This window comes from Thalassospira sp. TSL5-1, from assembly GCF_001907695.1.
Taxonomy (GTDB): Bacteria; Pseudomonadota; Alphaproteobacteria; order Rhodospirillales; family Thalassospiraceae; genus Thalassospira.
The window spans coordinates 977,954-1,035,624 of sequence record NZ_KV880638.1 but is presented as its reverse complement, the minus strand read 5'-3'; the positions used below and the strand labels follow the sequence as shown (position 1 = coordinate 1,035,624).

54 protein-coding genes and 1 tRNA gene (2 of these 55 running past the window's edge) are annotated in these 57,671 nt (G+C 55.1%); 35 read left to right on the top strand and 20 right to left on the bottom strand.

The features are described from left to right. From LF95_RS14260 to LF95_RS14250, 3 genes are all read left to right on the top strand, one after another. Nucleotides 1-1,021, top strand: the 3' portion of a protein-coding gene (locus tag LF95_RS14260) for a cytochrome b (protein ID WP_073955702.1). The gene continues 248 nt to the left of window position 1, outside the view; 1,021 of the gene's 1,269 nt are visible here — the last part of the coding sequence; the start codon falls outside the window, past its left edge; its stop codon occupies nucleotides 1,019-1,021. Beyond that, nucleotides 1,014-1,787: a cytochrome c1 gene (locus LF95_RS14255; protein ID WP_073955701.1), complete on the top strand. Its 774-nt coding sequence runs from the start codon at nucleotides 1,014-1,016 to the stop codon at nucleotides 1,785-1,787. The genes LF95_RS14260 and LF95_RS14255 overlap by 8 nt, the downstream gene beginning before the upstream one ends. 226 nt (nucleotides 1,788-2,013) lie before the next feature. Beyond that, nucleotides 2,014-2,640 (top strand): LysE family translocator, encoded by a 627-nt coding sequence (locus LF95_RS14250; protein WP_073955700.1) that lies wholly within the window; start codon nucleotides 2,014-2,016, stop codon nucleotides 2,638-2,640. A gap of 80 nt (nucleotides 2,641-2,720) precedes the next feature. Here LF95_RS14250 and LF95_RS14245 read toward each other — a convergent pair whose 3' ends face one another. Both LF95_RS14245 and LF95_RS14240 read right to left on the bottom strand, forming a co-directional pair. Further along, nucleotides 2,721-3,545: a substrate-binding periplasmic protein gene (locus tag LF95_RS14245; protein WP_073955699.1), complete on the bottom strand. Its 825-nt coding sequence runs from the start codon at nucleotides 3,543-3,545 to the stop codon at nucleotides 2,721-2,723. 241 nt (nucleotides 3,546-3,786) lie between these two features. Next, on the bottom strand, nucleotides 3,787-4,668 hold the full coding sequence (locus LF95_RS14240) for a class I SAM-dependent methyltransferase (protein ID WP_252509769.1): 882 nt from the start codon (nucleotides 4,666-4,668) through the stop codon (nucleotides 3,787-3,789). A gap of 111 nt (nucleotides 4,669-4,779) precedes the next feature. Between LF95_RS14240 and gloB the strand changes: the two genes are divergently transcribed. Beyond that, nucleotides 4,780-5,550 (top strand): hydroxyacylglutathione hydrolase, encoded by a 771-nt coding sequence (gloB, locus tag LF95_RS14235; protein ID WP_073955698.1) that lies wholly within the window; start codon nucleotides 4,780-4,782, stop codon nucleotides 5,548-5,550. An 85-nt stretch (nucleotides 5,551-5,635) separates the two neighbouring features. On the opposite strand, the gene LF95_RS14230 is transcribed toward gloB, so the two are convergent. Continuing rightward, the gene (locus LF95_RS14230; RefSeq protein ID WP_083607692.1) at nucleotides 5,636-6,883 is read right to left on the bottom strand and encodes an ROK family transcriptional regulator; all 1,248 of its coding nucleotides are present in this window, start codon (nucleotides 6,881-6,883) and stop codon (nucleotides 5,636-5,638) included. A 228-nt stretch (nucleotides 6,884-7,111) separates the two neighbouring features. On the opposite strand from LF95_RS14230, the gene LF95_RS14225 reads away from it, so the two are divergent. The 4 genes from LF95_RS14225 (at nucleotide 7,112) to LF95_RS14210 (ending at nucleotide 10,853) form a co-directional block, all read left to right on the top strand. After that, entirely contained in the window at nucleotides 7,112-8,143 is a 1,032-nt protein-coding gene (locus tag LF95_RS14225; protein WP_073955697.1) for a sugar ABC transporter substrate-binding protein, read from the top strand. A gap of 177 nt (nucleotides 8,144-8,320) precedes the next feature. Further along, nucleotides 8,321-9,403 (top strand): ABC transporter permease, encoded by a 1,083-nt coding sequence (locus LF95_RS14220; protein WP_073955696.1) that lies wholly within the window; start codon nucleotides 8,321-8,323, stop codon nucleotides 9,401-9,403. After that, a complete protein-coding gene (locus LF95_RS14215) occupies nucleotides 9,400-10,188 on the top strand; it encodes an ATP-binding cassette domain-containing protein (protein ID WP_073955695.1) in 789 nt (262 codons plus the stop codon). Before LF95_RS14220 ends, LF95_RS14215 begins: the two co-directional genes overlap by 4 nt. A gap of 29 nt (nucleotides 10,189-10,217) precedes the next feature. After that, nucleotides 10,218-10,853 (top strand): nucleoside triphosphate hydrolase, encoded by a 636-nt coding sequence (locus LF95_RS14210; RefSeq protein WP_073955694.1) that lies wholly within the window; start codon nucleotides 10,218-10,220, stop codon nucleotides 10,851-10,853. A gap of 7 nt (nucleotides 10,854-10,860) precedes the next feature. Here the strand turns inward: LF95_RS14210 and LF95_RS14205 are convergent, their stop codons facing one another. Further along, nucleotides 10,861-11,733, bottom strand: a complete 873-nt coding sequence (locus tag LF95_RS14205) for a LysR family transcriptional regulator (RefSeq protein WP_252509768.1) — start codon at nucleotides 11,731-11,733, stop codon at nucleotides 10,861-10,863. 115 nt (nucleotides 11,734-11,848) lie between these two features. Here LF95_RS14205 and LF95_RS14200 point away from each other — a divergent pair, with 115 nt between their 5' ends. Further along, nucleotides 11,849-12,484, top strand: a complete 636-nt coding sequence (locus LF95_RS14200) for a cysteine hydrolase family protein (RefSeq protein ID WP_073955692.1) — start codon at nucleotides 11,849-11,851, stop codon at nucleotides 12,482-12,484. A 71-nt stretch (nucleotides 12,485-12,555) separates the two neighbouring features. Here the strand turns inward: LF95_RS14200 and proB are convergent, their stop codons facing one another. The 4 genes from proB to rplU form a co-directional block, all read right to left on the bottom strand. Continuing rightward, nucleotides 12,556-13,671 (bottom strand): glutamate 5-kinase, encoded by a 1,116-nt coding sequence (gene proB / locus LF95_RS14195; protein WP_073955691.1) that lies wholly within the window; start codon nucleotides 13,669-13,671, stop codon nucleotides 12,556-12,558. Then, nucleotides 13,668-14,705 carry a GTPase ObgE gene (obgE, locus tag LF95_RS14190; protein WP_073955690.1) on the bottom strand — a complete coding sequence of 346 codons (1,038 nt, stop codon included), beginning with the start codon at nucleotides 14,703-14,705 and terminating at the stop codon, nucleotides 13,668-13,670. Before obgE ends, proB begins: the two co-directional genes overlap by 4 nt. 158 nt (nucleotides 14,706-14,863) lie before the next feature. Continuing rightward, nucleotides 14,864-15,124 carry a 50S ribosomal protein L27 gene (gene rpmA / locus LF95_RS14185; protein WP_073955689.1) on the bottom strand — a complete coding sequence of 87 codons (261 nt, stop codon included), beginning with the start codon at nucleotides 15,122-15,124 and terminating at the stop codon, nucleotides 14,864-14,866. Nucleotides 15,125-15,157: 33 nt separating this feature from the next. Beyond that, nucleotides 15,158-15,469 carry a 50S ribosomal protein L21 gene (rplU, locus tag LF95_RS14180; protein ID WP_073955688.1) on the bottom strand — a complete coding sequence of 104 codons (312 nt, stop codon included), beginning with the start codon at nucleotides 15,467-15,469 and terminating at the stop codon, nucleotides 15,158-15,160. Nucleotides 15,470-15,824: 355 nt separating this feature from the next. On the opposite strand from rplU, the gene LF95_RS14175 reads away from it, so the two are divergent. The 3 genes from LF95_RS14175 (at nucleotide 15,825) to LF95_RS14165 (ending at nucleotide 17,483) form a co-directional block, all read left to right on the top strand. Then, nucleotides 15,825-15,914, top strand: a tRNA-Ser gene (locus LF95_RS14175). A gap of 222 nt (nucleotides 15,915-16,136) precedes the next feature. Further along, on the top strand, nucleotides 16,137-16,592 hold the full coding sequence (locus LF95_RS14170; protein WP_073955687.1) for a DUF3788 domain-containing protein: 456 nt from the start codon (nucleotides 16,137-16,139) through the stop codon (nucleotides 16,590-16,592). 111 nt (nucleotides 16,593-16,703) lie between these two features. Then, nucleotides 16,704-17,483: a GNAT family N-acetyltransferase gene (locus LF95_RS14165; RefSeq protein WP_073955686.1), complete on the top strand. Its 780-nt coding sequence runs from the start codon at nucleotides 16,704-16,706 to the stop codon at nucleotides 17,481-17,483. A gap of 213 nt (nucleotides 17,484-17,696) precedes the next feature. Here LF95_RS14165 and LF95_RS14160 read toward each other — a convergent pair whose 3' ends face one another. Beyond that, the gene (locus LF95_RS14160; protein ID WP_073955685.1) at nucleotides 17,697-18,224 is read right to left on the bottom strand and encodes a TetR/AcrR family transcriptional regulator; all 528 of its coding nucleotides are present in this window, start codon (nucleotides 18,222-18,224) and stop codon (nucleotides 17,697-17,699) included. A gap of 85 nt (nucleotides 18,225-18,309) precedes the next feature. On the opposite strand from LF95_RS14160, the gene LF95_RS14155 reads away from it, so the two are divergent. After that, nucleotides 18,310-18,639, top strand: a complete 330-nt coding sequence (locus tag LF95_RS14155) for a DUF2834 domain-containing protein (RefSeq protein ID WP_073955684.1) — start codon at nucleotides 18,310-18,312, stop codon at nucleotides 18,637-18,639. Between the two features lie 91 nt (nucleotides 18,640-18,730). On the opposite strand, the gene LF95_RS14150 is transcribed toward LF95_RS14155, so the two are convergent. Beyond that, nucleotides 18,731-19,753: an alpha/beta hydrolase family protein gene (locus LF95_RS14150; RefSeq protein ID WP_083607690.1), complete on the bottom strand. Its 1,023-nt coding sequence runs from the start codon at nucleotides 19,751-19,753 to the stop codon at nucleotides 18,731-18,733. A 302-nt stretch (nucleotides 19,754-20,055) separates the two neighbouring features. Between LF95_RS14150 and LF95_RS14145 the strand changes: the two genes are divergently transcribed. Next, entirely contained in the window at nucleotides 20,056-20,361 is a 306-nt protein-coding gene (locus LF95_RS14145) for an antibiotic biosynthesis monooxygenase family protein (protein ID WP_073955683.1), read from the top strand. 7 nt (nucleotides 20,362-20,368) lie between these two features. Beyond that, nucleotides 20,369-21,091, top strand: coding sequence for a helix-turn-helix transcriptional regulator (locus LF95_RS14140; RefSeq protein ID WP_073955682.1), 723 nt, complete (start codon nucleotides 20,369-20,371; stop codon nucleotides 21,089-21,091). A 93-nt stretch (nucleotides 21,092-21,184) separates the two neighbouring features. On the opposite strand, the gene LF95_RS14135 is transcribed toward LF95_RS14140, so the two are convergent. Both LF95_RS14135 and LF95_RS14130 read right to left on the bottom strand, forming a co-directional pair. Beyond that, a complete protein-coding gene (locus LF95_RS14135; protein ID WP_073955681.1) occupies nucleotides 21,185-21,409 on the bottom strand; it encodes a hypothetical protein in 225 nt (74 codons plus the stop codon). A 286-nt stretch (nucleotides 21,410-21,695) separates the two neighbouring features. Next, nucleotides 21,696-23,219 (bottom strand): MFS transporter, encoded by a 1,524-nt coding sequence (locus tag LF95_RS14130; protein WP_073955680.1) that lies wholly within the window; start codon nucleotides 23,217-23,219, stop codon nucleotides 21,696-21,698. 86 nt (nucleotides 23,220-23,305) lie between these two features. On the opposite strand from LF95_RS14130, the gene LF95_RS14125 reads away from it, so the two are divergent. The 3 genes from LF95_RS14125 to LF95_RS14115 all read left to right on the top strand — a co-directional run bounded on the left by LF95_RS14125 (nucleotide 23,306) and on the right by LF95_RS14115 (nucleotide 26,816). Continuing rightward, on the top strand, nucleotides 23,306-23,848 hold the full coding sequence (locus LF95_RS14125) for a TetR/AcrR family transcriptional regulator (RefSeq protein WP_073955679.1): 543 nt from the start codon (nucleotides 23,306-23,308) through the stop codon (nucleotides 23,846-23,848). 169 nt (nucleotides 23,849-24,017) lie between these two features. Then, nucleotides 24,018-25,715, top strand: a complete 1,698-nt coding sequence (locus tag LF95_RS14120; protein WP_073955678.1) for a dihydroxyacetone kinase family protein — start codon at nucleotides 24,018-24,020, stop codon at nucleotides 25,713-25,715. Between the two features lie 153 nt (nucleotides 25,716-25,868). Next, the gene (locus LF95_RS14115) at nucleotides 25,869-26,816 is read left to right on the top strand and encodes a D-2-hydroxyacid dehydrogenase family protein (RefSeq protein ID WP_073955677.1); all 948 of its coding nucleotides are present in this window, start codon (nucleotides 25,869-25,871) and stop codon (nucleotides 26,814-26,816) included. Between the two features lie 504 nt (nucleotides 26,817-27,320). Here the strand turns inward: LF95_RS14115 and LF95_RS14110 are convergent. After that, entirely contained in the window at nucleotides 27,321-27,533 is a 213-nt protein-coding gene (locus LF95_RS14110) for a hypothetical protein (protein WP_143182045.1), read from the bottom strand. Here LF95_RS14110 and LF95_RS23645 point away from each other — a divergent pair. From LF95_RS23645 to LF95_RS14090, 5 genes are all read left to right on the top strand, one after another. Beyond that, entirely contained in the window at nucleotides 27,532-27,666 is a 135-nt protein-coding gene (locus tag LF95_RS23645; protein ID WP_256359958.1) for a hypothetical protein, read from the top strand. The two genes, LF95_RS14110 and LF95_RS23645, sit on opposite strands and share 2 nt — an antisense overlap. Continuing rightward, nucleotides 27,663-29,162, top strand: coding sequence for a tripartite tricarboxylate transporter permease (locus LF95_RS14105; protein WP_073955675.1), 1,500 nt, complete (start codon nucleotides 27,663-27,665; stop codon nucleotides 29,160-29,162). The genes LF95_RS23645 and LF95_RS14105 overlap by 4 nt, the downstream gene beginning before the upstream one ends. A 25-nt stretch (nucleotides 29,163-29,187) precedes the next feature. Beyond that, a complete protein-coding gene (locus tag LF95_RS14100; protein WP_073955674.1) occupies nucleotides 29,188-30,150 on the top strand; it encodes a Bug family tripartite tricarboxylate transporter substrate binding protein in 963 nt (320 codons plus the stop codon). Nucleotides 30,151-30,201: 51 nt separating this feature from the next. Further along, complete coding sequence (locus LF95_RS14095; protein ID WP_073955673.1) at nucleotides 30,202-30,630, top strand: tripartite tricarboxylate transporter TctB family protein; 429 nt, start codon at nucleotides 30,202-30,204, stop codon at nucleotides 30,628-30,630. 126 nt (nucleotides 30,631-30,756) lie between these two features. Then, nucleotides 30,757-31,647 (top strand): NAD(P)-dependent oxidoreductase, encoded by an 891-nt coding sequence (locus tag LF95_RS14090; RefSeq protein WP_073955672.1) that lies wholly within the window; start codon nucleotides 30,757-30,759, stop codon nucleotides 31,645-31,647. 102 nt (nucleotides 31,648-31,749) lie between these two features. Here LF95_RS14090 and LF95_RS14085 read toward each other — a convergent pair whose 3' ends face one another. Next, nucleotides 31,750-32,970, bottom strand: coding sequence for a LysR family transcriptional regulator (locus LF95_RS14085; RefSeq protein WP_073955671.1), 1,221 nt, complete (start codon nucleotides 32,968-32,970; stop codon nucleotides 31,750-31,752). Between the two features lie 140 nt (nucleotides 32,971-33,110). Between LF95_RS14085 and LF95_RS14080 the strand changes: the two genes are divergently transcribed. The 3 genes from LF95_RS14080 to LF95_RS14070 are packed head-to-tail and all read left to right on the top strand — an operon-like array spanning nucleotide 33,111 to nucleotide 35,576. Continuing rightward, a complete protein-coding gene (locus LF95_RS14080; RefSeq protein WP_073955670.1) occupies nucleotides 33,111-33,848 on the top strand; it encodes a PIG-L deacetylase family protein in 738 nt (245 codons plus the stop codon). Beyond that, nucleotides 33,848-34,519, top strand: coding sequence for a 4-carboxy-4-hydroxy-2-oxoadipate aldolase/oxaloacetate decarboxylase (locus LF95_RS14075; RefSeq protein ID WP_073955669.1), 672 nt, complete (start codon nucleotides 33,848-33,850; stop codon nucleotides 34,517-34,519). The genes LF95_RS14080 and LF95_RS14075 overlap by 1 nt, the downstream gene beginning before the upstream one ends. Next, nucleotides 34,512-35,576 (top strand): 4-oxalomesaconate tautomerase, encoded by a 1,065-nt coding sequence (locus LF95_RS14070; protein WP_073955668.1) that lies wholly within the window; start codon nucleotides 34,512-34,514, stop codon nucleotides 35,574-35,576. The genes LF95_RS14075 and LF95_RS14070 overlap by 8 nt, the downstream gene beginning before the upstream one ends. Before the next feature lie 22 nt (nucleotides 35,577-35,598). On the opposite strand, the gene LF95_RS14065 is transcribed toward LF95_RS14070, so the two are convergent. The 6 genes from LF95_RS14065 to LF95_RS14040 form a co-directional block, all read right to left on the bottom strand. Continuing rightward, nucleotides 35,599-37,815, bottom strand: coding sequence for a site-2 protease family protein (locus LF95_RS14065; protein ID WP_073955667.1), 2,217 nt, complete (start codon nucleotides 37,813-37,815; stop codon nucleotides 35,599-35,601). A gap of 3 nt (nucleotides 37,816-37,818) precedes the next feature. Then, nucleotides 37,819-39,168 carry an efflux RND transporter periplasmic adaptor subunit gene (locus tag LF95_RS14060; RefSeq protein ID WP_073956293.1) on the bottom strand — a complete coding sequence of 450 codons (1,350 nt, stop codon included), beginning with the start codon at nucleotides 39,166-39,168 and terminating at the stop codon, nucleotides 37,819-37,821. A gap of 43 nt (nucleotides 39,169-39,211) precedes the next feature. After that, complete coding sequence (locus LF95_RS14055) at nucleotides 39,212-40,129, bottom strand: efflux RND transporter periplasmic adaptor subunit (protein ID WP_073955666.1); 918 nt, start codon at nucleotides 40,127-40,129, stop codon at nucleotides 39,212-39,214. Then, nucleotides 40,126-41,676: a TolC family protein gene (locus LF95_RS14050; protein WP_073955665.1), complete on the bottom strand. Its 1,551-nt coding sequence runs from the start codon at nucleotides 41,674-41,676 to the stop codon at nucleotides 40,126-40,128. Before LF95_RS14050 ends, LF95_RS14055 begins: the two co-directional genes overlap by 4 nt. A 135-nt stretch (nucleotides 41,677-41,811) precedes the next feature. Next, nucleotides 41,812-48,837 carry a DUF4347 domain-containing protein gene (locus tag LF95_RS14045; RefSeq protein WP_073955664.1) on the bottom strand — a complete coding sequence of 2,342 codons (7,026 nt, stop codon included), beginning with the start codon at nucleotides 48,835-48,837 and terminating at the stop codon, nucleotides 41,812-41,814. 195 nt (nucleotides 48,838-49,032) lie between these two features. Beyond that, nucleotides 49,033-49,914: a sulfotransferase family protein gene (locus LF95_RS14040; protein ID WP_073956292.1), complete on the bottom strand. Its 882-nt coding sequence runs from the start codon at nucleotides 49,912-49,914 to the stop codon at nucleotides 49,033-49,035. Nucleotides 49,915-50,350: 436 nt separating this feature from the next. Here LF95_RS14040 and LF95_RS14035 point away from each other — a divergent pair, with 436 nt between their 5' ends. From LF95_RS14035 to LF95_RS13995, 9 genes are all read left to right on the top strand, one after another. Then, the gene (locus LF95_RS14035; protein ID WP_168173707.1) at nucleotides 50,351-51,034 is read left to right on the top strand and encodes a phage tail protein; all 684 of its coding nucleotides are present in this window, start codon (nucleotides 50,351-50,353) and stop codon (nucleotides 51,032-51,034) included. A 57-nt stretch (nucleotides 51,035-51,091) separates the two neighbouring features. After that, a complete protein-coding gene (locus LF95_RS14030) occupies nucleotides 51,092-51,763 on the top strand; it encodes a phage tail protein (RefSeq protein WP_073955662.1) in 672 nt (223 codons plus the stop codon). 49 nt (nucleotides 51,764-51,812) lie between these two features. Further along, nucleotides 51,813-52,529 carry a phage tail protein gene (locus LF95_RS14025; protein WP_073955661.1) on the top strand — a complete coding sequence of 239 codons (717 nt, stop codon included), beginning with the start codon at nucleotides 51,813-51,815 and terminating at the stop codon, nucleotides 52,527-52,529. A 351-nt stretch (nucleotides 52,530-52,880) separates the two neighbouring features. Further along, nucleotides 52,881-53,789 carry a hypothetical protein gene (locus LF95_RS14020; RefSeq protein WP_073955660.1) on the top strand — a complete coding sequence of 303 codons (909 nt, stop codon included), beginning with the start codon at nucleotides 52,881-52,883 and terminating at the stop codon, nucleotides 53,787-53,789. Nucleotides 53,790-53,837: 48 nt separating this feature from the next. Further along, nucleotides 53,838-54,518: a phage tail protein gene (locus LF95_RS14015; protein ID WP_073955659.1), complete on the top strand. Its 681-nt coding sequence runs from the start codon at nucleotides 53,838-53,840 to the stop codon at nucleotides 54,516-54,518. Between the two features lie 54 nt (nucleotides 54,519-54,572). Further along, the gene (locus tag LF95_RS14010; RefSeq protein ID WP_073955658.1) at nucleotides 54,573-55,295 is read left to right on the top strand and encodes a phage tail protein; all 723 of its coding nucleotides are present in this window, start codon (nucleotides 54,573-54,575) and stop codon (nucleotides 55,293-55,295) included. Nucleotides 55,296-56,049: 754 nt separating this feature from the next. Beyond that, complete coding sequence (locus tag LF95_RS14005) at nucleotides 56,050-56,739, top strand: phage tail protein (RefSeq protein ID WP_073955657.1); 690 nt, start codon at nucleotides 56,050-56,052, stop codon at nucleotides 56,737-56,739. Nucleotides 56,740-56,790: 51 nt separating this feature from the next. After that, nucleotides 56,791-57,465 (top strand): phage tail protein, encoded by a 675-nt coding sequence (locus LF95_RS14000; protein WP_073955656.1) that lies wholly within the window; start codon nucleotides 56,791-56,793, stop codon nucleotides 57,463-57,465. 58 nt (nucleotides 57,466-57,523) lie between these two features. Then, nucleotides 57,524-57,671, top strand: partial view of a phage tail protein gene (locus LF95_RS13995; RefSeq protein WP_073955655.1) — the 5' portion only. 569 nt of this gene lie beyond the right edge of the window; the window shows 148 of its 717 coding nt (coding positions 1-148); it begins with the start codon at nucleotides 57,524-57,526; its stop codon lies off the right edge, out of view.

Here is a 57,671-nt window from a genome sequence, read left to right as displayed (position 1 = left end):
GAATTATGGCTGGCTGATCCGCTATTTGCATATGAATGGCGCGTCGATGTTCTTCATCTGCGTCTATATCCACATTTTCCGTGGTCTTTATTACGGGTCATACAAGGCCCCGCGTGAAGTTCTGTGGTGGATTGGTATCCTGATCCTGCTCGCCATGATGGCAACCGCATTCATGGGCTATGTTCTGCCCTGGGGCCAGATGTCATTTTGGGGGGCAACGGTTATTACCAACCTGTTCTCGGCGTTCCCGGTTATCGGTGATCCGCTGGTGACATGGCTTTGGGGCGGTTTCTCGGTCTCAAACCCGACCCTGAACCGGTTCTTCTCGCTGCATTATCTGCTGCCGTTTGTCATTCTGGGCCTTGTGGTCCTGCATGTATGGGCACTGCACGCAGTGCGGTCAAACAACCCAACCGGTGTCGAGATCAAAACGCCGCAGGACAGCATTCCGTTCCATCCTTACTACACGATCAAGGATCTGTTCGGGATGGGGGTGTTTTTGATCATCTATCTCTATTTCGTGTTCTTCGCGCCGAACTTCTTTGGCGAGCCGGACAACTACATTATGGCCAACCCGCTATCGACGCCGGCCCATATCGTTCCGGAATGGTATTTCCTGCCGTTCTACGCGATCCTGCGGTCGATCGACTTTGAATTCCTTGGCATTCCGGCAAAACTGCTGGGCGTGCTGGCGATGTTCGCGGCCATTATCGTGCTGTTTGTCATTCCCTGGCTCGATAGGTCCAAGGTGCGCAGCTCGCGCTTCCGTCCGGTTTACAAATGGTTCTTTGTCGTTCTGGTCATTGACTGCTTCGTTCTTGGCTATTGTGGTGCAAAGGCTCCGTCTGATCCGTTCATGGGGCTGCATGGTCTGCAGGTGATTACGGTTGGTCAGTTGGCAACGCTGTATTACTTCCTGCATTTCCTTGTCGTCATGCCTGTGGTTGGCAAAATGGAACGGCCAAAACCGCTTCCTGCCAGCATCAGCGAATCTGTTCTCAAGGGAGGTGCAAATGCGTAAATTTGCTCTCACCGCAATTGCTGCTGCTTTCGCGCTGACCGCTTTTGCCAACACATCGTCCAAGGCTGCGGAAGGCGTGGTTCCGCCCGCAATGGAATGGAGCTGGCAGGGCCTGTTTGGCACCTATGACCGTGCGCAGTTGCAACGCGGTTTCCAGGTGTTCAAAACGGTCTGCGCAAGCTGCCACAGCATGCGTTACCTTGCATTCCGCAATCTGGAAGGCATTGGTTTTAACGAAGACCAGATCAAGGCGATTGCCGCGGAATACGAAGTCCAGGACGGCCCCAATGACGATGGTGAAATGTTCACCCGTACGGCAAAACCGTCTGACCACTTCCCGCATCCGTTTGCAAACGACAAGGCAGCTGCTGCTGCCAATGGTGGAGCAACACCGCCCGATCTGTCGCTGATGGCAAAAGCCCGCCCGCACGGCCCGGATTACATCCATGCCCTGCTGACCGGCTATGAAGAAGAGGCACCGGCCGGTGTCGAAATGGCTGAAGGCAAGTATTACAACCACTACTTCCCCAGCCATCAGATTTCGATGCCCCCGCCCCTGTATGGTGATGACGTCGAATATACCGACGGCACCGAAGCCACAGTTGATCAGGAAGTCCTTGACGTTACGGCGTTCATGAACTGGATTGCCGAACCGGAACTTGAAGCCCGCAAAGCAATGGGCATGAAGGTTCTGCTGTTCCTGATCGTGTTTACGGCGATGCTTTATGCGGTAAAACGCAAAATCTGGGCGAAGATCGAGCATTAAGCCGATCCTGATACCTTAAAAATCAAAGGCCGCTGGCTTCGTGCTGGCGGCCTTTTTTTATTTTCTTTCAAAAAGATACTGTCATAATCAGCAGACTGACGGAGGGGGCTCTCGATTTTCACGCCCCCCGCTATCACACGTTTATGCCGCACCATGCCTGCCTTCACCGCCACAGCCAGTACCCCACCCGGCCCAAATGACGTCGGCCCAGTTTACAGAGTGTTTTATGTCGCTTGACCAATATGGCCTGTATATCATCGCTGTTCTGATTGCCGTTTTAACGCCTGGCCCGGCCGTGATGCTGGCGATCACCAATGCCGTTCGCCACAACACCGTGACAGCGATGATTGGCGCCCTGGGCTGCGTTACGGCCACCGGCCTGATGGGCGCCCTGTCAGCGATGGGACTGGGCGCGATGATCATGGCATCGGCCATTTTATTTGATATCGTCCGCTTTGCCGGTGCGGCCTATTTGATCTGGCTGGGGTTCAAAATGTGGCGGGCAAGCGGCAAGGGGGCTGTAAATGTCTCTACCGACCCGGCAATGGCCCATCCCGGTTATATGCGCATCTATCTGCGCGGTTTCGTTGTTTCGGCCAGCAATCCCAAGGCTATTGCCTTTTTCACCGCCCTGTTCCCGATGTTCCTCGCCCCGAATGCGCCGCTATTGACGCAATTCGCGATCCTGGATGGCACTTTTATGATCCTGTCCTTTTCCGGGATCATGGGCTATTCGCTGCTGGCAGCCCGCAGCAAGGGCTTTTTGCTGGGCTCTGCCCGAAAATGGTTTGATCGTATTGCCGGGGGTATTTTTGTCAGCTTTGGCGTTGCCCTGGCTGTCAGCCGTCGCTAAACACAGTGCCCTGCCACACAGGAACACTCTGGCCGCCTTCAAGATGGCCGCCCAAGCAGCACAGAAATACGGCAAGGCGCCTACATCATATACCCTTTCAATATCGCATCAATTTCGCCCTCTTCGTGCATCTTGCGCAATACGCCGTCCAGCGCATCGGCAAAATCATCCCGAAAGGGCCACTTCCCGGCTTCATCGGGGCCGTAGGCAACCCCACCCTGATGTGATCCCAAAAGGGCGGTTTCCGTTAGATGGTAATATTCCTCATCGGAGGCAGGGCCTATCTTGCTTAAGGCCACATCTATCGCCAAGCGGTCATTGACATAACAGTCAATCCGCCCGGCCAGCAGGCGACGCAAATTGATTTCGGTCGTGTGCGCTTCCTCAAAGGTCACTTCATGCCGTTCGGCCATGTTGAAAAGAGCCTGCCCCGCCATTTTATAACCCGATGTATTGCCAAACCGGGCACCGACATAATCATACGGATAGCTTAACAATGTACGATAGCGGGCAAACTGGTCAGTGCACAGCACAACAGGCGTTTGCGTAACGATCGGTACTGAGTAACGCTGCACCCAATCGCGTACCGGTTTGAAATAAGGTGGATAAAACGCCATAATCTCGCCGCGCTTCAAAAGCTCGATGCCACGTTTGAAGGGCACCGCAGAAAATTCGATATCATATTGCGGCATCTGCAACGCCGCCCGACGCAAAATATCGGTATAAATCCCCATCATGACGTTGCCCTGCAAATAGGCATAGGGGGGATTATTTTCCTCACCATAAAGAACAACGCGCTGGCGCACATGGCTTTTATCTGTGTCTGGTTCCGCAAAGACAGGCTTTGCGCAAAATAAAAACACACCGGAAAACAGCAAAAAGACAAGCGCAAGGCGCATCGGCATAACAATGTCCGCTTCACTTAATGGGCATTTACAGGAAAGGGTGGCACCAACTATCAGCAAAACGCATCAGGTACCATTGCTATCGACGAGATAGAGCCATGCACAACTGTAAGGATAATTATCCTTCGACTTCACGCACAACACCGCCTCTTATTTCGATAAATTGGCGGAAATCATTGATATTTCGAGAAAAAACCAGCAACCATAAAGTGTCAGGGAAAACACATAGACCACCCGAATATCACGACCGATAAATCGTATCGCTGGCTTCTGCCAAACAGATTTCATCGCTTGTTTGCGTCTTGGCCTGATTGAATGGCGAAGAGGGCACCGATGGGTCACGGTGCAGCACTGTCTCATCCTGACGGCGCGGACTGCTGCCAACATGATTACCATCCACCGGGCGCATGGGCGGGACGGCAACCGGCATATGCACCAGCTTGCGTTTATGCTGCGGGGTACCGGTGCTGGCATAAAGCTGCTTTCCGGCCTCGACGATACTGACACCGGCAAAGGCCTTGAACAGGCGCGAGCCAACATTTTCAATCCCCTGGGACCAGCGCAGCAAAAAGCGGTTGCGGGTGGGCGGCAAAAACAGGGCCCGGCTGTGTTGCACAGGCAAAAACATATTTTCGCGCATCAGATTTTGCAGCTGGCTGACACTATAGGGATGACCAAAGCCAAACGGCGTGTTTTCCGACCAGCTCCAAAGCGAGCTTCGATTGGGGGTCAACACGACAATCCGGCCATTGGGCGTCAACACACGCCAGCATTCACGCATCAGGCGGCGTTGCGAATCGGAATGCTCCACCAGATGCACCAGCAAAATGCGATCCACCGAACTATCGGGCAGCGGCAGCATGGTTTCTTCGGTCAGGGCAACACAATTGGATTCCCCGGCAGGCCAATGCACGCATCCCTGCGGCGCGGGCATAAAGGCCATCACGCGCTCTGCCTCGCCCAGAAACGGGCGCAAATAAGGGGTGGCATAGCCAAAACCCAGCACACGCATGCCCCGCACATCCGACCACATCATGCGCAACCGGCGGCGAATAAGCCGACGGGCCGCCTGACCGAGGCTGGTGGCATAGAAGCGGTGTAAATCAACAACATCCTGACGCATGAACGAACCCTATCATTGTCGGACGGAAGGGCGAAACAAATTGCAGCACAATTGTTTCCCCCGCGCCAGCCTGTTAGGCTTTGAAACATCCCAAACAAGCGAGGCCCCAAAATGCCAGCAGACGACATCATCCTGATCCCGAACCGCTCGGACAATTATATTTATCTGCTGCGCTGCCCCAATAGTGGCGTCACCGCCGTGATTGATCCGGGCGACGCCGCACCAGTGATCAAGGAACTGTCCAAACGGGGTTGGTCGCTTGATATCATCATAAATACCCATCATCACAATGACCATGTGGGTGGTAACGCAGAACTCAAGCAAAAGTTCGGGGCGAAAATCATCTGCCCAACGGCAGAGGCTGCCAAAATTGGCAATCTGGATGAAACCGTTGCCGAGGGCGATGTGGTTAAGGTCGGCGATCTTGAAGCCCGTATTTATGATGTGCCGGGCCACACGGCGGGTCATATTGCCTTTTATTTCCCGGCGGTTTCTGCCGTGTTTTCCGGGGACAGCCTGTTTGCCCTGGGCTGTGGTCGCCTGTTTGAGGGCACTGCCGAACAAATGTGGCACTCGCTGATCAAGTTCCGGACCCTGCCCGTCGATACACGGCTTTATTGCGGCCATGAATATACCCTGAGCAATGCCAGGTTTGCGCTGACCATCGAACCGGAAAATGCCGCCCTTCAGGCCCGTGCCAGCGCCATTGAAACCCTGCGCAAGGCCGACCGCCCCACCATCCCGTCCACAATTGGCGAAGAAATTGATACCAACCCGTTCCTCAGGGCCGATGTCCCGGCGGTTGGTCAGGCAATGGGCATGTCCGGTGCGCCTGCCGAAATTGTTTTCACCGAAATTCGGCACCGCAAAGACAACTTCTAGGCCATCTCATTCCAAGGCCCATGTCGCCCGCAAAAACGCGACGTGGGCCTTTTAAAGACAAATCGCTTTAAATGCCTGTCGTAAATCAGGATTCCACCTGCTTGAACAGCACATTCTGATCCAGCAAATAGCGCGAAAACAGCGGCAGGCTGGCCGCACCGATGGCGCGTGCCCCCCGGCCAACCGCTCCGGGCTGAACACGGGGCATGGCAATGCCCTGCAGGTCCAGTCCGCCAAACTCTTTCATAATTTCAGCGACAATCCGGTCACGAACAAACGGCGGGAAACCGCCATCAACAATCACGGTTTCAAAATCAATCACGGAACAGACCGACGTGATCGCCAGGGCAAGGCTGCGTGCAGCCTGCGCGATCCAGCAATCCAGATGCGGGGTTATTTCGTCCCAGCTTTGAGGATCGCGCCATAGGCGAATCGGTTCAAAACCGGATTCCTCAAGCATTTTTTCCAAGGCGAAAAGGCTGGCCTGATCAATCAATTGCGAGGGTTTCCCCTGGTCATCCACCACCGGCATCGAGCCAAATGCGCCCGCATTACCCGTGCGCCCGGCATACACCGCCTGATTAAGAACAACACCACCGCCGATGAATGAACCAATGAAGAAATAGGCAAAATCGTTGTAGTTGGCCCCTTGCCCAAAAACAAGTTCTGCCCCGCAGGCCGCCGTTGCATCATTCTGGATAAAAACCGGAAAAGGAACGATTTCGCCTATCTCCTCGGCCAAATCGATATTCTGCCAGGCAGCCATGTCCTGTTCCGGTGCGCCCATTTCATCAACCCAGTTCCACAGCTCGAACGGCAGAGCAATACCCAGCCCGGCAATGCGTGCACGCTGTGATGATGTTAAGGAAGACGTCAATTTCTCTGTCGCCTCGCGCACAAAACGGCGAATATTATCAGGCGTGGGGTATTTATAGGTTTCAATGTTGCTGTCGCGCACTGTACCGACAAAATCCATCAACACCAGTTCAGCACTGCGACGGCCAATTTTAAGGCCCAGCGAATAAACCCCGTCAGGATTAAGGGCCATTGGCACCGAAGGTTTGCCGACCCGCCCGCGCACCGGCTCCCCGCGCATCAAAAGCCCGTCTTTTTCCAAGGCGCGAATAATCACCGACGCCGTTTGCGCCGACAGGCCCGAAATCCGGGCAATATCGGCCTTGGAAAGCCCGGCTGTACGGCGTACCAGCGATAATAACAACCGTTCATTATAGGCCCGGACCCGCACCTGATTGGCACCGCCGCCACTATGCGTTCCTGCCGAGACAGACGATGCACCCGGCATTTCCTCAACCGGATCAATATCTTCAGACATTACTGGGTCCTCCCGAATGGCGCATTGGCCTTATTTGTTGTGCTGCAAGCATCAACAATTCTAATTAATAAATCAAATGGATTTATTAATTGACAGGCTCTGCGATTTAGTGTGGTGTATGTAAAGACAGACATCGATGCAAGGCTGCGCAGAAAAGTCGCGATAATTGTCTCTGGATAAACAGTGTATAATTGCCAGTTATCAGGGAAATCCCTGGGAGGAAAACATATGAAGAAAGCACTTCTTGGCGCCACCCTTGGTGCGCTTGCTCTTTCTATTGCCGCCATCCCCACCCATCAGGCCAAGGCCGACGAAATCGGCGCCTGCCTTATCACCAAAACCGATATCAACCCGTTCTTTGTCAAAATGAAGGAAGGGGCAACCGCCGCATCACTGGCGATGAATATCGACCTTTCGACCTATGCCGGTAAAATTGACGGCGACCATGAGACCCAGGTCCAGGCTGTTGAATCCTGCATTGCTTCGGGTGCAAAGGGCATCCTGATCACCGCATCGGACACCAAGGCCATTGTCCCGGTTCTTAAAAAGGCCCGCGATGCCGGTATTCTGGTCATTGCGCTTGATACCCCGCTAGAGCCGATTGACGCCGCCGATGCCACCTTTGCCACCGACAATTTCAAGGCAGGCCAGCTGATTGGCCAATGGGCCAAGGCCAAACTGGGCGACAAGGCCGCCGATGCCAAAATTGCGCTGCTGGACTTAACCCCGTCGGCCCCGTCTGTTGACGTTCTGCGTGACCAGGGTTTTCTTGACGGTTTTGGCGTTGATATCAAAGACAAAAACAAAATTGGTGACGAAGACGACAAACGCATCGTTGGTCATGATGTGACCAATGGCAACGAAGAAGGTGGCCGCAAGGCGATGGAAAACCTGCTTCAACGGGATTCGGGCATCAATGTTGTTTACACCATCAACGAACCGGCCGCTGCCGGTGCCTATGAGGCCCTGAAGGCCTTTAATATGGAAAAGGGTGTGTTGATTGTGTCGGTTGATGGCGGTTGCCCAGGCGTTCTGAACGTCAAGGACGGGGTGATTGGCGCAACCTCGCAGCAATACCCGGTTGATATGGCCTATAAGGGCATTGAGGCCATCCGCGCCTGGGCCGATAACGGCACCAAACCGGAAAACACCAAAGGCCTGAATTTCTATGACACCGGCGTTAATCTTGTCACCGATTCCCCGGCCGAGGGCGTGCCGTCGATCAGTGTTGATGAGGGCATGAGCCGCTGCTGGGGCTAATCGCGCCTTACGATCCGTAACCGGGGCAAGGGTGCCTTACGCATTGCCCCGGTTTCTTAAAAATCCACCCCTATAAATCAAACGGTCCCGCAGCCCTTCAAGACAGGGAAAACCCTGCATCATGACCTGTGCTGCCCGCACCATCTGGGCAACACAACCAGGACCCCGGAGGAAGCGATGAGCGACGAAAACCGTACGCCACGCAAAAAGCAGGATTTTGAAGAAACGCTGGGGCGCAGCGACACCAATGTCGCCTCCTTCGCACCCAAACAGCGCACTTTCCTGCAATCTGCCCAACACCTGCTTCACGGTAATCCCACAATGGTTCCGGTCATTGTGCTGATTATGTCGATTATCATTTTTGGCGCACTTGCCGGGCCAAAATTTTTTTCGCCCTTTAACCTGTCACTGATCCTGCAACAGGTTTCCGTTATCGGTATTCTCGCTGCGGCACAAAGCCTTGTCATCCTGACGGCAGGCATCGACCTTTCGGTGGGTGCCATCATGGTGCTGATCTCGGTGATCATGGGGCAGCTTGCCGTATCCCTGGGCGTGCCAAGCCCCCTTGCCGTTTTGATCGGTTTTGGTTGTGGGGCCCTGGCGGGTGGGATGAACGGTTTTCTCGTCACCCGCATCAAACTGCCGCCCTTTATCGTGACCCTGGGGTCGTGGAATATTTTCTTTGCCCTTAATCTGTGGCTGTCCGGCGCACAATCGATTCGCAGCCAGACGCTCGATGAAGTCGCGCCGCTGTTGAAATTTTTTGGCGAAAGCATTGCCATTGGTGGTGCGCGTGTCACCTATGGCTCGATCCTGATGCTGGTGATTTTCGCCGTGCTATGGTTCCTGCTTAATCATACCGCCTGGGGCCGCCATGTTTATGCGCTGGGCGATGACAAGGAATCGGCCGAGCTTTCGGGCATTCGCACCAACCGCACCCTGATTTCGGTTTATATTCTGGCCGGTCTTGTTTGTGCGATTGGCGGCTGGGCCTCGATTGGTCGTGTGGGCTCGGTCTCGCCGCAAAGTTTCCAGGAAGCCAATTTGCAATCGATCACCGCTGTGGTGATTGGCGGTATCTCGCTGTTTGGCGGGCGCGGTTCGATTGCCGGGCCGTTGATTGGCGCGCTGATTGTAGGGGTTTTCAATTCCGGCCTGCGCATGGTTGGCGTGGATGTGCTCTGGCAACTGTTTGCCATTGGCTGGCTGACCATCATTGCCGTTGCCATTGACCAGTGGATCAGAAAGGTATCGTCATGACCGACACACAAAGCACCCTTCAACCGGTTCTGTCCGGGCGTGGACTGGTCAAACGTTATGGTCGGGTGACCGCCCTTGATCACGCCGACTTTGACCTTTATCCCGGCGAAATCCTGGCTGTTATCGGCGATAACGGCGCGGGCAAATCCTCGCTGATCAAGGCCCTTTCCGGGGCAGTGACGCTGGATGAAGGCGAGATCCTGCTCGAAGGCAAGCCGGTCAGTTTTTCATCGCCGATGGATGCCCGCGATGCCGGAATTGAAACGGTTTATCAGACCCTGGCATTGTCCCCGGCGCTGTCGATTGCGGACAACATGTTTATGGGCCGCGAACTGCGCCGCCCCGGCTTTGCCGGCAAGTTCCTCAAAATGCTCGACCATCCGGCGATGCAGCGTGTGGCCCGGGAAAAGCTGAATGAACTGGGCCTGATGACCATTCAAAACATCAACCAGGCGGTTGAAACCCTGTCGGGCGGCCAGCGCCAGGGGGTGGCCGTGGCCCGTGCGGCGGCCTTTGGCTCGCGCGTGGTGATCATGGATGAACCGACGGCTGCCCTGGGGGTTAAGGAAAGCCGCCGGGTGCTGGAACTGATCCAGGATGTGCGTTCGCGCGGAATGCCGATTGTGCTGATTTCGCACAATATGCCCCATGTGTTCGAGGTGGCAGACCGCATTCATATCCACCGCCTGGGCAAACGGCTTTGCACCATCAAGCCCGATGATTACACCATGTCCGATGCCGTTGCCTTTATGACCGGAGCGCTTGAAGCCCCGGAAGCGGCATAAGACCAGATAAAGATCGGACCCCGGAAAGAATGACCATCGATCTTGATCACATCGCTTCGCTTATTGCCGCCCGTCAATCCGGTACCAGCCGGATGCTGGTGGCAATTGCCGGCGCCCCTGCTTCGGGCAAGTCAACCCTGTCCGAACGGCTTCATCACCATCTGGGGGGTGATGAAGCCGGGGTTGCCATTTTTCCGATGGATGGTTTTCATTTCGATGATGCCATCCTGCGTGACCGGGGCGATCTTGCCCGCAAGGGGGCCCCGCATACCTTTGATGTGGGCGGTTTTGCCCGCTATTTGCGCGCCATTCGGGATGATAACGAGGATGTTTTTGTCCCGGTATTTGACCGAAAACTGGAACTGTCCCGTGGCTCGGCCCGCTGTATTGGCCTGCATCACCGGCTGGTGCTGGTGGAAGGTAATTACCTGCTGCTCAACCAGGCCCCGTGGCATCAACTGGCCCCCCTGTTCGATCTCAAACTGTTTTTGGACGTGCCGGTTGCCGTGCTGGAACAGCGCCTGATCCAACGCTGGCTTGATCACGGGTTTGATGCCGAAACCGCCAGCCGCCGCGCCCTTGAAAACGACATTCCCAATGCCCGTGTCGTGCAAAACCAGTCTGTCGGGGCCGATCATATCTTTCAGCCCGGCATTACCTCCTAGTCCTGCCTTACACAACACCGGACTGTTTCATAATGTCCGCCACCCAATCCATCACCACACGGATATGGGGCAAATGCGCCATATCCTGATGCACCAGCAACCACACCTCACGCCCCGCACTGACATCATATTGCGTTAACCGATGCAGCCCGGCAACCCGATCACCAATGCACACCGGCAATAAACAACAGGCATCTCCCGCCTGCGCCATCCCGGCCAGCAGGGTGGCACGGTTGGCCCGGCCAATGATGTTTCGTGGGCCAAACGCATGGTGCAGCCATTGCTGTTCGGGTTTGTCTGACAAACCTTCTGCCAGCTCTACCCAACTGGCATTGGGCGCGTCGATATCCATGTGCGGCGCATAAATGGCAAACCGCATAAAGCCAATGCGGCGACTGCGAAACACCCCGCTTTCAGGCAAGGCCAGGCGGATGGCAATGTCGGTTTCGCGCTGGGCGATGTTCAAATTGCGGTTTTCGCCGCTCAGGTCGAGTTGTACCGCCGGGTAACGTTGATGAAAATCGGCAAAGGCGGGCACCAGCAATCCATCCAGAAGAGCATCCACCGCCGAGAGGCGCACAACACCCGATGGGGCCTTCTGATCCCCCCCCTCGGTCAGCCCCGGCAGGGTCTCAAGATAGGCAGCAAGGTTTTGCTCCATGGCCGCTGCCGTTGCCAGTAATTGCTGGCCCTGTGCTGTCGGGCTTAAATGCCCTTCCTCCCGGTGCAGGACGGCATAGCCCAGCATTTCCTCCAACCGGGCAAGGCGGCGGCTGACGGTGGTTTGGTTAATGCCCAGTTCACGGGCGGCGGCACTCATATTGCCCGCGCGGCACAGTACCACAAAGGTGCGCAACCCATCCCAGTCCGGCGTTCTCACAATACATCCTTTCTGCATTTTTGCAGATTATAGCCGCATATACGCGCATTCCAACTGCATTGATGCAGAGATAGGATAACCCCATAACATCACCCGAGATCACAAGGAAAATCCCATGTCTGCGAAAACATTGCTGTCGCTTGCCAATGCCACCCCCGCCCCCGGCACCCCCGAAAATGCTGCCCTGATCCTGATTGATGCCCAGGAAGAATACCGTTCGGGTATGCTGTCCCTGCCCGGTATCAAGGGTGCACTTAAAAACGCGGCTAAGCTGCTGGCGCACTGGCGGGCAAAGGGCGGGCTGGTGGTGCATATTGTTCATCACAGTGGCCCCGGCGCCCCCATTTTTGACACGGAGCGTGAATTTGTCACCATCCTGCCCGAAGTCGCCGCGCAGGAGGGCGAAGCCATCCATATCAAAAACGTGCCCAATTCCTTTGGCGGCACCGGGCTTAAGGAAAGCCTGGAAAAAGCCGGGCTGAAAAACATCGTGCTTGCCGGTTTCATGACGCATTTATGCGTGTCCACCACCGCGCGGGCCGGGCATGAAATGGGCTATGGCGTTACCGTGGTTAGCGATGCCACCGCCACCCGCGACCTGCCCCTGCCAAGCGCCATCGCCGGGACGGAACAGGCGGACAGCGCAACATCCTTTATCGCCGCCGATAAACTGCATCAGGCCGAACTGACCATGCTGGGTGATATTTTTGCTACCATCGCCAGCTCCGAAAGCCTGATCGGCGGGGAATAAACCCAAGCCCAAAAATAAAAATGCCGCGCAAAATCTCTGCGCGGCATTTGCATTTTGGCTGTCAGGCGGATTTACGCCCCGGCCAATACCAGATCATCGGAATGGATGATGGCATTGCCCCGGCTAAAACCCAAAATCGGTTCGATATCGTGGCTGTTATGGCCCAATAGCTGGCGGGTTTCCTCGGCGGAATAGGATGAAATACCGCGTGCGATTTCTGCCCCCTCGGCCGAGAGAACCCGCACCGCGTCGCCCGCCTTGAAGCTGCCCTGCAGGGACACAATGCCCGGTGCCAGCAGGTTTTTTCCAGCGCGAAGGGCACGTTCCGCCCCGCCATCAATCACGATTGCACCGCGCGCCGAAAGCGAGGTGGCAATCCAGTGACGCCGGGCCGCCAGCGGCGTTTCAGAGGGTTTAAACAGGGTATGCAAACCACCTTCAAGCTGCGCTTTTAATGGATGATAAATCGTACCCCGGGCAATCATCATGCGGCACCCGGCCTTCATGGCAATTTCGGCGGCCTGAAGTTTCGTCACCATCCCGCCGGAGCTATACATGGTGGGCGCAGCACCAGCCATGCCCATAATTTCCGGGGTCAGTTCGCCCACTTCGGGGATCAGTTCGGCATCCGGGTTTTTGCGCGGGTCGGCGGTATAAAGCCCGTCAATGTCAGAGAGCAACACCAGCATATCGGCCGAAATCATGTGTGCGACCTTGGCAGCCAACCGGTCATTATCGCCAAAGCGGATTTCCGCCGTTGCCACGGTATCGTTTTCATTGATCAGCGGGATCGCACCGCGGGCCAGCAACGCATTGAGCGTTCCACGCGCATTGAGATACCGGCGGCGGGCTTCCATGTCTTCGAGCGTGACCAGCACCTGGGCCATGACCAGACCATTGCGATGCAGGGCCTCCTGCCACACCTGGGAGAGCGAAATCTGCCCGGTTGCGGCGGCGGCCTGTTTGTCGGCCAGGCTGATGGTGCGATGATCCAGGCCCAAAATACGCCGACCCATCGCAATTGCGCCGCTGGAAACAATAATCACCTCCGTCCCACGCTCACGCAGGGCGGCAATATCGTCGGCCAGGGCTTCAAGCCAGGCCCGGCGCAGCTTGCCGGTGGTTTCATCCACCAGCAAAGCCGACCCGACCTTGACAATCAGTCTCTTTGCGTCGGCAAGGCTCAAGGCTGGAACCCCTCATAGTCCTGGTTTTCTTCGGCCCGGCGCCGACGTTCCTCAAGAATATGCTCGCGCAATTTGCGGTGAATATCGGTTACACCCTGTTGGGTCGCACCCGATACCACAAATACCTGCTTGCCAATCCCTTTTTCCAGAATTTGGCGCTGTTCCTCGACCATTTCCGGCAAAAGCTGGTCGGCCTTGGACAGGGCAACAATTTCCGGCTTGTCGATCAGCTCGTCGGCATAGTTTTCCAGCTCTTCGCGCACGGTGCGATAGGTTCCCACCGGGTCCTCGTCTGCACAATCGATCAGATGCAGCAAAACCTCGCAGCGTTCGATATGGCCCAAAAAGCGTGTGCCAATGCCCTTGCCTTCCGATGCGCCTTCGATCAGGCCGGGAATATCGGCCAGCACAAATTCGCCATCATCAACACTGACCACACCCAATTGCGGATGCAGGGTGGTAAAGGGGTAATCGGCAATTTTCGGCCGTGCGGCGGAGGATGCCGCCAGGAAGGTTGATTTACCGGCATTGGGCAGCCCCACCAGCCCGGCATCGGCAATCAGCTTTAAGCGCAGCCATACCCACATTTCTTCATTCGGCCAGCCTTCTTCGGCCCGGCGCGGGGCCTGGTTGGTCGATGATTTGAAATGCGTGTTGCCGCGGCCACCATCACCGCCCCGGCACAAAACATATTGCTGGCCAGGTGCGGTCATATCAACAATCAGGGTTTCGCGGTCTTCCTGCAGCACTTGCGTTCCGACCGGTACCTTGATGACAACCGATTTACCGGCGCGCCCGGTACGGTTGCGGCCCATGCCGTGCATGCCGATTTCGGCCTTGAAATGCTGCTGATAGCGAAAATCGATCAGGGTATTGAGGTTTTCTTCGGCCTCAAGAATAACATCGCCGCCCCGGCCGCCATCGCCGCCATCCGGGCCGCCATATTCCACGAACTTCTCCCGCCGGAAGCTGACGGATCCGGCGCCGCCGCGACCGCTTCGCACATAAATCTTTGCTTCATCCAGAAACTTCATAACCCGTCCTTTGGGATCCATTCAATCGGGGAAAGCGCCCCGTCATGCCCGCCTGGGCATCGAAAAATTATTTTGCCTGAAACATATAAAACAGGGGAGGAATGATTGCTCATTCCTCCCCTGCAAATTCTTGGCACGTTGTGCCCGGAACGGGAGGCTTACGCCTCGGCCGGGACGACGCTTACAAAGGTGCGACCCTTGAAACCCGATTTGAACTGGACGCTGCCGCCAGCAGTTGCAAACAGAGTGTGGTCTTTGGCAACGCCAACATTGTCACCGGCATGGAACTTGGTTCCGCGCTGACGAACGAGAATGTTACCTGCAACAACCGCCTGGCCACCGAATTTCTTAACGCCGAGGCGCCGACCTTCGGAGTCGCGACCGTTACGGGAGCTACCACCAGCTTTTTTATGAGCCATGAAACCCTCCTAAAACTGCATCCACCTGATAAATCAGGCGTTGATGCCCGTGATGCGCAGAACGGTCAGGTTCTGGCGATGACCATTTTTGCGACGGTAATTGTGCCGGCGCTTTTTCTTGAAAACGATCACTTTGTCGCCCTTGGCCTGTTCCAGAACTTCTGCAACAACAGAAGCACCAGCGACCAACGGAGCACCAACTTTCGGCGCACCGTCGCCAGCAACCATGAGAACCTGATCCAGGGTCACGGTTTCACCAGCTTGGGCAGCGATCTTTTCGACTTTGATAACGTCGTTGGCGGCAACCTTGTACTGCTTGCCACCTGTTTTGATGATTGCATACATCTAAATAGTTCCTGAAAAAAGAATTCGGAAACGCAAACGCGCAGCCCGGTGTCGCTGCAAACTGAAACCGGACCGCTGCGAGAGACGGGTGAATTACCGTTTTAGCCCGCAAATGTCAACTCCAAAGCGGGTTCACGCACACATATCTCCCCGCCGCGATTGCATGGCGGAACCCGCACCGGCCCGTGCAACCTATCGCGCCGGGCAAATCATCCTTCTCAAAGGCCCCATACAACAAACGCGCTGCCCGCAAAATCACGGATTTTCATCGCAAGAATGAAAGTTTTGCGTTTTCCCTCTTGCAATCTCGCGCACAGACCGTTAAACACCGCGTCGAACGCCAGACCACACATGCGGAGAGGTGCCGGAGTGGTCGAACGGGGCGGTCTCGAAAACCGTTGTACTAGCAATAGTACCGTGGGTTCGAATCCCACCCTCTCCGCCATTTTCCAACGCCCCCCCCCCTTTATGGCGCGATATTACCGCATCACCACGAGACAACGCTGAGAACCACCGACCTACAGCCCCATGTATGTGAAGGCCGGTGACAGCAAAATACCCCTCCCCCTTTGCGGACCCTTCCCGGTACGATGCCCGCCGGAAATTCATGGCTCTTTCCTGTTCTCGCCGTATTTGCGATGCTCTTGCGGACAGGAGGGATTGCAGCATGGAATATTCGCCCCAGGCCGGAAGCCGGATCATCGACAAATCAGCACCGCCAGACGATACAGCTATCCGCGACTGGATCGGGCCGGACGCGTTCAAGCAGTGGGTCGCGTTGCGGGATTGGATTGAGGTAGCATATCCCGGCGTTTTCACTCCCGATTGGATTTATGGCGGCAAGAAGCACGGCTGGTCCCTGCGCTACAAGAAATCCAAGGCGTTCTGTACGTTCCTGCCCGAATACCATGCCTTCTCTGCCGTAGTCGTGTTGGGAGGGGCGGAGCAAGAGAAGGTCAAGGCGCGACGCGATAGCCTGAGTCCGCGCTTCATGGCGCTTTATGATAAGGCGGAGACATATCGAGATGGCAAGTGGCTGAAGATCGGCATCTCGTCGGCAGATGAACTAAAGGACGTTACCGAGATTTTGACGCTCAAGCGCCCTCGCAAGGCTGGCACCTGATCAAAACGAAGGTTCGTTAGGCAAAGCGCGTGCTTCCTTGATCTGTATCACGGCCACGAAACGCAATTCGCTTCCTACTGGAGGTGAAGAATCCCCACAAAGGCAACCGGCATGTCGATCATTACCCTTACTCCGGAAACTTTGCTGGGCGAGCATATTTGCTGCGCGATCTCGGACAAGAAATGCGCTGCAGGATATGCGGCCAAGAAGCAATGGCTTTCCGATCAGTATCCGCAAGGCTATCGGTTCAGTCGTCTGGATGAGCGTGGCAAGGTGTTCATCGAATATGGTCCGGGCGAACAGGCATGGATGCCTGTTGTGGCATCGGGCTGGATGGTCATGGGCTGCTTCTGGGTATCAGGCCGGTTCAAGAGGCAAGGTCACGGCAAGGCACTCCTCCAGACCGCTCTTGACGACGTCAGAAAGCACGGTCGCGCTGGTTTGGTTGCGCTCGCTGGCACCAGGAAGATGCCTTTTCAAAGTGATGGAGCCTGGTTGCGACGGCAGGGATTCCGGGAAGTTGATGTGCTCGACAGCGGCTTTTCCCTGCTTGCACTCGAGGCGGGCGAGGTCGGCTTGTCAGAACTTCCACGGTTTGCCGAGAGTGCCAAGAACGGTCTCGGACCGAACGCGCACGGACTGACGGTATATTATTCGAACCGCTGCCCATTCACCGAATTCCATGTGGAAATCGCGCTGAAAGAGACCTGTGAAAAGCGGAACCTTTCCCCGACCATCATCAAGCTGGACAGCCTTGCTTCCGCGCAGGCAGCGCCTACTCCTGCCACGATTTTCAGCCTTTTCATGGACGGTCGGTTCGTGACGACGGATCTGAGCGTATGTATGGACAGTCGCTTCGACATGATTGTCGCAAAGGCGATGAAACCGTAAAACGACTCAAAAAACAAGTATCGACCGCTTGGCCCTCATCGTCGGCGCTTTACAGCGATGTGAGGAAAGGCTCAGACCATTCAGAAATGACCAAGACCGCTGATGAACGGTCGATTAAACCGAACAAATTTCTCCTTTTGGCAACCAAGAAGATTCAGACAGGGGCCGACAGCCTTACGTCCGCACGATTATCGTGATCGTCGCTGTCATCGCCTAGCAACCGGACCCGCGATTGATGGCATCGCTCACGTCCTGGCGACCAGCGACATCCATGATGATACATCCCTCGATAAAAACAAGCGCACGCGGGGCACCCGCATGACCTTGCGGGTGACGCCTGGCAAGCCATTCAAGGAAAATGCCGACAATCGTGCCGGCGGCCTTTTGATGGGGGCCACTTCCCTGCGCGGCTGCCGAGACAATATCGAACCAAACGCGGGAATACGCCGCAAAGGCTTCAGACCTCATAACAGCAAGCACGTTTTCAATTAGTTCCTGCTCCGTCTCGTAACAAAGCGGCGGCAAGGCTTGGTCAAGTTGCATTGCCATGCCTTCTGCCAGAAACTGCAGCAGTTCGACAATCAATCCATCTTTGCTGCCGAAATGGTAAATAAGCATTCGGTCCGATGTGCCAGCGGATGCAGCCATTGGCCGAAGACTGGCCGAATTAAGCCCATATTCCAACACATGAGCAGCCAAAGCGGAGAGCAGAGCGTTCTTGTCAAATGGCTTCCGGGACATACGAACCTCTTGTAGCATTTGCTACACATGCGATAATGTAGCGTCCGCTACAATAATCCATAGCCCTCGAGGAAAGACAAGAAAAATGAGGACGTTCTATCTGACCATGTGTGTGATCGGAACGGTCGTGCCATGGGTGTTTTTCGGGTTCTTTTTCGCCGCGAACGGGCCTGATCTGGCATATTTCATGACCAGCCTGTTTGCCAATGGCGCTGTCGGCGGCTTTTCATCCGACATCATGATATCAATCGGTGTATTTTGGATCTGGTCGTTCCTCGACGCCCGTACGCTCGGGCTCAGGAAATGGTGGCTCGTATTGCCCGCAGGTGCGGGTGTCGGACTGTCGCTGGCGCTCCCATTGTACCTATTCTTACGCTCCGGTGCTGATCAGGTTCAGGTACGAGCGCAAAAATAATGCCAGGCACTGTAATCCAGTGACCCGGCATAATATGTTGCTGATCGCTTGAATAACCAGACACGCTTGATCGCATTAACCACCGGTTCTTTTATCCTGTTGCAGGTCCGCCGCGCGCCGTAATCCAAGCACTGATCGTATCAATAACACCCGGCGTCCAGGCATGGCGACCTTCAAGAAGAAATCTTAATGTCACATACCAGGGCCATTGAGTAATAAGTTGCGCGTTGTATGGCACTGATTTTAACAGGCCATGTGTGGCATCTGGTACGATAATGATACGATTTGCCGCGTTATTGGATAGGACGGTTTCACGATAGATCGCGGCATCATGCCAGGCATCAACATTCAGATCATCCGCCCCCCACAGGGCCAGCAAGGGCACATTAAATCCGCGCAGATCTTTTGTCGCATCCGCATGACGGTTCTTTCGGATGAAAGCCCAGCGATCTGACGTCAGGTCAGGTGGAAGATCCGCACTCTCGACCTGTGGATTTGCAAACAAACGATCATCCCTGCGCGATAACCGCACCACCTCGCGCTTGCGCTCCGCCGCAGGCATCCCTGCCAGTCGAAGCCGCGTATCGGTATAATAATCGCCCTGCTGTTGCCAGGAAACAGCACCGCCAATGAGAACCGCGAAATCCGCATCGCGATGCGAGAGCTTTGGTATCACCCACCCCGCCTGTGAAAACCCCATTGCGCCAACAGGTATATGCGTGAAATGCCCCTTAAGTGTCACCAGTGCCGTGCGCACGACATCAGCCCGGTCCTCCATCGATTGCGCAAGCCAGTTCCCCTGCGACGCACCAATGCCGGGTTTGTCCCAGGAGGCAACGGCAATACCGGCATCGAGCAAGCTATTGACCAGCGGCGCGTAACCTCCCTGCGAGGTTCTATCCTGCGGGCCATCGCCATGCACCAGAACCAGTGCCGCCAACGGGGGCCGATCCGGCAGCCACAATGTCCCTGCCAAATGCAGGCCATTGGCGCTAAAAGAAAAATCCTCGTGGCGGCGTCCATCCAGGTCGAGGTCCTGTAATCGCCAAAGCAGCAAAGATGCCACAATAACGACCACAAGAAATATAACGAACAGGATGTGTCTGATACGCACCTTACACCGCCCTTATCAACCGCACGCCTTTATAGTGCGGCTAGCATTAATAGCGATCCCCCGCCCCCGTTCAATGGGGAAAATGGCCCCTGTTTCTGAGGCTAAAAGGCGTTGCGCGGCACAACCTGTTTAACAGCAGGCAGCAGAACTTCAAAACAACGCCTCTGTTTGAAACCGTGTTTTCTCCGTCATCCGCGTCTCAAGCGCGCTACATCTGGACCCGTCATCCCAACTGACATATTCTGTCAGTTGGGATGACGTAATGATGCTCGACCGCTTGGCAAGACAAACAGGAGTATCCAATGTCGAAGAATGTCATCGAAACCGTCACCTTCAAGCTCAATAACGGTGTTCGCCGCGAAGATTTTATTGCCGCTGCCAGGGGAATGAGTTCCTGGATCAAGACCCGTCCGGGCTTTATATGCCGTCGTCTTTCCTGCACCGAAGATGGCACATGGATCGAGCATGTTCAGTGGGAAAACATGGATGCGGCAAAAACCGCCGCCGCCGAAATCGGCACCGCCCCGGAGAACACCGCTTTCCTCTCTGCCATTAACGGACCAACTATCCAGCTCACGCATTCCGAGCTGGAAGTGGCCCTTAACTGACAAAATCATGCGGCGTAGCGAGCGACTTGCGGAAATTGTCGAGATCGTCCGGGACGGACGGCTCCACCTTGCCCGTGACATCGCCGATGCGCTTGGCGTTTCCATCCGCACCGTCTATCGGGACATCGACACGCTGGTTGCCTCTGGCGTCCCGATAGACGGAGAGCGCGGTGTAGGCTATTTGCTGCGCGAACCGGTCTTTCTTCCGCCCATCGCCCTGTCATTTACCGAGCTTGAGGCCCTTAGCCTGGGTATGGCCATTGTGCAGGAGGCCGCCGATAACGAACTGCAAACCGCGGCGGCTTCGGTCATGAAAAAAGTCGGTGAACATGCGTCAAACCGCCGTCAGGCGCCCAAGTCCTGGGGGTTTGGTGTTTATGCGTTCGAGCGCGCACAAACGGGATTCAAACATATGCCGCTGATCCGTCGTGCTATTCGGGAAGGACTCAAACTTCAGATCGACTATCGATCTTTGGATGAGCGAGCCTCCAAACGTGTGATCCGCCCTTTGCAAATCGAATATTGGGGGCAGGTCTGGACATGCTCTGCCTGGTGCGAAATGCGCAACGGATTCCGGGCATTTCGGATTGACCGAATGCAGAACTGCCAACCGACCGGAAAGAGCTTCCGGCCCGAAATTGGTAAAACGCTTGAGGATTACCTGAAACAGGTTGCGGAACAAATGGCGCGGGAGACGAACCGCGCCCAGTTCACTATAAAAGAGCATTGATCCGCGTTATCGACCATCTCTGAACAATCAATCACAGGCGGCCTTTGCTCACCTGAACCCCTGCGGGGCCGTCTGCATGATGACGCCCGCCCCTCAGTAGCTCATATCCAAACCAAACCAGCGAACAAGGAAGAAGGTGACAACGCCGACAACCACTGCCGCCAGCAAGAAAAGCGCGGTCATTTTGGTGATCGAACGCAGGAGGGCTTTGCGATCTCCCTTTTTTCCCTGATCGTAATGCCATTTGATGGCAAAAAACATTGCCACGCAAAGCGCAACAACCTTGAACGTACCAAAAGCGATCGGGACCCAATCCATATTTTAATAACTCTCATATTCATAAGCTACGCGCGTTATGCCCCTATCCCGGCCAAACGCATACTTTTGATTCTGCAATGCAGATATGTAACAGCAGGTGCTGGCATGCCCGCATCTATCCACAAGCCCAGGAAGCGCCGCTTTGTATCCGCTGGTGCCGAAAAATAAATGCGCAATATCAATCACGCGGTCATTTGAAAAATTGAACGGCGGGTTTTGCGGCCTAAAGCCCATTACCCTTCCCGCGTGCTCGCTAAAATCAGGCCTTTGCTGCCTATGGTACAGTTTATCCGTGCGGCTCCGTAGACCGGTTGCGATACCCGGCCAGGGTGAAGAACACCACGACCGCGAGTGCCGCAATCACCGTTGCTGCCGTTGTCAGAAGGGCTGCGTGCGTTTGGCTAAAGGCGGCTTTGCCCGCGGCAATCAAGGCCTCACCCCGTTCCCCCTGAAGGTCGCGGGCGACAATATAAACATTCCCGATGGAACGGGAGGCCTGCTCCCCCAAAGCCTGAGGCAGACGGGCGGGCAATTCGATGGCGTGGCTGAACACACTGGACATAAAAACACCAAACAGCGTGATGCCAAGCCCTGTGCCCAGTTCATACCCCGTCGCCTCCAGCGAACCCGCAGCCGCCCCCTTGCTGGCATCAATGGACCCCATGATGGCAATAGAGGAGGCCGTCAGCCCGATGCTGAGTGTCAGCCCGAGAATGGCAAGCGCACATGGCACGAGAATACCCGGGTCATGAAAATCGCTTTGCGCCAGAAATGCCAAGGCCCCGGCCGAAATTAAAAGGGAGAATGTCGCGACCAGCCGCAAGCCAAACCGATTGGACAAATAGCCCGCAACCGGGCCACCCACAGCGGCGGCGGCCATAATCGGAATCATAAAGATGCCCGCCTGCAACGGCGTTTTATCGAGCACATATTGCAGTTCCTGGGCCAAAGTCAGCTCGACACCGGCCAGCGCGCCCGATGCAACAATTGCCATAATCAACCCTGCGACAATCGCCGGATGAGACAGGAGCGAGAGATCCAGCATCGGTTCGGAGGCGCGCAATTGTTTGCGCACGAACAAGGCTAAAACAACAATGCCAAAAACGATGGTGCAAACGATAACCGGCAAAGGCTGCTTGTCGCCAAACCCGGCCTTGATGCCATAAACGACCGATATCATGCCAACGATCAGCATCAAGGCCTGGCCGATGGCCCATTTGCCCGTCATGGTCTGCTCAACACGCGGCAGCAGAACATAACAGGCAGGCGCAACCACCAGCATCACCGGCACATTGATGAGAAATACCGAGCCCCACCAGAAATGTTCCAGCAAAGCCCCGCCAATCAGCGGACCGACCGCAGCCCCTGCGGCCCCCACCATCCCCCAAAGGCCCAGCGCCATCGCACGTTCGTCGTCATCTTCAAAGGTTTTGCGAATAAGGCCCAGCACACACGGCATAATCATCGAACCGCCCAGCGCCAAAAGCACGCGCGCGGCAATCAGCATAGCGGGGCTTTGCGCCAAAGCAGCCCATGCCGACGCCAGCCCAAAGGTAACAAGACCAATGATCAGGACTTTGCGGTTGCCAACCCTATCCGCCAGCGTCCCCATCGGCACCAAAAGCCCCGCCATCAACAACGGGTATATATCAATAATCCACAGAACTTCGGTGCCCGAGGCATTAAGCGACTGCGTCAGCGTGGGCACGGCAACATGCAGGATCGTCATGTCCAGCACGACCGGCAGGAAAGCCAGCATGACAGCAATAAGAGAAAGCCAGCGATTGGGCGAAGCAGCAACGGACGACATCAATTCACCTTTGATTGGACAGCGCCCCTTGATATAAATACATACGTATGGATTTCAATGATTTTCTGTGAGGAAGGAGCACCCAATTGGGCAGAAAACCAACGATCACGCGTGAAGGGCTGCTTGAAATTGCCGAAAGGATCGTTCGCAATGACGGGGCGGCAGGCCTGACCATTGATGCCCTGGCAAAGGCCGCCGATATTTCGAAAGGGGGCGTTCAATATTCATTCTCGTCAAAAGATGACCTGATCCGCGCGCTGATCGAACGATGGACGCAGGGGTTCAACGACCTGCTCGGCGACATCGACGACCTTCCGCCTGCCGATCTTGTACGAAAATATATCAAGGTCATGCGCTGTTCCCAGGCCGCCTTGAATGCCAAGATGGCCGGACTGATGATTGCCTATATCCAGAACCCGCAGAACATTGTCGAAACCCGCCAGTGGTACCGCTCCATGTTCAAATGCCTGAGCGGCGAAACCAGCGATGCACAGGCTGCCCGGGTCGCCCTGCTCGCCGTCGAGGGGCTTTTTCTCCTGAGGATTGTTGGCATAGATGAAGAAGGGGAATGGTTTGATTTCCTCGACGATGTCGAAATTGTCTTCGAGCGCCTGCTGGCAAAAAATTAAATCACCCGTAATAACCATCGCTTCGCGCAAAAACGCCCGGGATTTATAGCCTGTCAGCGCAGATTGATCGTTGCCCTATTGCATCGATGATGGCGAAGATGCGCAACACGCCCTAAGTTGGTCACAAGACCACTTTAAACAGAAAATCCCAACAGGCAGGTGAGATATCATGTCCAAGAAACTGATCAATAATCCGAAGAATGTTGTGCGCGAGATGCTTGAAGGGGTGGTGGACAGCACCGAGGGGCTGGCCTTGCTGGCCCATGCCAATGTGGTGTTACAAGCTGACCTGCCGGAACCTGACAAACGCCCGGTTGCCATCCTGTCGGGCGGGGGCAGCGGGCACGAACCGGCCCATGCCGGATATGTCGGCAAGGGCATGTTAAGTGCGGCTGTTGCCGGTGATGTTTTTACCTCCCCCTCGACCGATGCGGTTTTACATGCCATTCGCGCCTGTGCCGGGCCTGCCGGGGCGGTTTTGGTGGTTAAAAACTATACCGGCGACCGACTTAATTTTGGCCTGGCCGCCGAACTGGCGCAGACCGAGGGCATTCCGGTTGAGATTGTTGTGGTGGCCGATGACGTTTCGCTGCATCAAACCGTCAGCGAGGAGCGCCGCCGGGGCATTGCCGGGACCGTGCTGATCCATAAAATCGCCGGGGCAGCGGCCGCTGCGGGCAAGCCCCTTGCCGAAGTTGCCGACATTGCCCGCAAGGCCGCAGGTGCGCTTGGTTCAATGGGGGTTGCGCTGGGGGCCTGCACCCTGCCCGGTGCCAAGGAAGCCGGTTTTTCGCTTGATAAAGACGAAATTGAACTGGGTCTTGGCATTCACGGCGAAAAAGGTGTTGAACGCCGCAAAATCGCATCGGCGGACGAACTATGCGAAACCATCCTGAAAACCATTATCAAGGATCGCAAGATTGCCAAGTCAGACCGGGTGGCCCTGCTGGTGAATGGGTTGGGGGCAACATCCGCACTCGAACTTGCGATTATGGCGCGCGGGGCGATTAACTATTTACGTGCCAATGATATCACCGTGGAGCGGGTGTGGTGTGGCACATTGCTGAGCGCACTTGATATGCCGGGCTGTTCGCTCTCGCTTTTGAAACTTGATGATGAACGGGCAGAGCTTCTTGATGCCAAAACATCCGCCAGCGCCTGGCCCGGCGCGGGGCGTGTCAGCCAAAAACGCCAGGAAATCGCCGATCCCAAAGGCAGCAGTGATGAGATCGATTATCCCGAGGCTGGGCCGCTGGCAGAACAGATTAAAACCATCGCCCATGCCGTTGCCAATAAACTGAAGGCCGAAGAACCCCACCTGACTGATCTGGATACCAAGGCCGGGGATGGCGATTTGGGTGCCAGCCTGGAACGCGGGGCAGAGGCCATACTGGATTTGCCAACCAAAGCCTGGGCCACACCGGCCACCGCCCTGATTGCCACCGGCAACGCGCTGCGCAAGGCAATTGCGGGCAGTTCCGGCCCGTTTTACGCCAATGCCCTGATCCGCGCCGGGCGGCATTTGCAGGACGAAGCCACCCCCACCGCCGCCCAATGGGCCGATGCCTTTGAAACGGGCGCAAATGCCATTGCCGAACTGGGGGGTGCGAAGGAAGGCGACCGCACCATGCTTGATGCGCTGTTGCCCGCCGCAAAGGCCTTTAACGCGGCGGCAAAGGCAAACAAACCCGCCAAGGAAGCCTGGCAGGCGGCCTGCGATGCCGCCCGCAAGGGGGCGGAAAGCACAGCTGAAATGACACCGGAACTGGGCCGGGCGAGTTACCTTGGTGATCGCGCCGTTGGTGTGCCCGACGGCGGGGCGGTTGCGGTTGCCATCTGGATGCAGGAAATCGCCGATAACCTGTAATCGCGCAGGACATCACGGGCTCCGGCATTTTCTCAGTGCCGGAGCCCGCAAATATGAAATCGCAGATTGCAAAAAAGCGTGACAAAGGCGCGATTTCATCAGTTCATGGGAACAGGAACGTCCATCACAAAAAATCCATACAGCGGATCAGCCATGAAAATCGCCATTCTTGATGACTATCAGAACCTTGCCCTGCAATCGGCCGACTGGTCGGAACTGCAAAAGCAGGCGGAAATCAGTGTTTTTCACGACACAATCGGCAACGAGGATGATCTAGCGGCCCGTCTGGCCCCGTTTGATGTGTTGTGCATCATGCGCGAACGCACACCGCTTCCCGGATCGTTGCTGGATCGGCTCTCCAACCTGAAACTGATTGTCACCACCGGCAAGCGCAATGATGCCATTAATATGGCTGGGGCTGCCCGCAACAATATCACCGTGTGCGGCACGGAATCCCCCTCCACTGCCACGCCGGAACTGACCTTTGCCCTGATGCTGGGTCTGGCGCGCGGGATTGTGCCGGAAAATACCTCCATGAAGCAGGGGGGCTGGCAAATTGGCCTGGGGCAGGATCTGGCGGGGTCAACATTGGGTGTTATCGGGCTGGGGAGACTGGGCGGCAAGGTGGCACAAATCGCCCAGGCCTTTGACATGAAGGTTATTGCCTGGTCGGAAAACCTGACCGAGGCCCGCTGTGCCGACCTGGGTGTGACCTATGCCCGCAAGGATGATTTGCTTTCAAACAGTGATTTTATCACCATTCATCAGCGCCTGTCGGATCGCACGGCAAACCTGATCAGCGCGCGCGATTTCGCCAAAATGAAACCAACCGCCTTTTTGATCAACACATCGCGCGGGCCGATTGTGAATGTCCCCGACCTGATTAAAGCCGCCAATAATGGCACCATCGCCGGGGCGGGCATTGATGTGTATGATCAGGAACCGCTGCCTGCCGACCACCCGTTACGGGCGTGCAAAAACCTGCTACTGACCCCGCATCTGGGGTATGTTACCCGCCATACATGGCAGGTCTTTTATGGGCAAACGGTCGAGGCGGTTTTGGCCTGGCTGAATAACGCCCCCATCCGGGTGATCACATAACGCTGGGTAAGTTGACGGAGCATTCGCGAACCAAGAACAGGGGGCACGCCAAACGCGCATAGCCGAAGGCCTAGCCGCCTGTTATGTCTCGCGCGTCTTGCGGCACCCGTCATCGGGCTGTGAACAGGTATTTCCGCGCAAACGTGACCCGGGCCTCCTCCCGGCGGGTGCGTAACTGCTGCAGAAAGCCCGCTTCCCGCCTTGGCGATACACCGCAGACAGTTTGATATGCAGCCTTTACTGGCGCAAAAAAGATCAGGCAGAAGGTCGATCCCACCCCGACCTTCTGCCTTTTCTTTTGCAACTTCCCATCGGATACAGGTGCATTTCAAACCGGCGCACGCAATGAAAATGCAATGCCCCAATGCCACCCTTCCCGCACCATGCACGCGCAACCCCTTTAAAACAGGCCCTTTTATGCCTGCGGCGCCCGTAGCAGAACGGCGACAAAAGAAAATTTCTTAGAATTTTCTTATACCAATCACCACACATTCTATTAGCAGTTTAGACGCCATTGAGGCAAACCAGACCTATAAACAAACCAAAAAACGGCAGTAAACAAGCGATATCAAGGGGTGTATCGTCGCTGCTATCACAGCGGCACGACCATTCACCGCCACCAGAAAATTGCAAATCGCTGCCAAACGGAAACGAAAAACTTATGCCCACCGCCATCATTTGCACCGGGTATGGGTTGCCAATCAGGAACAAGGTCATGACCGAATTCGCCGTCACCGGCATGAATGTTTCGGCGCCTGCGGTCGCGCCCCACAAAATGCCCCACCAACAGGCCCTGTCTTCGCGCCACTTCGCCTGCCCTGCCGCCCCCAAATGCCGGAGCCATTCATGACCAGCCTTATGGATGCCTTTGCTGTCATTTTCAGTTTTTCCGGCCTGGCCTGCCTGATTGCTGGCACACTGGTGGGGGTTGTCGTTGGGGCTTTGCCCGGCCTTGGTCCATCTATCGGCATTACCCTGCTGATCCCGTTTACCTACAACATGCCGCCGGAACTAAGCATGTTATTGCTGGTTGCCCTATATATGGCGGCGGAATATGGCGGGTCGGTCAGCGCGATTTTGCTGTCAACACCGGGCACGGCGGCAGCCGCCGCCACCGCAATTGACGGTTACGCCATGACCCGCAAGGGTGAAGCCAACCAGGCCCTGGCCGTATCCCTTAACGCCTCCTGTGTTGGTGGTCTGGTCGGGGCCTTTGCCCTTTTGGTGCTGGCAAAACCGCTGGCATCGGTGGCGCTGGAATTTGGCCCGGCGGCCTATTTTTCCGTCGGTTTATTTGGCCTCACATCCGTTGCCTCGCTTTCCAGCGGGTCGCTGGTAAAAGGCCTGATTGCCGGGGCCTTTGGGCTGGCCATTGCCACGATTGGCATTGATCCAATATCTGGCGTGCCCCGCTTTACCTTTGGTGTGCCCGAACTGTTTGAAGGCATCCCGTTCCTGACCGCCCTGATTGGCCTGTTTGCGGTATCGGAAGCCATCAGTCTGGCCGAAGGCGGCAAATCCCAGGCGCACAGCATAACGCCGAAGGTACAGTTTGCCCTATTGTCGCTGGCACAGTGGCGCAAGCTGGGCAGCACCATTGTCTCGGGTTCCGTTATTGGGACACTTCTGGGCATTCTGCCCGGTGTGGGTGGCAATATTGCCTGCTGGGTATCCTATGATTTTTCCCGGCGCCGGTCCAAAACCCCTGATGAATTTGGCAAAGGCGCGCCCGAAGGTGTTGCCGCCCCTGAATCGGCCAACAATGCCACCGTTGGCGGGGCCATGATCCCGCTGATGGCACTGGGTGTGCCAGGATCACCGACCACAGCGGTCCTTGTTGGTGCACTGATCCTGCATGGTCTGCGTCCGGGGCCGGAGCTTTTTGCCAGCGAACCAGTATTGGTCAATACGGTGCTGTGGGGCCTTGCCATGACATCCATTGCCCTGTTTTTCGTCGGCTCGCTGTTGCTGCCGGTATGGGGCTGGGTCTTGCGCCTGTCCAATTCGGTCATTGCCGTCGGCATTGCCTGCATGGCGATGCTGGGTGCGTTTGCCCTGCGCAACCTGATGTTTGACGTCTATATGACCATCGGCTTTGGCATTTTGGGTTACATCCTCAAAAAATTCAAAATCCCGATGGCCCCGATCATTCTTTCAATGGTGCTGGGCTATCTGATCGAAACCAACTATCGCACCGCGCTTGTCACATCCCATGGCGATTACGCGATCTTTGTCACCTCGCCGCTCAGCCTGCTGTTTCTTGTGCTCAGTGCCATCAGCCTGCTGCTGCCCATTTGGGGCAAAATCAAATCACGGCGTCAGACAAACGCCAACCAGTCTGCCTAGAACAAAAAACCGGGAGGAAGAAAATATGTCTTCAAAATTGTCCAAGATACTCTCCACCGCCGTTTTTGGTGCCCTACTGGGCACCGCCAGCATCGCCAATGCCGCCGATTTCCCCGAACACCGGGTTAATCTGGTTGTCTGGGCCGGTGCAGGTGGCGCGCTTGATACCTATGGCCGCGAACTTTCCAAACTGCTGGATGAACAGGCAGGCTGGGAAACCAAGGTGGTCAACCGTCCGGGTGGCAGCGGGTCGGTCGGGATGTCCTATGTGCTGAACCAGCCTGCCGATGGCTATAACATTCTGGTCCATACCAGCACACTGACCTTTAGCATCGCGCGCAACCTGATGCCCTATAAGCTCGACGACCTGCGCTTTGTTCGCGCCATGCAGGGCGAACCCTCTGCCCTTGCCGTTCACAAGGATTCCAAGCTGAATTCGGCAATGGACTTTGTCAATGCGATGAAAAAAGACCCGAAGGGCCTTCGTGTTGGCGGTTATGGCACCGGCGGTTTCCACCAATATATGCTTTACCAGTTCATGCGCGCCGAGGATTTTGAAGCAGGCTGGATCCCCTATGATGCGTCGGGCAAGGTGGCGCTCGCCCTGATGGGGGATCACCTCGATGCCGCCATGATGACCCCTTCCAGCGGCCTGTCCCAGGTGGAAAGCGGCGATATTCGCCTTTTGGGCATTTCAACCGATGAACGCTCCAGCTACTTCCCCGATGTCCCGACCTTCAAGGAACAGGGTATTGACCTTGATGGCATGGTCTGGCGCGGTGTGTCGGTCAAAGCAGGTACGCCCGATGATATCGTTGCCAGCATCCAGGCAGCACTGGACAAGGTGCAGGCCAGCGATGAATGGAAAACCTTCATGAAGCAGCAAAAGCAGGAAGACCTTGCCATCAAGGACGGTGCTTTCCGTGATCTTGCCCAAAAGCAGCTTGATACCCAGTCCGCCTTCCTTAAAGAGGCCGGTTTTAACTAAGCATAGATCCGCGCTGCGGCCTTCGGGCCGCAGCCTAGCCACGGTGCTGTTATGACTCGATTTTATGAAATCCTCGTTGCCGCCGGTTTTCTGGTTTTCAATGCCGGTTATCTTTACCTGGCACTTGCATTGCCCAAAAGCCCCCTGCCCGATGACGTTGGTCCGGCACAATTGCCCGTGGCAATTGCCCTGTTCGGGCTGGTCCTGACTGTGCTGTATCTGGTTCAGGCCTGCCGTCGAACGGATGCGAAAAAGGGTAGCATTTCACCGGTACTTCTCGCCTTTATCGGGCTTGTTGTACTGGCTTCCATCCTTTCGCCCCTCATTGGCATGGCGCTGACACTGGCCCTTTTTGCCGCAATTGGCGTGGTCCTGCTCGATGGTTTTACCGCCTGGCGCACAGCGCTTATCACCGGGGTCTGCGTTTTCGTCATCGGCTTTTTCGGCTTTAGCTGGCTTCTGGACCTGCCCCTGCCCTAACCAGCCACACGCCCTACAAACTGCCAGCCAGCCACTTTCCCGCAAAATTCAGGGTGTCACCCGGCAGAATATACACATAATGCCCCTCCGCCCCACACTCTTGCCCCACTCTAAGGACATACGACCATGACGATTGACCAGCAGGCAGTTGCCTTTTTGGGTTTTGGTGAAGCCGCAATGGCCTTTGTCAAAGGCTGGGCCACAAACCGGCCCGAGACGATCAAGGCTTTCGACATCAAGACCAATGATCCCGATAGTGCCATTCGCGATGGCAAAAATGCCGATTACCAAAACCTGAATGTTCTGGGTACCGCCAGTACTGCCACAGCCATAACAGATGTACCCGCCATTTTCTCGCTGGTCACGGCCGATCAGGCCGCCATCGTCGCCCAAACTGCTGCCGAGAATTTCCCCAAAGGGGTGTTTTTCTTTGATTGCAATTCCTGTGCACCTGGCACCAAACGCCGTAACGCCGAAAAGATCGAGGCAGCAGGCGGACGTTATGTTGATGTTGCGGTGATGGCACCGGTGTACCCGAAAATGCACAAAACCCCGCTTTTGCTTTCGGGTCCTCATGCGCAGGCCGGGCTGGAATATTTGCAAACCCTGAATATGGCCCCCGCCATTGTCGAAGGCGATATTGGTGCAGGCTCATCGATCAAAATGATCCGATCGATCATGATGAAGGGCCTGGAAGCCCTGTTTGCCGAATGTGTGCTGGCCGGGCGCAAGGCCGGGGTGGAAGAAGCCGTTCTGGCATCGCTTGATAAAACCTATCCCGGTTTTGATTTCCCCGCCAAGGCCGGTTACATGCTGGAACGGTCCATGACACATGGCATCCGCCGTGCCGCCGAAATGGAAGAAGTCGCCCTGACCGTGCATGAACTGGGCCTGGATAACGAAATGGCAAGTGCAACCGTGCAATGGCAGCGCCGCATTGGCAATCTCAAGCTTGATGCCGGTGACCTGGACTATCAGGACCGTGCCGATATGATCCTGAATGCCCTGAAGAAATAAGCGCAAAACCCCTCAAAAAAAACAATCGGGCGGTGAATGTCTGTGCACCGCCCTTCGCATTTTTGAATAGGCATCCCATTCGGCATCCACCTGGCACACCTCTTACCAAATCTCGTTGGCGCGTTTGCCAATGTCAGTCAAACGCGCCAGAAAATCCTTCTGAATCGCGGTCGGCGACCACCCCTTACGCGTCGTAAACCCAATGGGTCGTTCGGTATCGGAAAGGGTGATGGGCAGGCGCTTCAACTCGCCATATTTTTCTTCCTGGGCAATCTGGTGGCGGGAAATGATCGTCACCTGATCACTGGTTGATAACAGCCGCCGGATCAAAATCAGCGAGCCGGTGACAATCACGCTTTGCGGACGTCCCCCGCCTTCGGGGAACATGTTTTCAAAATATTCCCGGGTGGGTGCGCCACGGCGCGGAACAATCCAGGCGCATTTTGCCAGGTCATCCTTTGTAATCACTGCCTGCTGCATAAGCGGATGATGAACCCGCGCCACAATCGCAAGCGGGTCATGAAACAGGGTGGTTTGTTCAATATCATCCACCGGCACCGGGTCGCGCAATGCGCCAATCAGGATATCAATATCGCCATGCCGCAGGGCATAAAGCAATTCACGATACGGCCCATCAATGATGCTGATACGCGTATCGGGTGCCTGTGCTAGCAGGTCATTAATCGCGGCGGGTAAAATGGCACTGCGCGCCAGCGGCATGGTGCCAATCGCCACACGCCCGCCCCGCCCACCCTGCCAGGCGGCAATCTCGTCATAGGCCTGGTCAAGCTCCATCAGTGCCAGTTTGGTATTCATCACCAGCCCTTCGGCAAGCTTGGTCAATAAAATGCCGCTACTGGCTTTTTCAAACAGCGGCACGGCACATAGATGTTCCAAATCGCGCGCCGCCCGATGCAGCGATGGTTGGGAAATCCCAATCGACCGTGCCGCCAGGCTGAAATTCCCGGCTTCGGCAATCGCCACCAGGGCGCGCAATTGCACACTTGTGACCAGATGATGCAGCTTTGCGCTTTGCCCGTGTTGCCTGCGGGCACTGCGCATGATCTCGGTCATCCCCTGTGCCAGATAATGCTGCATCCGCACGATACGATTTACAAAAATATGCCCGATCTCGGTGGGAAACACCCCTTCGGGTCGCCGGTCAAACAGGGCACTGCCAAGATGCGATTCAAGCTTTGCCACCGCCTGGGTAACAGCAGGTTGCGACATAAAAACTTCGTTCGCTGCTGCACTAAAACTTCTGGTGCGCAAAACGGCCTCGCAAGCACGCAAATGCTTGATATTGGGAATATCCTGCGCCATCGGTTGCCTTTCACAAATATGCCCGTATAAACAGACTATAGAAAAAAATTATAACCCCTGTCACGGGTTCTATTTCCTTGCAACGACCAGTACGCTTAGTCTTTGCGACATAATCAAAGACCCAAAAGGGAGTCAGAAACGTGAGTGAAACCAAGCCAACCGCCCTGGTGATCAGCGCCCATTCAGCCGATTTTGTCTGGCGGTGCGGCGGTGCCATCGCCCTTCATGCCGCCAAGGGCTATAATGTCAGCGTTGTCTGCCTGTCCTATGGGGAACGCGGTGAATCCGCCAAGCTTTGGAAAAAGGAAGGCTGCACCCTTGAATACGTCAAGGCAGAACGCAAGCGCGAAGCCGAAAATGCCGCCCGCGCCCTTGATGTGCATGATATCGAATTTATGGATCTGGGTGACTACCCGCTGGAAGTCGATCGCGACGCCAAATTCAAGCTGGTCGATATCATCCGCCGGGTTCAACCCAAATTCATGCTCAGCCACAGCTTTGTCGATCATTACAATACCGACCATGCCCTGGCGACCCGGGTTGCCATTGAATGCCGCATGATCGCGCAGGCCTGGGGCCATAACCCTGGCGAAAAGGTTTTGGGTGCCCCGCAGCTTTACCTGTTTGAACCCCACCAGACCGAACAGATGGAATGGAAACCCGACCTGTTTTTGGACATTTCGGATGTATGGGACAAAAAATGGGCGGCCATCCAGTGCATGGAGGGTCAGGAACATCTTTGGCACTATTACGAAAATGTCGCCGAAAACCGTGCCAACCATTTCCGCCGCAATTCCGGCGGGCAGGCCGGGGGCCGGGCATCGAAATATGCCGAGGGCTTCCAGTCGGTTTATCCGCGCACGGTGGATGAACTTTAATGGGCAAGGTTGTGCAAAACATCACCCGGACCGATCTGGCGATTGCGGATGGCCTGGGGAAATGCGGTGTCGCCACCGTGCACGAAGCCCAGGGCCGCACCGGCCTGTTGCAATCCCATATGCGCCCGATTTATCCCGGCGCACGTATTGGCGGCACGGCGGTTACCGTCTCCATTGCCCCGGCGGATAACTGGATGCTGCATGTTGCCGTCGAACAATGCCAGGAAGGCGACATTCTGGTCGTTGCCCCCACATCGCCCTGCGATGCCGGCTATTTTGGTGAATTGCTGGCGCGATCCCTGATGTATCGCAAGGTGCGCGGTCTGATCATCGAAGCCGGTGTTCGCGATGTGCGTGACCTGACAGAAATCGGCTTTCCTGTCTGGTCAAAGGCCGTTTCGGCACAAGGCACGGTCAAGGAAACCATCGGATCGGTCAATGTGCCGATTTGCATTGCCGGGGCGATGGTTCATCCCGGTGATGTGATTGTGGCCGATGATGATGGTGTCTGTGTTATACCGCGCGAAACTGCCGCAGAAACCCTTGAAAAATCCATTGCGCGTGAAGAAAAGGAAGCCCGCACCCGCGCCCGCCTGATGCAGGGCGAACTGGGCCTGGATATTTACGGCATGCGCGAAAAGCTGGCAGCCAAGGGGCTTGAATATGTCTGATGGCATTCGCTGCATGTGGATGCGCGGCGGGACATCCAAGGGCGGTTTTTTCCTGGCCGAGGATTTACCCACCAATACCACGGATCGCGACCGTATCCTTTTGCGTGTCATGGGTTCCCCCGACCTGCGCCAGATCGACGGCATGGGCGGGGCCGACCCGCTGACATCCAAGGTGGCCGTGGTTAAAAAATCCACCCGGCCGGGTGTCGATGTTGATTACCTGTTTTTGCAGGTTTTTGTTGATCAGGCGATTGTCACGGATACGCAAAATTGCGGCAATATGCTGGCCGGGGTGGGCCCCTTTGCCCTTGAACGCGGCCTGGTTTGTGCAACGGGCGGTGAAACCGATGTGACCATTTTTATGGAAAATACCGGCCAAACCGCCATCGCCACCATCGCAACCCCCAATGGCAAACCCGATTATCGCGGGGATGCCCGCATTGATGGCGTTCCGGGCACGGCAGCGGCCATTCCACTATTGTTTGCCGATACCGCCGGGACAAGTTGCGGCGCACTTCTTCCCACCGGCAACAATGTTGATATTATTGATGGTATTGCAGCAACCCTGATTGATAATGGCATGCCCTGTGTGGTTTTGGCCGCAAGCGACCTTGGCATTACCGGGCAGGAAAGCCGCGAGGAACTTGAAAATAACCAGCCACTGCGCACCCGGCTGGAAAAAATCCGCCTGCTTGCCGGACCGATGATGAATCTGGGGGATGTCAGCGGCGCATCCGTTCCCAAAATGACAATGGTGTCAAAGGCCCATCAGGGCGGCACCATTTCAACCCGCACCTTCATCCCGCATCGCTGTCACGCCTCTATCGGTGTTTTGGGCGCGGTCAGTGTGGCGACGGCCTGCCTTCTCGATGGCAGCCCGGCCCATACCATTGCCAGCCTGCCGCCAAATGCGGGGGCGCAACTTTCGCTATCCGTTGAACATCCCAGCGGTGAAATGGGGGTTATCCTGAACCTTGATCCTGCAGGCAATGTCACCCGTGCAGGCACCCTTCGTACCGCCCGCAAACTGTTTGACGGTTATGTTTTTATCGATTGACCGGCAACATTGTCGGTAATGCTTAAAACGACATTTCCCGGATCAGGACCGCCGCAACAGCCTGGTACATCTGCACCGCCAGGCTACGCGCCGGAGCATCGATTTCCAGGGTACCGCGTAAAATGGTTTCCAGTTTTGCCGATGCTGCCCGGGAAGGTCCCCCCCCATCATCTTCATTCTGCCCGATGACGTAACCGGAGACCCGGTAAATGGCGTCATCGGGAATAAGCGCACCGTTATTGTCGGGCCGGGTGGCAAGCGGGCCACCGTTGCTGGCACTTAAGGCCGGTGCTTCAAGGACCGGGGAATTAAACCGGTCCACCCGGTCAATTTGGACATTCAGAACCGGCCGGGTGATCTGATCGGGGTAAAAACGTGCCCGTGCCGTTTCAGGCAGCTGCATCACATCACGCTGTGACACATAACCGATCAGTCGCTGCGTCCCCGCCTGGTCAACAATCCGCATCAGATTTTTGCGGCTGGCAATCCAGGTGCCGGGATACACCGCATCGACCACATCGCGCACGGTGCCATCAATCGGCGCACGCACATCAAGCTGTGCCTGCCGTGCCCTTATCGCTGCCAGACTGGCCTGAAGGCGCAACACTTCCTGCATCTGGCTCGCCACATCTTCCAGAAACTCGTTACTGCTACGCGACTGCGCCAAAACAATTTCCGCCTCGCGCAATTGTAACTCCAGATCGCGCTGTTTGCTGGTCAGTTCGGGCGAGCGCATCCGCAGCAAAACATCCCCCGCTGCAACGCGCTGTCCTTCGGTGACAAATATCTCGTTAATCAGGCCATTCGCCGGGCTGATGATTTCCGCCTCGGCCGCGGCCTGCAATTGTGCACTGGCGGCAATGGTGGTGCGCCACGGCACCAGCAGGGCCACAATGCCGCCCGCCAACAGCATCATCACGATTACATTGGCAACCGTCCAGCGCGCCTGATGACGCAGTTTCCACCACATTTTCATCTCGTTTACAATCGGCAGCAGGATGAACCAAAGAATTTCCACCGCAAACAGGACAATGCCCAACACTTTGAAAAACAGGTGATAAACCACCAGGGCAATGCCCAGAAACAGAAAAAACCGGTATATCCACACAGCTATGGAATAGATTATCAGCACCCGGCGACGATGCGCTGTCGCCGGTTCGGGCGCGGGCACATCAATTGCAAACAAAAATCGCCGTAGTGACCATTTGGTCATGGCAAAGGACCGATTTTGCAAATTGGGAATGCGCAAATAATCCGACAGCAGATAATAGCCATCAAAACGCATCAGCGGGCTTAAATTGATCAGCAAGGTCGTAATCCAGGTGGCAGAAGCCATCAGGAAAACGGCACTTTGCACCGGGCCCGCCGGAACCACATGCCATAAAAAAGTTGCGACCAGGGCCAGCATCAGTTCCACCCGGATCCCCGCCGCGGCCACCCGCAATTTTTCGCGGTGGTTTGTCAGTCGCCACGCATCGGACGTATCGGTATATAAAACCGGATACATCACCAAAAATGCGACCCCCATTGTCGGCACCCGGCAACCATAACGCCGCGCGGTATAGGCATGGCCCAGTTCATGCAAAATCTTGACCGCCGTTAAGGTAACAGCCATCCAGACGATGCCCTGAAAATTGGCAAAGCCCATAAAGGTTGCCAAAAACGCATCCCACTGGCGAATGGTCATGATGATGCCGATCACCCCGACAACCAGAACCAGCCATGTGACAAAGCGCGAGGCAAAAATATCGGCCAGCCACTGGGTTTGGGATAAAAACCGGTCTGGCCGAAACAAAGGCACACGCACAAACAGATAATTATGAACCAGCCATTTCCAAAAGGGTGGTTTGCCTGCCCTGGCAATTCGGGCAAATTCGGCAGTCGCTTCCGGCCCGGCACGCATCAGCAAACCGTTGCCATGCAGAAACGTCACCAGATTGCGAATATCGGCATAATCGGGGGTAAGGACGGTTTCATGCTCAATGCGCTGACGCAGCGCCGATGCCATGCCTGCCGACCAGCGATGCAGCATTTCAAACGCGGCATACCCAATACGGAAATAACGGTTGCGCACCGGATCATGAATGGTCCAGCCCGGTGCGCCATATTCATCATTTTCAGCAGGCAGCAATTTCAGGTCCTGGCGCAGGGGCGGCAAAGGGAAATCTTCCTCCCGGCCCGTTCCTGTTATGTCCCCGGTCATGTCCCCGGCGGCCATCCCGCCTGCCAACGCAACCATCGCCTACCACCCGATTTTCTGACGCAACGCCACCAGCGGACGACGCAGTAAAAACAGCACCAGCGGCACCTTGTCGCCCAACAGCTTGGCCGATCCTTTCAGGCCAATACGCGGCGGTGCTGTATCATTGGCAAAACGGGCAATCGCGCGATAGGCCAAAACACCATCAGCCGTTTTAACAGGTTGATAGGATGACAGTTCCAGCGACGCTGGAATGGAATGAAGCGGATCCACATCAAGAAACAGCCGCACCTCGGCACCGGGTTCCAGATTGATGGCATCGGAAACCGGAATAAAAATTGCCAGTTCCGCCTGATCAGGCCGGGCGAGCGACATCACCTGCTCTCCGGTTGAAACCGGGCGCCCGCGCCAGCGATTGGGGTCGCCAAACACGGCAATACCGTCTATCGGGGCGCGAACCTCCACTTGCGAAAGTTGATAGGCCGCATATTGCGCCTGTTCCTTACGCAGTGCCAACCGTGCCTGACGCAGGGCCACCTCGGCACGGCCTTTGGCATCGCCAAAAGCCTGCTGGGAGGCACGGCGCAATTCGGCCTCTGCCTCGTCAACCGAGCGCAGGGCAACATCGTAATTTGCCCGAAGCTCCGCATCCTCGAACGAAAACAGAATATCCCCTGCCGCAACCTGTGCATTGGGCCGCACATAAACATTGCGGATGACACCATTGATGGGGGCTGCCACCGGTACCGGGTCATGGGCAATGACATCGGCCGGGGCAATCACGCTTTGAGGTACCGGAAAGGCCAGCACAGCCAGAGCAACCAGTCCCGCAATAATAGCAACAGCCTTGCGCAAACGGGGGCGGGGCTTTTGCAAACGGGCAGCTGGCTTTTTCAGGGAATACCACGCATGACCAATCGTGTCGGCCAGTTGGTCCAGCAAAACCAGCTCTGCTGTCTGCCAGGGTTGGCTACGGATCAGGATCAACCCGCCCATATCCTGCCCATCCGGTGCCTTTAACGGCTGCCAAAGCACCGCTTCGGGCCAGAATTCCTGCCAGTCATTTTGCAGGTTCTCCGCCAGTTGGGCGGCGGACAAAGCCGTAGCGCCGCTCAGGCTGCCCTGTTTTGCCAATGCCTTTAAAACCCGTTCGACAAAACGGATATAGGGGGCATTGCGATCAAGTGTCGGCACATTCGACACAGAAACCGCCCGGAAGGCCGAGGCGCCATTTGTCTTGACCAAGACCGCTTGCTGATAGGCAATTAACCGGCGCGGTTCGCTGACCACCGCAAAACAAAAGGCTGTTAAATCGGGCACATGGCGAATGGTGCGTTCGATCCCCATCAGAAGGGCCCAAGGGGTCTCTTGCGGTGTCGCGTTTTCTACCATCGTAAAATCGCGCCTGTTGAAAACCCGGTCCGTGCGTGATCCATCAGTGATCCGGCCTGTCATCCATTTGGGCCCGGCCACTCATACCCGGCAAAAGACCCTTTGCGCCATCTTCAAGCGCTGCATAGATTTTCACCGTCTGACTGACAGGATCGATGCGTGCGCCGATACGCGCAACTTTACCACGCACATCCCCATCAGTTTCATCAATATGGGCCGAAACCCCCTGACCAACCTTAAGCCAGGCCAACCATTGCGACGGCACAATCAGCTCAAGCTCAAGATCCCCTGATCCGACAATATCAATCAGTTGATCGCCGGGTGTTGCGGTCTGATACGGCTGGCTTTGCCAGTCCACCACCGCCCCGGCATAGGGTGCGGTGATTTTACAGCGGCTTAAATAAACATCCTGCAACTGTAACTGTGCCTTGGCACTTTCCATTGCCGCCTGCGCCATGATCACATCCAGTTCGCCCACGGTACGCAACTCCGCCAGGCGTTTTTGTGCCTTATATTGCGCATCAGCCTGGCGCAAATCGGCGGCCACGGCCAACCGCTGCGCGCGATAGGCCGCACAGTCAAACACGACCAGAACATCGCCCTTGGCAAACCGTTCACCGGGGCGCTTGGGCATATCGGCAATGCGGGCGGAAATCTCGGCCGATAAAACCGCCCGGTTGCGCGTCGCCACCAGGGCGCGTGCCGATGCCATGTCATCGCCCGCTGGTGACATGGCATCCCCCCCATAAGAGGCATTATTACCACCAGAAACACCCGTAGTTGCCGCCCCGGACACAGACGGAACGGCAACACCACCACCATAGGGATCATTCTGCTGAGCAAACGCGGCAATGGGCAGCATAAAGCCACCCATTACCATCACACCAGATACCCGCCGAATCACCTTTGCAAGACCAGACCATTTGCCTGTCGGCGGGGCCATATATCGGGCAAACATCATTGCATCGCCTGTTTATCCGTCCCGGTCATTACGGTTTGCTGTTCTGCTGGCTGTTGTTGCACGTCATCAGCGACCGCAATGCCACTGGCATCATATTCGCCGTTCTGCCACTGATTCATGACGGTGTGAATAGCCTGAGCAATGCTATCAACCGAATCATCGGCAACATCCCTTGGCAAGGGGTCTACCCCGATCGATGCAAAAACCTGCCCATAAGCTGCCTGCAAATCGGCATAGGCCATATCGCGTTGCAGCCCGGACAGCAAAGAACGCACTTCAGCACGGATCGCATCGCTTTCACCAACAGTATTCGCCGACCGTTGCGCCTGCATGCTTTTCACGATCCGGTCCTGAACACTCGAAATCTGATCCGCCAGCTTGAAATCATCCAGCGCATGATTAAAGCGCAATTGCGCTATATTCACCTGGCTGATGACAGCCATGCTCAAGGCCAGACTGCGCACTTTGGAAAGCTCGATCTGGCTGTCAGCAAGTTTCATATTGGCCGGCGCCTTGAAAACCTGCATCAAATTCCACGACAGGTTCAGCGCCCCGTCATACCAGCGCGAATTCACCTTGTAGCTGTCGGTGGTGTGATTAATCCCGGCTGAAAAATTCAACCCCGGCACCATCTGGATCAGGGCGATTTTTGAATCACGCTGATTGATGCGCAGCTGATAGGCTTCCGAACGCAACTCGGAGCGGTTATGCAGGGCTTCAAGCTCAAGCTGGTCGGAACTCATGGCAATTGCAGGCAGCGAATGCGCCTCGGTGGTGCTGTCCACCAGAGTAAATTCACTGTCCGGATGAATATTCATCAAAACCGCCAGTTCGGTCCGGGCCTCGACCAATTGCCGGCGGCGGGCTTCAAGCTCGCGCAGTGTGACCAGCAGGTCTTCCTGATAACTCAGGGCCTCAAGCTGCCCGCCAATACCTTCGTCGACCTGCTTTTGCGACCGCCCCAGAGAACCACGCACCCGTTCCAGAACCTGATCAAAACTTTTCAGCGCCCGATCCGCAGCAACAGCACGCCAATAGGCACCCCGTGTTTGATTAACCACACTATGAATAACCTGGCGGCGACGTTCCGATACGATCAGGGCCAAATCAGCCTGCTGGTGTGCCCGCATATAACCGATGGCAAAATCCAGCACATTCCAGCTTACCGAAAGATCGGTTTTGCGAATGCTGCGATCCGAACTGACAGACGTGGATGTTTTCTGTTCGTTATAGGTACTGTCGCGGTTGTTGCGCGTGGTCCAGCCGGTTTTCGCCACCACATCAGGCAGCAAATTGACATTGGCAACATCAAGCTGCCCCATCGATACCGCCTCTTCCATCAGCTTCAGACGATGGTCAAGATTGTATTTCAGCGCCCGGGCAATCGCATCATCAAGCGTCAATGGCCCGTCGATTTTCTCCTGATTGGCAAACAACCGGTTCAAATCTGTCTGAACCCGGCTGTCATTTTCTGCCTGTGTCAGAGGTTCTGGCGTTACCGCACAACCGGCCAACACCAACATCCCCATCGCGGCAACAGGAACCATACCCCTGCCTATACCGCGCCCGTTCCTTCCCACAGAACTGTTAAACAATTCCGATCTCCCTTTTTTCCACCCGTCCTACCTGGCGAGCAGCCCCAAAACAAATCGTCTAAATACGGCTAATAAGCCGCATTCCCCTTATGCAGCGGATGAGTCAAATACCGATACCGCCTTTGCCAGCAAACTAGCCTGGCGCTCGACAGCACTGCCTGCCCCTGCCAGCTGATCGTTAAAGTCAACATTCTCCAGCCCCCAAAACGCGACATCAAACGATGTATCATCGCCGGGCATATCGGGCGCACGCGCACCCTGCACATTTTCTTCAGCATTGGCCGGCTCATCCCCTGCTCCTGTCGGATTTTCCGACGCAGGCTCGGGTCCAGGTTCAGTTGGTGCCGGGCCTTCTCCATCGAGAAGCTGATCCGGATCGGAAGGTTGCCCGTCGCCAGGTGATAACGGCGCATTCCCTGTTGCTCCAGACCCGCCAAGACTGCTGCCAAATCCTCCACCAAGACCGCCGCCGAAGCCGCCGCCCAATCCTCCACCGAGACCGCCGCCCAATCCTCCACCGAAGCCGCCCGCTTGCAAACCACCAGCAACGGGCCCGCCTGAACCACCCAATCCAAAACCAGTACTGCCACCCGGCTGCGACAGCCCTGTGCTTACCGGCGTGCCACTATTATCAAGTGGACTCACGCTGCCCAACTGGCCCGTTACAGATTGCGGAATTTTCCCGTTATTACCTCCCGCCGGTTCAAACGAACTGGCAACAGGCGTTCCTTCATCACCAAAATCGCCGTTACCAGAGGCAGAGGGGGCTGGCGGCGGGGTTGGGGTTTCAGGCACTGTCGGCTGTACCGGTGTCACCACAACTGGCCGCGGCTCGACACGAATGGTCAAATCGCTGCTGGCCGTCAATTGGGCCGTCGCATCCTCGGTCGCGGTAATCCGAATGGCAAGATCACCAATAAAACTACCCGGCACGTTACCCGTAAACGTAACGATATCGCCATTAACCCGATAACTCAGCCATGTCGGCAGGCTGGAACCATCCGCCAGGGTCGCGGTAAAGCCAAGAGTATCCCCATCAACATCGCCAAATCCGGCAACTGAAACGGAATAATTAAGGGGTCCGCCATTCTCAACCGTCGTTCCGGCAAGTGACGCGGGTGCAGTCGGCGCATCATTAACATCACTTACCGTAATAGAGGCCGTATCCGTCGCGGTCGAAAAGGCGGTATCATTCCCGGTACTCGCTACCGAAACCTTGTCGCCCGCACTATTCCCGCCGGTCTGATCCCAGGCGTGATAGCTGATCGAGGCCGAGGTGCCATTTTCGCCATTGGGTACAAAGCGCACTTTGTCAGTCGCCCGCAACAACAGGGCCTGGCTTTGCGAAACATCGCCCACATCCGTCCAGTCCGTGCCGCCATTCAGCGAATATTGCCAGGTGCCATTACCACTGGTCAGACCATACAGCGCAATCCCTTTCAGGGCACCTGTATCGGCATCGGCAACCGACGTGCCTAGAATATCGGCCACCGTCTGACCTTCATTCGTTGTCGCGTCTTCGGTAATGTCCGTCAGGGTCGGTGTGGCTTCTGTCAGGACGGGCGCATCATTGACCGAACTTACGGTAATAGACGCCGTGTCAGAGGCAGAAGAAAACGCCTTTTCTCCGCCGCGTGTCGCCACGGAAACCTTGTCGCCCGCACTGTCGCTACCGCTCTGATCCCAGGCATAATAGCTAATCGAGGCCGAGGTCCCATTGTCCCCGTTGGGAACAAAGCGCACTTTGTCAGTCGCCCGCAACAACAAGGCCTGGCTTTGCGAAACATCGCCCACGTCCGTCCAGTCCGAGCTGCCATCAAGCAAATATTGCCAGGTGCCAGTGCCACTGGTCAGACCATACAGCGCAATCCCTTCCAGGGCCCCGCTATCGACATCGTCCACCGACGCGCCAAGGATGCTGGCAACGGTTTGGCCGCCATCCGTCGTTGCGTCTTCAGTAATGTCTGTTAAGGTCGGCGTGGCTGGCGTCAGAACAGGCGCATCATTAGCCGCTTTTACCGTAATGGAGGCCGTATCCGTCGCGGTCGAAAAGGCGGTATCATTCCCGGTACTCGCTACCGAGACCTTGCCGCCTGCGCTATCGCTGCTTTGATCCCAGGCGTGATAGCTGATCGAGGCCGAGGTGCCATTTTCACCATTGGGGACAAAACGCACTTTGTCAGTCGCCCGTAACAGCAGGGCCTGGTTTTGCGAAACTTCGCCCACATCCGTCCAGTCCGTGCCGCCATTCAGCGAATATTGCCATGTACCATTGCCACTGGTCAGACCATACAGCGCAATCCCTTCCCGGGCACCTGTATCGGCATCCGTCACAGAACTGCCAAGAATTTCGGCCACCGTCTGGCCCACATTGCCGGTTGCGTCTTCACTAATGCTGGTCAAAGTGGGCGAACCCGCCGTCAAAACCGGCGCATCATTAACATCGCTGACCACAAGGCTGGCCGAGGCGGTACCGGTCGAAAAGGCCGACATGCCGCCCGGTGTTGACGTATCGGCAGTACTGAGAAGCATATTGGTCGAGGCCGTGCCGGTGGTGACATCCCATGCCTTGAACGACAAGGTTGCCGTTTCACCATTGGCCCCATCGGGCACATAGCGGACCTGGCTTGAGGAACTCAGCAAAACAGCAGCAGAGCCGGAAACTGAACTGATCGTCTTCCAGGTTTCACCATCGGTGGAATATTGCCATTTGCCATTGCCCGTCAGGCCCGTAATGGCAATCCCCGATGACGCACCACTATCCACATCGCCATAACCCGCCGAGGTCAGCATCGCGGAAACCGATGTCGCCGAAGAGGTTGTCCCCTCGCTGGTACCCGTCAGTGTTACAGACGCGCCATTCGTCACCGTCGGTGCGTCATTGGACGGACTTACCGTAATCGAAGCCGTATCCGTCGCGGTGGAAAAGGCCGTGTTATCGCCCGTCGTTGCCACCGAGACCTTGTCGCCCGCGCTATCGCTGCTTTGATCCCAGGCGTGATAGCTGATCGAGGCGGAGGTGCCATTTTCTCCATTGGGCACAAAGCGCACTTTGTCAGTCGCCCGCAGCAACAAGGCTTGACTTTGCGAAACGGTTCCGACATCGGTCCAGCTTGTGCCATCATTCAGCGAATATTGCCACTTGCCATTCCCACTGGACAGATCATACAGCGCAATCCCTTCCCAGGCACCTGTATCGGCATCCGTCACAGAACTGCCAAGAATATCGGCCACCGTCTGGCCGCCATTCGTCGTGGCGTCTTCGCCAATGCTCGTCAGGGCGGGAGAATCTGCCGTCAGGACGGGCGCATCATTGACATCGCTGACCGTAATAGAAGCGGTATCGGCGGCAGAAGAAAACGCATTTGCCCCGCCGCGTGTCGCCACGGAAACCTTGTCACCAGCACTGTCCCCGCCGGTCTGATCCCAGGCATGATAGCTGATCGAGGCGGAGGTGCCATTTTCTCCATTGGGCACAAAGCGCACTTTGTCAGTCGCCCGCAGCAACAAGGCCTGACTTTGCGAAACGGTTCCGACATCGGTCCAGCTTGTGCCATCATTCAGCGAATATTGCCACTTGCCATTCCCACTGGACAGATCATACAGCGCAATCCCTTCCCAGGCACCTGTATCGGCATCCGTCACAGAACTGCCAAGAATATCGGCCACCGTCTGGCCGCCATTCGTCGTGGCGTCTTCGTCAATGCTCGTCAGGGCGGGAGAATCTGCCGTCAGGACGGGCGCATCATTGACATCGCTGACCGTAATAGAAGCGGTATCGGCGGCAGAAGAAAACGCATTTGCCCCGCCGCGTGTCGCCACGGAAACCTTGTCACCAGCACTGTCCCCGCCGGTCTGATCCCAGGCATGATAGCTGATCGAGGCGGAGGTGCCATTTTCGCCATTGGGCACAAAGCGCACCTTGTCAGTCGCCCGCAGCAACAAGGCCTGACTTTGCGAAACGGTTCCGACATCCGTCCAGCTTGTGCCGTCATTCAGCGAATATTGCCATGTACCATTGCCACTGGACAGACCATACAGCGCGACCCCTTCCAGCGCCCCGCTATCAGCATCCAACACAGAACTGCCAAGAATCTCGGCCACCGTCTGGCCGCCATTCGTCGTGGCGTCTTCGTCAATGCTCGTCAGGGCGGGAGAATCTGCCGTCAGGACGGGCGCATCATTGACATCGCTGACCGTAATAGAAGCGGTATCGGCGGCAGAAGAAAACGCATTTGCCCCGCCGCGTGTCGCCACGGAAACCTTGTCACCAGCACTGTCCCCGCCGGTCTGATCCCAGGCATGATAGCTGATCGAGGCGGAGGTGCCATTTTCTCCATTGGGCACAAAGCGCACTTTGTCAGTCGCCCGCAGCAACAAGGCCTGACTTTGCGAAACGGTTCCGACATCGGTCCAGCTTGTGCCATCATTCAGCGAATATTGCCAGGTGCCATTGCCACTGGACAGATCATACAGCGCAATCCCTTCCCGGGCACCTGTATCGGCATCCGTCACAGAACTGCCAAGAATATCGGCCACCGTCTGGCCGCCATTCGTCGTGGCGTCTTCGCCAATGCTCGTCAGGGTGGGAGAATCTGCCGTCAGGACGGGCGCATCATTGGGGTCTTCGGCATCAATATTAATCGTGCCGACGTCAGCATTCGTTGTGCCGTCATTGGCCTCGACCTTTATTGTCGCGACATCCTGGCCCAGCGCACCTGATGCCGTGGTATATTTAATATTGCTGGCGGTATCGAGGTAACTATTGATATCGGCGATGCTGCCCGTAAGGGTGATCACGGTCCCGCTCACCAAAGTGGCGGTCACGCCGCTACCAACCCCTGCACCACTGGCCGGGCTGGAAAATGTTCCGGCAGACAGGGTCAGGGTCACTGTCAGCGATGTGCTGTCAATATCGGCAAAAGCAATCGCCGAAAGATCAAGGTTGCTTTCGATATCGGTATAAACTGTTATATCGCTCGGAACACCCGACGCGGTTGAGGCGTCATCTACCGCTTTAATATTCAGGTTAATGTCCCCAAGGGTAACAGTCGTACCGCCGCCCGTGCCACTATTGCCACCGTCATTAAGGGTAACGGTAATCTTCTCGCCGGTGCCATTAACATTCGCGGCCCCCGTATATTTGATATTGGTCGGCTGGTTGATATATGCCTCTAGATTAGCCAGAGTGCCCTTAAGGGTAATCGTGCCCGTGCCATTCCCTGAAAGGTCGAGAGCACCACTGGAGGATGCCAACGAGAACGTTCCCGAGCTTGCCGTTAAAACCAGGGTAAGGTCACCCGACCCGCTGTCAACATCCACAAGGTTGATGGATGTCAGATCAAGCGAGGCCTGTGTATCTTCGGTAAAATTAGCCGTGAAGGGGAAACCGGTTTCATTTGAGTCGGTCGAGCTTACCGATGTCGGGTCGTCATTCACGGCCGTTACCGAAACGGCTTTGGTAGCCGCGTTACTATCTGACGTACCATCGTTGACCGTGATGGAAATGGTACGGGTCGCTGTGCTCGGCGCATCGGAGCTGTTGGCATAAGTGACGGAACGGATGGCCGACTGCCATTGCTCGGCGGTTGCCGTACTTCCAGAAGAAGTCAGCGTCAGAACACCGGTGGAACTGTCATAGCTGCCGCTGATATTGCCGAACGAGCTGCCGCTGGTGAAAGCAAGGACATCCTGTCCGCTTTCAAAATTATCGGTGATAGAGATGGTTGCGCTGGCGAGTGTTGCATTGTCGGAATCTGTAACCGTGAAATCGCCATCAATGACCGTTCCGGTGCCATTTTCGGTATAGGCAGTTGTCCCGTCAGACGTGGTCGCGACAGGGGCAACATTTGACGGGGCCGTTTGAACATTGCTAATGACAATGTCATCAAACTGTAACGAAAATTTTTCACCTTCCCCAGACGGTGTGATGGTGAGCGTTTTTATTCCGATAAAGCCAGAAAAACCATTTGTTCCGGCTAAGGCAGAAAAATCAATAGTATCATAACCATTTTCACCGTCCACACCTACCGTAATTTTTTCTCCCGTATCGGATGTGAAGGTGAGAGATTGAACCCCAAGATCAACAATATTATCCGCTTTAAATGAGATCATATCAAATGTCTGGTTCTCAGACAGACTGATTGTCATTTCAGTCTCGGTACCATAGGCTGTATTGATATCCACTCTATCGACCGGCATATACGCATAACCGGAATAAATGCCTAAACTTACAGTCTTGGCATCAACAACAATCGTGTACCCACCAGACGTTTGCTGCGCATTTCCATCGACGACCTGTGTATTGGCTTCAAAATCAAACGTAATATTAGTCGCCAGGATACCTGAAAAATCGTTCATCGCGCGGGAGGACAAGGGTACCTGTGCCTCGATATCGCCGGTGGCAATTTCAAGATCCCAATCCCCACCCCGGTCACTTGCGCCGGTCAAATCATCCGACGCGGCAATATCAGCACCGGTTACGGCGGCCAGGGCATCAACAAAGGCCTGGCCTTCGCCGCCATCGCCCACCTCGCAGCCATATAACAGAATATCACCCTGATCAGACAGGGCCTGGCCGATTGTGGCAAGGGCATCGTTATAGGCTGCCAGCGTATCGGCATTCAACACATCGGTGCCAAGCAGGATAGTACCCTTATCCCCATGCGAGAGAATATGAAGGGCATCAATGCCGGTTTTGCCATCCAGTGCGGCAACAAGCTGGGCGATCCCCCCCTGGGAACCGTCGATCAGAATTGTTTCCGTGCCTGGTGCCAGGTCGCTGATCAGGTCCTGCCAGCCAGCAATCGATGTATCAACAACCATCACCTCGCGGCGTGTGGCGGGTTCCGTACTCCCGGCTGCGGGCAGGTCGGCGGGGCCGGTGTCAGTATCGGTATCGCTGGTCCCGGCGTGGTTTTCAGCACTATCGTGGCTGTCTTGCGCATGTGCAGCTTCGGCCTCGGCCTGTGCCTGCGCATCACTGGCAGCATCGGCACCGGTTGCGGCACCGGCGGCATCAAACATAAAGCGGGGTTCAAGCGCCATTGGCGTGATGGAGGAAAAGCCTTTCCCCGTATGGCTTGTTTTTGCCGACTGCGTCGTGACATTCATGGCAGCCCCCCCTTTACTACAACAGCGTTTATATACTTCCAGATAGAATACCCATGACGATATTAACAAAAACAACTGAAAAGCAACAACAAATTCAAGCCATAGTTGTGCAATTACATAAAGTTGATTTCATAAATAGAATAAAAACAACTACTTAAACCGGGAAATAGCAGGGAATGTCTGAATTTGTCAGGATCATGACTTCAAGTGCGCGAGTTTGTTTGCAAGTGCTGCTGAATCCAGCTTTGCCGTTTTGGCCACAAGCACATGTGCCGCACTGCCGCTACTGTCACGCCAAAAATCCATATCCTCGAATTTTTTGAACAGGTCCGGGGGCAAAACTGTTTTTCGCGCCTCGAACGATACCTTTGGCCGCACCTTGTGCAGCCCGGCAACGCCAAGTGCGTCGTCAAACCTGGGGGCGTCATATTCAACATTGTCAAAATCATGCCCGTCATACCAGGGCTCTTCGATAAACTGATAAATCAGTCGCAGGGCTTTTTCGGGTGATTTGGCGAGGATTTCATAATCCACAACCAGAAGATTTCCTGCCTGCTCGCCGTAAAATGCTTCTTTCAGCGCCGTCCACGGATAACCGACCAGGCGATTGTGACGGGCAAGGCTCTCGGTTCGGCTGTAAACCGATCCGCGCTCGTCATCACTGCCAAAAAGCCGGGTATTTTCATAAGGATTACGCCGAAACAGGCGCTCAAGACTGTCGAGTATCCAGGGCAGGTCACGCACACAGGCAATCACCTTGGCGCTGGGGTAAAGGTCGGCAATCAGGGGCATTTTTGCACACCAGGACCGGTTGGTATCAAAAAACACCTCACGATCGGTGGTGGTGTGGCAAAAAGCATCGGCCACCGCACGCAAAATTTCCGGGCGTTGATGAGGGTCCATTAACAAAGACGCCTCGTTACCCGCGCTCATCACATTCAGATTGGCGGCCAATAGAGGCGCCAGGGCGCTTGACATCGCAGCGTGGAAACGCGGGTTCTGGCGCAAAAGGGCCGCCAGCAGCGTGGAACCGGAACGCGGCAAACCTGAAATAAAATGCAACTTGGATGATGACATCAAATCGTCCAGCCCCACATGATGCAACCCATTAAACAATCAAACGCACTGAACACGCGCAATCCGTTACGCGCCAGCACAACATCGTATTCACCGCCAAGTCAGCCTGAACTGAATTGGTACACACAACAAATACGCGCGTAAATCAAAAACTTAAACTTAAAATACAGGCACTGTGCCATTCATATTCCCAGGCAGGGGGATGGAATTCCTGCACGTTCAGGTTTCCAAAGCCAGCAGAAAGGCTGGCCGCACCCGCCCCCCCATACTGCCAGGACACACCGTTTCTTTTTGGGACAAGCACGGTGCACAACCCGGCAACTCTCTTGGTTGAAAAACATTGATTATTATTTCTTTAAAATAAAATTTTTGTATATTTCCTCCCCTAATGACGAAACATCATTCCTTCAATATCAATTTTTGGGAGAAATATCGCATGAGGGATCAAAGAAGACTCAAACTTTTTGGCAATTTTCTTGCCGGGGCAAGCGCCATAATCGCCATGACGTATCTGCCCAAGCACGCCCTGGCATGCAACGAGGAGGAATATATGGGCAGCATTTGCTGGACTGTCGGTTCCAAATGCCCCGAAAAATACATGCCTGCTGACGGGCGCTCGCTTCAGGTCGGTGCACATACGCCTTTGTTTAATATTATCGGTTATAAATATGGCGGCAGTGATTTTACATTTAACCTGCCCAACCTGATGGGTCGCGAACCTGTTGGCATCGGAACCGGCCCCGGGCTGACACCAATACGCGCCGGAACCCCCGTTAATGGATCAGAGAGCCAATTAATCTCGCAGGATCAGCTACCGCAACATGAGCACGGCGTTCCAATCACGGCAAGCCAGGGCATTAACGTTAACGTTCAGTCTGGCGCGGGCAATGAACGAAGCCCCGCAGGACATGTTTTAGCGGCACCACAGGGATCAGACATCAACCTCTATGCCAAAACCGAAGATGGCGAAATGGCGCCGGGTATTATAACGGCGAATATTGCCGGGCAAACTGTAACAACCAGCATGACCCCGGATTCCCCGCAAACAAAAATTTCGGTCCTTGGCCCGCAACTGGGCTTACTGGCCTGTGTAAATGTATACGGTGTATATGAGGAATAAGAGCAATATTCAACCAAAAGTTAATATCGCCATCCTGTTTCGTCCGGGGAAAACCACATGACAGATTTCAAAAAGATTACTTTGGCAACAGCTGCTGTAGCCTCCTCCTTCATGCTCTTCACATCAAACAAGGCCAGCGCCAGTTGCTCTGCCGATGCCTTCGTCGGTTCGATATGCTGGATGGCAACCCCCAAATGCCCCGCCAATTATTTGGAGGCAAACGGCGCAACCCTTCCCGTATCGCTCAATCATTCACTCTATGCGGTCATTGGAAATAGATTTGGCGGTTCGGGTGGCACTTTCAGGCTTCCCGACCTTCGCGGGCGAAGCGTGGTTGGCGCGACTTCCGAAGCAGGCGGGATAAAACCAGGCGACAATCGCGGGGCCAGCAATACGGTAATGACGCTTCAGAATATGCCCGCCCATTCCCACACATTCGATCCGTCAAAATTCCAGTTATCGGGCACGCTCAAAGCCAATTTATCCGCCCCTACATCCAACAGCCCGGCAAATAACCACCCTGCCGTCGCTTCTGCAGAGTTGGTACAGGCCTATTCTGACAAAGCTCCTGATGAAAACATGATGGTCGGCATTGTCACCGGAAACCTTGAAGGCGTATCGGGTATCACAACCACGGCAGGTTCAGCATCCCCCATCGCCATCACAGCACCCCGCATTGGCCTGACGGCCTGTATTGCACACGAAGGGCTGCTTCCCCAAAATCGCTAAAATTTTATGCAATGCCGCACAAAAACAGTGGCTGGCAAGGAAATGAATAATGAAAACGTCTTTAAAACAAATCAGTCCCGCAGCATGCTTATCGGCCTTTTCGGTATTCCTGCTTGCGGTCTCGACCATCCCTGGGGAAAGCAAGGCATCGGGCTGTCCGACTGACCAAGTGCAGGCGTATATTGGCTCTGTCTGCTGGACTGCTGCCAATCATTGTCCGCAAAATGCAATGCCTGCAGATGGCCGCATTTTAAGCATTGAAAATAATAAGCCTTTATACGGAGCCATAAGCAACCGGTTCGGAGGAGATGGGACAACAACTTTTGCCTTGCCGGACGTGCGCGGACGCACAATTGCCGGAACAGGAAAGGGAAACAGCATTCCGCCAGTTGCCCTGGGTCAGTCTTATGGCGCGGAATCAGTCTCCCTGACAGCCGACAATCTCCCGCCCCATGCACATCTGTGGAAACTGGGCACAGCCGAAGTTACAGGCACCCTAAAGGCGACCACAACCGAGGGAAATTCGATATCGCCGGATAATCGCGTTCTCGCGGCAAGACCGTCAAGTGGCATCATTCGAAAAAAAATGCCTCTTTATGGCGCATCTCCTGACGCGCGACTTGGCGAGAATGCGGCGACCGTTTCGAGTGATCCTGAAACAGCCCGAACGAATAAAACCGGGCAAGCCACCCCGGGCACAATCCCCATACGCCCGCCGCAGGAACCGCTTTTGGCGTGCATCATTACCGTTGGCATTTCTCAATAGTCAGGAAAACCACCCTTCCCCGCAAAAGGCATAAGCGTTTGGCATATCCCTTTTGCGGGCATTATATCGCGACGTCACGCTGCATTGGTTCACCCAACAACCTTCATGCGCCGTCGGTCGCCCTTTGCAATTTTAAGGTATCCATCCCGCTTCCTTTTGCCTCTCAGAAATTCCCCAACAAATATCGAAGCCCGCAAATCTCAATTTAAAATTGAAATTTTGGGTGCGATTTGTTTTTTCACACAATCCCTTCCCGCCCGTCAACAGCATGACAAACCCGGACAATGGCGCCTGAAATTTCCGGGCTCAACTTAATCCTGGGAAACACCATCGCACGGGAGAAGGGAATAAATGCGACTTAACATTTTTGGCTGTATCGTTGCCGCAACGGCAGCGGTAACAGGCCTGACATTTCGGCCTGATCCGGCCAGGGCCTGCAACCCGGAAGGCTATGTTGGCAGCATTTGCTGGACCGCCATCCCCTATTGTCCTGCAGGATATTTGCCCGCTGATGGCAGTTGGCTTTTCGATCGCCAGAAGCTGACTAATGACAATATTCGCAAACTGGAAGTTCTGATCGGCCACGCATATGGTACGAAAATCGGAACATATGAGACACGAGAGTACAAAGATGTTCCCAAAGATTGGGAACGAATAAAACATGAGTGGGACATCAAGTGGTATAAAGATAAATACGGCAATGAGCACAATGAACTAGAGCTTATCATTTCGACAATTCATGAATATGAAATTTATTCCATACCCGATTTACGAGGACACGAACCCGTTGGCACCGGAACCGGATGGGGACTTACACCAATATCCGCCGGTCCGATAAACAGTAATTCAGGCAAGGGATTTACGTTAAGAACAACAACGCTTCCCGAGCACGATCATGGCGTCAAATTTGAATCTCCGGTTGATATCGCAGTGAGCGAAAACCCAGCTACGGAAAGAGTCCCGACGGGCAACGTATTTGCCAAGCTGGAAAATCCAGATTACGAGATTTATACCTACCCGGCAAATGGGCACATGGCTTCAGATTTTATAATCGCAAATATTATCGGGGAAGAAACAACAACTTATTCCTCGAGAAGTGAAGCCACTTTCTCAAAGGGTTACCTACCCGTCTCAGATCCCGTTCGCATCGTTCCTCCGCAACTCGGGATGCTTGCCTGCATTAATGTTGGGGATAACTTCCCGACCATACCCGCGACTGAAGACACAAAGCCGGCCCCTCAGGGGGGAACCACACCGTGAAACATTTCACCAAAATTGTCTTTTGAGGTCTTATGCAGGATGAATTCAATGATCCATTTCAAGAAAATGATTTTTGCAGCCGCAGTTACAGCCTGCCCGTTTCTGCTTGCCATGCCATATCAGGCACGTGCTTCTTGCTCCCCCGATCCCTATGTTGGTGGCATATGCTGGATGGCGGCGGATTATTGCCCGACAGAGTATATGATCGCAGATGGAAGAATATTACCATCTGATGAATTTGTGCTTCTTTCTATTCTTCTTGGAAATACCTATGGCAGCGCACCAAAAGGGCAATTCAGGATTCCCGATCTTCGGGGGCGCAGTGTCACAGGATCTTCAGATCACTCCCCCCTTTCCGTCAGACAGGGAGAAGCAAGAGGGAGCAATACAATCACCCTATCGCAAGATCAAATACCCCGACACAGCCATGAGATTGACCCAAAAAAATTCCATTTATCCGGCACCGTGGCTGCCAGTACGTACGGTTCTGCATACAGCCACAGGCCGATAAATCATTATCCTGGCGTCGCGTCAAAACCTGCGCTTCAGCCATACTCTGATCCATCCTCAAATACGAAGATGAGGGAGAATATGGTCACCGGCGATTTAACCGGATTAGAAGGTGCAACAGAACAAACAGGCTCTGGGACCCCCATAAACATCCTCTCCCCCCGCATTGCCCTGACCGCATGTATTGCCTTGACGGGAATATTTCCACCAAAAAATTAACAAGCACATTTGCTTCATGTTGCAAATAAACGCTGACTGACAGGAAAATTAAAAATGATAGTGCCTCTCAAACGGACGGGCGTGGCAGGATGCTTATCTGCTCTTGCAATATTCATACTGGCCTTTGCAAGCCTCCAGAATGGCGCAAAGGCTTCGGATTGCAGCGAAGACGGATATCTCGGCACTGTCTGCTGGACTGCGGCGACATTTTGTCCAAGAAATTATCATCCCGCAAATGGTGCTTTGATGCCCCTTAATAATTACCAAGGATTATATAGCTTAATTAGCAATCGCTTTGGTGGCAACGGGGTTACGAATTTTGCCTTACCTGACTTACGGGGGCGTAGCATTGTTGGAACTGGAGAAAGACCGGGCGACACCAACCCAAATTACATAGGCCAAACATACGGCAAAGAAAGTGTAGTCCTGAAGACGGAGAACCTCCCCTCCCATTCCCATAAGTTCTCGCTCGAAACAGCCAAAATCACAGGAACATTACTGGCAACAACGAAAGAGGGCAATTCTGTCTCGCCAGAGAACCGCATTCCCGCAGCAAGGCCGTCAAATGGTCTCAGTGCAAAAAAAACGCCCATTTACAGCAAATCACCAACTGGCAGTTTCGCTGCACACATTGGTACCGTTCGCAGCGACCCTGAAATAAACCGTACAGAGAAAGCCGGTCGACGGGACCGGGCTCCTATGCCCCTGCGTACCGATCAGGTTGGCCTTTTGGCTTGCATCAACATAAATAGCCTGAACTATCCGCGCCGCGAGTAAGGTGTAAAACCGGCTTAAAACTTCTCTAAAAAATACATATTTGGCAGGTCCTTCTTTGTTGGGGACCTGCAAGGCAGATCAGGGGTGCATTGGTTTGCACATTCGCCCTGGCTGACAGTCGTTCTTCTGTTGCCTGACAAATTTGCAGAGAACCTTCTGGCTTTAGGCACGATCAAGACACCTGGCCGTTCCGGGCACAGGTCCGGCAAGTCGGGCATCCAGACCTTTCAAGATCAGAAAATCGGAAACGATTTTGCCACATTCGTAACATTTACTGGCAAGTTGCCGACCACCTTGGTCAGGAAACACAATCGTCCCCTGCCAGTCGTGCGATGATCTTAATCATCGTCGCCAGACTTACCTCAAAACACGCGGCCAGCGGCATCGCCTGCCCCGACCTGACGATCAAATCGGCAATCATTGCCATATAATTTTCGGGCCCCTAACGCGCACGGGCACCGTTCTGCCTGGCACAGGTTTCTGCCTAACCATTCTCCTGTTGCCTGCATCGCGGCCTTTAGCACGGCCACCTTGCTATATGCACCCGCCGCTTCCCGGTAACAGAACGATACCGCAAAAATTTTCACACCTCCCCCTTTGACACGTCAATAGAACAAGTCACCGGCAAAGGCACAATGCCTTTTCGTACAAACGAAAAATACAACCTTAAGCAGACAGTTTGTCCAAGTTTAAAACTCTGTTTTGCGTCAAAATTTTATCTTGAAAATCAATATGACACAGGAGAAGGGAGCAAATGCGACGTAACATTTTTGGCTGTATCATCGCAGGGACCGCCGCGATAACAGCCCTGACATTTCGGCCCGATCCAGCCAGGGCATGTAATGAAAATGGCTATATCGGCAGCATTTGCTGGACAACTATAAATTTTTGTCCCGACGGATATTTACCCGCCGATGGTCGTCGGCTTCCACTACCAGGTAATGCTGCTTTGTTTTCTGTTGTCAGATTTACGTATAGCCCCGGGAGTAGTAACGAATATTTTTATCTGCCAGATATGCGCGGCTACGAGCCCATCAGCTTCGGAACCGGGCCCGGGCTTTCACCGGTCTTCTTAGGATCCGCAATAGGTTCACTGGATCAAACATACGTATCACCGCTCGCCCTTCCCGAGCACGATCACGGTGTTACCATCACGGTTACATCTAATATTGACGTCAAAGTTCAGAGCGGACCCGGCACTGAAAGAACGCCGGCGGGAAATGTTCTTGCGGCACCGCAATCATCCGGCACCCTGCTTTATGCCGACACAGCAAATGGTGAAATGGTATCAGGCGTTGTGACAGCAAACATTGCCGGAGCAACGGTGCAAAGCAGCCAAACACCCCAGAAACCCAACGTTCCTCAAACGATATCGGTCGTTGGACCTCAACTCGGGATGCGTGCCTGCATTAATGTCAACGGCGTATATCCGCCCATACCGTAAGTGACATCGCCAAACGGATCCTGTTTTGATGCTTCACCCAGGAAAAATTCAATGACCCATTTCAAAAAAGCTGTTCTGGCGGCAGCGATTGCGGCCTCCTCGTCACTACTTGTCACACCAAAGCAGGCAAGTGCCACTTGCTCAACCGAGCCCATGCTTGGCGGAATATGCTGGATGGCCGGAGACTACTGCCCTAAAAATTATGCAGAGGCAAACGGACAAGAATTACAAAGAACAAGCTACCCGGCACTGTATTCCCTTATGGGAAACGTATATGGCGGTACGGGAAACAGCTTTCAGCTTCCCGATCTTCGCGGACGCAGTGTTGTGGCTGAAAATGATTCACCAGGACGCCAGATCAACCGAGGCGACAAACGTGGCAGCACCACCACAACCCTGACACCAAACGACATGCCAGCCCATCTGCACATGATTAACCCGGCAATGTTCAACTTATCTGGCACGCTTAAGGCGAACATATCAACCTCCACAGCCAACAGTCCGGCAAACGGCTATCCCGGTGTTGCTTCTGCCAATCAGACGCAGGCCTATTATAATACGACCCCGGAAATAAACATGAAGGAGGGCATTGTGACCGCCAGTATAAGCGGACTAACCGGGACTACGGAGGACACAGGCGCAGCACTCCCTATAAATATAACAGCCCCTCGTCTTGGCCTGACCGCCTGTATCGCCATTAAAGGTTACTATCCACAAAGACCATAATTGCGGGAAGTGGTTATTCACTATTGCAACACAAAGCTGGCTGGCAAGGAAATCAAAGATGAAACGATCACTGAAACAATTTGGTCGGGCGGGGTATTTATCCGCTCTTACAGTATTTATACTGGCTTTTGCGAATGATCCGGGTGAGGTCAAAGCGTCAGAATGTGCTGAAGATGGATATCTTGGCTCCGTCTGCTGGACCTCCG

Coding starts and splice junctions, on each gene's coding strand:
- rpmA (WP_073955689.1), bottom strand. CDS start 15,124: ATGGCTCATAAAAAAGCTGGTGGTAGCTCCCGTAACGGTCGCGACTCC.
- LF95_RS14135 (WP_073955681.1), bottom strand. CDS start 21,409: ATGGATTGGGTCCCGATCGCTTTTGGTACGTTCAAGGTTGTTGCGCTT.
- LF95_RS14055 (WP_073955666.1), bottom strand. CDS start 40,129: ATGATGTTTGCCCGATATATGGCCCCGCCGACAGGCAAATGGTCTGGT.
- LF95_RS14115 (WP_073955677.1), top strand. CDS start 25,869: ATGAAAATCGCCATTCTTGATGACTATCAGAACCTTGCCCTGCAATCG.
- LF95_RS14040 (WP_073956292.1), bottom strand. CDS start 49,914: ATGTCATCATCCAAGTTGCATTTTATTTCAGGTTTGCCGCGTTCCGGT.
- LF95_RS14090 (WP_073955672.1), top strand. CDS start 30,757: ATGACGATTGACCAGCAGGCAGTTGCCTTTTTGGGTTTTGGTGAAGCC.
- LF95_RS14230 (WP_083607692.1), bottom strand. CDS start 6,883: ATGTCTGAAGATATTGATCCGGTTGAGGAAATGCCGGGTGCATCGTCT.
- LF95_RS14225 (WP_073955697.1), top strand. CDS start 7,112: ATGAAGAAAGCACTTCTTGGCGCCACCCTTGGTGCGCTTGCTCTTTCT.
- LF95_RS14070 (WP_073955668.1), top strand. CDS start 34,512: ATGTCTGATGGCATTCGCTGCATGTGGATGCGCGGCGGGACATCCAAG.
- LF95_RS14215 (WP_073955695.1), top strand. CDS start 9,400: ATGACCGACACACAAAGCACCCTTCAACCGGTTCTGTCCGGGCGTGGA.
- LF95_RS14120 (WP_073955678.1), top strand. CDS start 24,018: ATGTCCAAGAAACTGATCAATAATCCGAAGAATGTTGTGCGCGAGATG.
- rplU (WP_073955688.1), bottom strand. CDS start 15,469: ATGTATGCAATCATCAAAACAGGTGGCAAGCAGTACAAGGTTGCCGCC.
- LF95_RS14025 (WP_073955661.1), top strand. CDS start 51,813: ATGAAAACGTCTTTAAAACAAATCAGTCCCGCAGCATGCTTATCGGCC.
- obgE (WP_073955690.1), bottom strand. CDS start 14,705: ATGAAGTTTCTGGATGAAGCAAAGATTTATGTGCGAAGCGGTCGCGGC.
- LF95_RS14245 (WP_073955699.1), bottom strand. CDS start 3,545: ATGCCGATGCGCCTTGCGCTTGTCTTTTTGCTGTTTTCCGGTGTGTTT.
- LF95_RS14160 (WP_073955685.1), bottom strand. CDS start 18,224: ATGTCCCGGAAGCCATTTGACAAGAACGCTCTGCTCTCCGCTTTGGCT.
- LF95_RS14110 (WP_143182045.1), bottom strand. CDS start 27,533: ATGACCTTGTTCCTGATTGGCAACCCATACCCGGTGCAAATGATGGCG.
- LF95_RS14100 (WP_073955674.1), top strand. CDS start 29,188: ATGTCTTCAAAATTGTCCAAGATACTCTCCACCGCCGTTTTTGGTGCC.
- LF95_RS14065 (WP_073955667.1), bottom strand. CDS start 37,815: ATGGTTGCGTTGGCAGGCGGGATGGCCGCCGGGGACATGACCGGGGAC.
- LF95_RS14005 (WP_073955657.1), top strand. CDS start 56,050: ATGCGACGTAACATTTTTGGCTGTATCATCGCAGGGACCGCCGCGATA.
- LF95_RS14145 (WP_073955683.1), top strand. CDS start 20,056: ATGTCGAAGAATGTCATCGAAACCGTCACCTTCAAGCTCAATAACGGT.
- LF95_RS14155 (WP_073955684.1), top strand. CDS start 18,310: ATGAGGACGTTCTATCTGACCATGTGTGTGATCGGAACGGTCGTGCCA.
- LF95_RS23645 (WP_256359958.1), top strand. CDS start 27,532: ATGACCGAATTCGCCGTCACCGGCATGAATGTTTCGGCGCCTGCGGTC.
- LF95_RS14060 (WP_073956293.1), bottom strand. CDS start 39,168: ATGGTAGAAAACGCGACACCGCAAGAGACCCCTTGGGCCCTTCTGATG.
- LF95_RS14010 (WP_073955658.1), top strand. CDS start 54,573: ATGATAGTGCCTCTCAAACGGACGGGCGTGGCAGGATGCTTATCTGCT.
- LF95_RS14000 (WP_073955656.1), top strand. CDS start 56,791: ATGACCCATTTCAAAAAAGCTGTTCTGGCGGCAGCGATTGCGGCCTCC.
- LF95_RS14085 (WP_073955671.1), bottom strand. CDS start 32,970: ATGGCGCAGGATATTCCCAATATCAAGCATTTGCGTGCTTGCGAGGCC.
- LF95_RS14020 (WP_073955660.1), top strand. CDS start 52,881: ATGCGACTTAACATTTTTGGCTGTATCGTTGCCGCAACGGCAGCGGTA.
- LF95_RS14255 (WP_073955701.1), top strand. CDS start 1,014: ATGCGTAAATTTGCTCTCACCGCAATTGCTGCTGCTTTCGCGCTGACC.
- LF95_RS14240 (WP_252509769.1), bottom strand. CDS start 4,668: ATGCGTCAGGATGTTGTTGATTTACACCGCTTCTATGCCACCAGCCTC.
- LF95_RS14140 (WP_073955682.1), top strand. CDS start 20,369: ATGCGGCGTAGCGAGCGACTTGCGGAAATTGTCGAGATCGTCCGGGAC.
- LF95_RS14130 (WP_073955680.1), bottom strand. CDS start 23,219: ATGTCGTCCGTTGCTGCTTCGCCCAATCGCTGGCTTTCTCTTATTGCT.
- LF95_RS14035 (WP_168173707.1), top strand. CDS start 50,351: ATGAGGGATCAAAGAAGACTCAAACTTTTTGGCAATTTTCTTGCCGGG.
- LF95_RS14250 (WP_073955700.1), top strand. CDS start 2,014: ATGTCGCTTGACCAATATGGCCTGTATATCATCGCTGTTCTGATTGCC.
- LF95_RS14220 (WP_073955696.1), top strand. CDS start 8,321: ATGAGCGACGAAAACCGTACGCCACGCAAAAAGCAGGATTTTGAAGAA.
- LF95_RS14030 (WP_073955662.1), top strand. CDS start 51,092: ATGACAGATTTCAAAAAGATTACTTTGGCAACAGCTGCTGTAGCCTCC.
- LF95_RS14170 (WP_073955687.1), top strand. CDS start 16,137: ATGGAATATTCGCCCCAGGCCGGAAGCCGGATCATCGACAAATCAGCA.
- LF95_RS14165 (WP_073955686.1), top strand. CDS start 16,704: ATGTCGATCATTACCCTTACTCCGGAAACTTTGCTGGGCGAGCATATT.
- gloB (WP_073955698.1), top strand. CDS start 4,780: ATGCCAGCAGACGACATCATCCTGATCCCGAACCGCTCGGACAATTAT.
- LF95_RS14015 (WP_073955659.1), top strand. CDS start 53,838: ATGATCCATTTCAAGAAAATGATTTTTGCAGCCGCAGTTACAGCCTGC.
- LF95_RS14210 (WP_073955694.1), top strand. CDS start 10,218: ATGACCATCGATCTTGATCACATCGCTTCGCTTATTGCCGCCCGTCAA.
- LF95_RS14200 (WP_073955692.1), top strand. CDS start 11,849: ATGTCTGCGAAAACATTGCTGTCGCTTGCCAATGCCACCCCCGCCCCC.
- LF95_RS14095 (WP_073955673.1), top strand. CDS start 30,202: ATGACTCGATTTTATGAAATCCTCGTTGCCGCCGGTTTTCTGGTTTTC.
- LF95_RS14105 (WP_073955675.1), top strand. CDS start 27,663: ATGACCAGCCTTATGGATGCCTTTGCTGTCATTTTCAGTTTTTCCGGC.
- LF95_RS14075 (WP_073955669.1), top strand. CDS start 33,848: ATGGGCAAGGTTGTGCAAAACATCACCCGGACCGATCTGGCGATTGCG.
- LF95_RS14050 (WP_073955665.1), bottom strand. CDS start 41,676: ATGGTTCCTGTTGCCGCGATGGGGATGTTGGTGTTGGCCGGTTGTGCG.
- LF95_RS14045 (WP_073955664.1), bottom strand. CDS start 48,837: ATGAATGTCACGACGCAGTCGGCAAAAACAAGCCATACGGGGAAAGGC.